Annotated in this window: 52 protein-coding genes, 2 tRNA genes, 1 rRNA gene and 1 pseudogene (1 of these 56 only partly in view); 19 read left to right on the forward strand and 37 right to left on the reverse strand. The window is 57.5% G+C overall.

What is annotated here, in order from left to right:
• Positions 1–9: 9 nt before the first annotated feature.
• A 5S ribosomal RNA gene (rrf, locus tag Q6A51_RS22485) occupies positions 10–125 on the forward strand.
• 108 nt (positions 126–233) lie between these two features.
• Here rrf and Q6A51_RS22490 read toward each other — a convergent pair.
• Positions 234–1,145 (reverse strand): LysR family transcriptional regulator, encoded by a 912-nt coding sequence (locus Q6A51_RS22490; protein WP_201006455.1) that lies wholly within the window; start codon positions 1,143–1,145, stop codon positions 234–236.
• A 134-nt stretch (positions 1,146–1,279) separates the two neighbouring features.
• On the opposite strand from Q6A51_RS22490, the gene Q6A51_RS22495 reads away from it, so the two are divergent.
• Both Q6A51_RS22495 and Q6A51_RS22500 read left to right on the forward strand, forming a co-directional pair.
• Positions 1,280–2,335, forward strand: a complete 1,056-nt coding sequence (locus tag Q6A51_RS22495; RefSeq protein WP_201006456.1) for a tartrate dehydrogenase — start codon at positions 1,280–1,282, stop codon at positions 2,333–2,335.
• A gap of 92 nt (positions 2,336–2,427) precedes the next feature.
• Complete coding sequence (locus tag Q6A51_RS22500; protein ID WP_201006457.1) at positions 2,428–3,759, forward strand: dicarboxylate/amino acid:cation symporter; 1,332 nt, start codon at positions 2,428–2,430, stop codon at positions 3,757–3,759.
• 51 nt (positions 3,760–3,810) lie between these two features.
• Here Q6A51_RS22500 and mksF read toward each other — a convergent pair whose 3' ends face one another.
• Genes mksF through mksB form a run of 3 tightly spaced genes read right to left on the reverse strand, consistent with a single transcriptional unit; the run spans position 3,811 to position 8,580 of the window.
• Complete coding sequence (gene mksF / locus Q6A51_RS22505) at positions 3,811–6,609, reverse strand: Mks condensin complex protein MksF (protein ID WP_304575776.1); 2,799 nt, start codon at positions 6,607–6,609, stop codon at positions 3,811–3,813.
• On the reverse strand, positions 6,606–7,310 hold the full coding sequence (gene mksE, locus Q6A51_RS22510; protein WP_201006459.1) for an Mks condensin complex protein MksE: 705 nt from the start codon (positions 7,308–7,310) through the stop codon (positions 6,606–6,608). The genes mksF and mksE overlap by 4 nt, the downstream gene beginning before the upstream one ends.
• Complete coding sequence (gene mksB, locus Q6A51_RS22515; protein ID WP_201006460.1) at positions 7,300–8,580, reverse strand: Mks condensin complex protein MksB; 1,281 nt, start codon at positions 8,578–8,580, stop codon at positions 7,300–7,302. The genes mksE and mksB overlap by 11 nt, the downstream gene beginning before the upstream one ends.
• 144 nt (positions 8,581–8,724) lie before the next feature.
• On the opposite strand from mksB, the gene Q6A51_RS22520 reads away from it, so the two are divergent.
• The 3 genes from Q6A51_RS22520 to can all read left to right on the forward strand — a co-directional run bounded on the left by Q6A51_RS22520 (position 8,725) and on the right by can (position 10,744).
• Positions 8,725–9,531, forward strand: coding sequence for an energy transducer TonB (locus tag Q6A51_RS22520; RefSeq protein WP_304575777.1), 807 nt, complete (start codon positions 8,725–8,727; stop codon positions 9,529–9,531).
• On the forward strand, positions 9,524–9,976 hold the full coding sequence (rimI, locus tag Q6A51_RS22525; protein WP_025258550.1) for a ribosomal protein S18-alanine N-acetyltransferase: 453 nt from the start codon (positions 9,524–9,526) through the stop codon (positions 9,974–9,976). The genes Q6A51_RS22520 and rimI overlap by 8 nt, the downstream gene beginning before the upstream one ends.
• Before the next feature lie 132 nt (positions 9,977–10,108).
• Entirely contained in the window at positions 10,109–10,744 is a 636-nt protein-coding gene (gene can, locus Q6A51_RS22530; protein WP_201020081.1) for a carbonate dehydratase, read from the forward strand.
• 54 nt (positions 10,745–10,798) lie between these two features.
• Here the strand turns inward: can and Q6A51_RS27625 are convergent, their stop codons facing one another.
• From Q6A51_RS27625 to Q6A51_RS22540, 3 genes and pseudogenes are all read right to left on the reverse strand, one after another.
• Complete coding sequence (locus tag Q6A51_RS27625) at positions 10,799–11,677, reverse strand: methyl-accepting chemotaxis protein (RefSeq protein WP_375233837.1); 879 nt, start codon at positions 11,675–11,677, stop codon at positions 10,799–10,801.
• A 204-nt stretch (positions 11,678–11,881) separates the two neighbouring features.
• A pseudogene (locus tag Q6A51_RS27630) lies at positions 11,882–12,472 on the reverse strand (MCP four helix bundle domain-containing protein); the annotation flags it as partial.
• Positions 12,473–12,587: 115 nt separating this feature from the next.
• The gene (locus Q6A51_RS22540) at positions 12,588–13,241 is read right to left on the reverse strand and encodes an HD domain-containing protein (protein ID WP_201020079.1); all 654 of its coding nucleotides are present in this window, start codon (positions 13,239–13,241) and stop codon (positions 12,588–12,590) included.
• Between the two features lie 175 nt (positions 13,242–13,416).
• Here Q6A51_RS22540 and Q6A51_RS22545 point away from each other — a divergent pair, with 175 nt between their 5' ends.
• The 4 genes from Q6A51_RS22545 (at position 13,417) to Q6A51_RS22560 (ending at position 16,192) form a co-directional block, all read left to right on the forward strand.
• Positions 13,417–13,758, forward strand: coding sequence for a zinc ribbon domain-containing protein YjdM (locus Q6A51_RS22545; RefSeq protein ID WP_201006468.1), 342 nt, complete (start codon positions 13,417–13,419; stop codon positions 13,756–13,758).
• A 123-nt stretch (positions 13,759–13,881) separates the two neighbouring features.
• Positions 13,882–14,325, forward strand: coding sequence for a thiol-disulfide oxidoreductase DCC family protein (locus Q6A51_RS22550; protein ID WP_304575778.1), 444 nt, complete (start codon positions 13,882–13,884; stop codon positions 14,323–14,325).
• Positions 14,318–14,707 (forward strand): DoxX-like family protein, encoded by a 390-nt coding sequence (locus tag Q6A51_RS22555; protein ID WP_304575779.1) that lies wholly within the window; start codon positions 14,318–14,320, stop codon positions 14,705–14,707. The genes Q6A51_RS22550 and Q6A51_RS22555 overlap by 8 nt, the downstream gene beginning before the upstream one ends.
• 276 nt (positions 14,708–14,983) lie before the next feature.
• The gene (locus tag Q6A51_RS22560) at positions 14,984–16,192 is read left to right on the forward strand and encodes a sugar transporter (protein WP_201006474.1); all 1,209 of its coding nucleotides are present in this window, start codon (positions 14,984–14,986) and stop codon (positions 16,190–16,192) included.
• A 53-nt stretch (positions 16,193–16,245) separates the two neighbouring features.
• Here the strand turns inward: Q6A51_RS22560 and pcsA are convergent, their stop codons facing one another.
• The 4 genes from pcsA to Q6A51_RS22580 all read right to left on the reverse strand — a co-directional run bounded on the left by pcsA (position 16,246) and on the right by Q6A51_RS22580 (position 22,233).
• Positions 16,246–16,965: a phosphatidylcholine synthase gene (pcsA, locus tag Q6A51_RS22565; RefSeq protein WP_201020076.1), complete on the reverse strand. Its 720-nt coding sequence runs from the start codon at positions 16,963–16,965 to the stop codon at positions 16,246–16,248.
• A 140-nt stretch (positions 16,966–17,105) separates the two neighbouring features.
• Positions 17,106–19,121 (reverse strand): metallophosphoesterase family protein, encoded by a 2,016-nt coding sequence (locus tag Q6A51_RS22570; RefSeq protein WP_304575780.1) that lies wholly within the window; start codon positions 19,119–19,121, stop codon positions 17,106–17,108.
• A 188-nt stretch (positions 19,122–19,309) separates the two neighbouring features.
• Positions 19,310–21,688, reverse strand: a complete 2,379-nt coding sequence (locus Q6A51_RS22575; protein ID WP_304575781.1) for a TonB-dependent siderophore receptor — start codon at positions 21,686–21,688, stop codon at positions 19,310–19,312.
• A 468-nt stretch (positions 21,689–22,156) separates the two neighbouring features.
• A tRNA-Met gene (locus Q6A51_RS22580) sits at positions 22,157–22,233 on the reverse strand.
• A 611-nt stretch (positions 22,234–22,844) separates the two neighbouring features.
• On the opposite strand from Q6A51_RS22580, the gene Q6A51_RS27745 reads away from it, so the two are divergent.
• Positions 22,845–24,902, forward strand: coding sequence for a methyl-accepting chemotaxis protein (locus Q6A51_RS27745; protein WP_201020070.1), 2,058 nt, complete (start codon positions 22,845–22,847; stop codon positions 24,900–24,902).
• A gap of 109 nt (positions 24,903–25,011) precedes the next feature.
• Here Q6A51_RS27745 and Q6A51_RS22590 read toward each other — a convergent pair whose 3' ends face one another.
• The 6 genes from Q6A51_RS22590 to Q6A51_RS22615 all read right to left on the reverse strand — a co-directional run bounded on the left by Q6A51_RS22590 (position 25,012) and on the right by Q6A51_RS22615 (position 31,518).
• A complete protein-coding gene (locus Q6A51_RS22590) occupies positions 25,012–27,003 on the reverse strand; it encodes a putative bifunctional diguanylate cyclase/phosphodiesterase (protein ID WP_201020069.1) in 1,992 nt (663 codons plus the stop codon).
• A gap of 326 nt (positions 27,004–27,329) precedes the next feature.
• On the reverse strand, positions 27,330–28,220 hold the full coding sequence (rfbA, locus tag Q6A51_RS22595; protein ID WP_201020068.1) for a glucose-1-phosphate thymidylyltransferase RfbA: 891 nt from the start codon (positions 28,218–28,220) through the stop codon (positions 27,330–27,332).
• Complete coding sequence (gene rfbD / locus Q6A51_RS22600) at positions 28,217–29,122, reverse strand: dTDP-4-dehydrorhamnose reductase (protein WP_201006488.1); 906 nt, start codon at positions 29,120–29,122, stop codon at positions 28,217–28,219. Before rfbD ends, rfbA begins: the two co-directional genes overlap by 4 nt.
• On the reverse strand, positions 29,119–30,195 hold the full coding sequence (rfbB, locus tag Q6A51_RS22605; protein ID WP_304575782.1) for a dTDP-glucose 4,6-dehydratase: 1,077 nt from the start codon (positions 30,193–30,195) through the stop codon (positions 29,119–29,121). The genes rfbD and rfbB overlap by 4 nt, the downstream gene beginning before the upstream one ends.
• A gap of 99 nt (positions 30,196–30,294) precedes the next feature.
• Positions 30,295–30,606, reverse strand: coding sequence for a DUF7693 family protein (locus Q6A51_RS22610; RefSeq protein WP_201020065.1), 312 nt, complete (start codon positions 30,604–30,606; stop codon positions 30,295–30,297).
• Complete coding sequence (locus Q6A51_RS22615) at positions 30,607–31,518, reverse strand: LysR family transcriptional regulator (RefSeq protein WP_201020064.1); 912 nt, start codon at positions 31,516–31,518, stop codon at positions 30,607–30,609. It abuts the gene before it with no gap.
• A 103-nt stretch (positions 31,519–31,621) separates the two neighbouring features.
• On the opposite strand from Q6A51_RS22615, the gene Q6A51_RS22620 reads away from it, so the two are divergent.
• Positions 31,622–32,785: a TDT family transporter gene (locus Q6A51_RS22620; protein WP_304575783.1), complete on the forward strand. Its 1,164-nt coding sequence runs from the start codon at positions 31,622–31,624 to the stop codon at positions 32,783–32,785.
• Between the two features lie 194 nt (positions 32,786–32,979).
• On the opposite strand, the gene ychF is transcribed toward Q6A51_RS22620, so the two are convergent.
• From ychF to Q6A51_RS22660, 8 genes are all read right to left on the reverse strand, one after another.
• The gene (gene ychF / locus Q6A51_RS22625) at positions 32,980–34,080 is read right to left on the reverse strand and encodes a redox-regulated ATPase YchF (protein WP_201020061.1); all 1,101 of its coding nucleotides are present in this window, start codon (positions 34,078–34,080) and stop codon (positions 32,980–32,982) included.
• A 21-nt stretch (positions 34,081–34,101) separates the two neighbouring features.
• Complete coding sequence (pth, locus tag Q6A51_RS22630; RefSeq protein ID WP_201020060.1) at positions 34,102–34,686, reverse strand: aminoacyl-tRNA hydrolase; 585 nt, start codon at positions 34,684–34,686, stop codon at positions 34,102–34,104.
• A 165-nt stretch (positions 34,687–34,851) separates the two neighbouring features.
• Entirely contained in the window at positions 34,852–35,445 is a 594-nt protein-coding gene (locus tag Q6A51_RS22635) for a 50S ribosomal protein L25/general stress protein Ctc (protein WP_201006498.1), read from the reverse strand.
• A gap of 136 nt (positions 35,446–35,581) precedes the next feature.
• Complete coding sequence (locus Q6A51_RS22640) at positions 35,582–36,523, reverse strand: ribose-phosphate pyrophosphokinase (protein ID WP_025258597.1); 942 nt, start codon at positions 36,521–36,523, stop codon at positions 35,582–35,584.
• 46 nt (positions 36,524–36,569) lie between these two features.
• A tRNA-Gln gene (locus tag Q6A51_RS22645) sits at positions 36,570–36,644 on the reverse strand.
• A gap of 40 nt (positions 36,645–36,684) precedes the next feature.
• The gene (gene ispE / locus Q6A51_RS22650; RefSeq protein ID WP_201006499.1) at positions 36,685–37,533 is read right to left on the reverse strand and encodes a 4-(cytidine 5'-diphospho)-2-C-methyl-D-erythritol kinase; all 849 of its coding nucleotides are present in this window, start codon (positions 37,531–37,533) and stop codon (positions 36,685–36,687) included.
• Positions 37,534–37,535: 2 nt separating this feature from the next.
• The gene (lolB, locus tag Q6A51_RS22655) at positions 37,536–38,153 is read right to left on the reverse strand and encodes a lipoprotein insertase outer membrane protein LolB (RefSeq protein ID WP_201020059.1); all 618 of its coding nucleotides are present in this window, start codon (positions 38,151–38,153) and stop codon (positions 37,536–37,538) included.
• A gap of 4 nt (positions 38,154–38,157) precedes the next feature.
• The gene (locus Q6A51_RS22660; RefSeq protein WP_304575784.1) at positions 38,158–39,885 is read right to left on the reverse strand and encodes a tetratricopeptide repeat protein; all 1,728 of its coding nucleotides are present in this window, start codon (positions 39,883–39,885) and stop codon (positions 38,158–38,160) included.
• A gap of 226 nt (positions 39,886–40,111) precedes the next feature.
• On the opposite strand from Q6A51_RS22660, the gene hemA reads away from it, so the two are divergent.
• From hemA to Q6A51_RS22690, 6 genes are all read left to right on the forward strand, one after another.
• Positions 40,112–41,389 (forward strand): glutamyl-tRNA reductase, encoded by a 1,278-nt coding sequence (hemA, locus tag Q6A51_RS22665; protein WP_304575785.1) that lies wholly within the window; start codon positions 40,112–40,114, stop codon positions 41,387–41,389.
• Positions 41,386–42,468, forward strand: a complete 1,083-nt coding sequence (prfA, locus tag Q6A51_RS22670) for a peptide chain release factor 1 (protein WP_201006504.1) — start codon at positions 41,386–41,388, stop codon at positions 42,466–42,468. The genes hemA and prfA overlap by 4 nt, the downstream gene beginning before the upstream one ends.
• Positions 42,469–43,305 (forward strand): peptide chain release factor N(5)-glutamine methyltransferase, encoded by an 837-nt coding sequence (gene prmC, locus Q6A51_RS22675; protein WP_201020057.1) that lies wholly within the window; start codon positions 42,469–42,471, stop codon positions 43,303–43,305. It begins immediately after the preceding gene.
• Complete coding sequence (locus Q6A51_RS22680) at positions 43,299–44,063, forward strand: molybdopterin-synthase adenylyltransferase MoeB (RefSeq protein ID WP_201020093.1); 765 nt, start codon at positions 43,299–43,301, stop codon at positions 44,061–44,063. The genes prmC and Q6A51_RS22680 overlap by 7 nt, the downstream gene beginning before the upstream one ends.
• Entirely contained in the window at positions 44,056–44,871 is an 816-nt protein-coding gene (gene murI, locus Q6A51_RS22685; protein ID WP_201020056.1) for a glutamate racemase, read from the forward strand. The genes Q6A51_RS22680 and murI overlap by 8 nt, the downstream gene beginning before the upstream one ends.
• Before the next feature lie 117 nt (positions 44,872–44,988).
• Entirely contained in the window at positions 44,989–45,507 is a 519-nt protein-coding gene (locus tag Q6A51_RS22690; protein WP_201020055.1) for an acyloxyacyl hydrolase, read from the forward strand.
• A 111-nt stretch (positions 45,508–45,618) separates the two neighbouring features.
• Here Q6A51_RS22690 and Q6A51_RS22695 read toward each other — a convergent pair whose 3' ends face one another.
• The 12 genes from Q6A51_RS22695 to Q6A51_RS22750 all read right to left on the reverse strand — a co-directional run bounded on the left by Q6A51_RS22695 (position 45,619) and on the right by Q6A51_RS22750 (position 55,604).
• On the reverse strand, positions 45,619–45,918 hold the full coding sequence (locus Q6A51_RS22695; RefSeq protein ID WP_201020092.1) for a YkgJ family cysteine cluster protein: 300 nt from the start codon (positions 45,916–45,918) through the stop codon (positions 45,619–45,621).
• Positions 45,919–45,929: 11 nt separating this feature from the next.
• The gene (locus tag Q6A51_RS22700; RefSeq protein ID WP_201020054.1) at positions 45,930–46,445 is read right to left on the reverse strand and encodes a DUF2878 domain-containing protein; all 516 of its coding nucleotides are present in this window, start codon (positions 46,443–46,445) and stop codon (positions 45,930–45,932) included.
• The gene (locus Q6A51_RS22705) at positions 46,438–47,709 is read right to left on the reverse strand and encodes an SAM-dependent methyltransferase (RefSeq protein WP_304575786.1); all 1,272 of its coding nucleotides are present in this window, start codon (positions 47,707–47,709) and stop codon (positions 46,438–46,440) included. The genes Q6A51_RS22700 and Q6A51_RS22705 overlap by 8 nt, the downstream gene beginning before the upstream one ends.
• Positions 47,693–48,496: a DUF1365 domain-containing protein gene (locus Q6A51_RS22710; protein WP_304575787.1), complete on the reverse strand. Its 804-nt coding sequence runs from the start codon at positions 48,494–48,496 to the stop codon at positions 47,693–47,695. The genes Q6A51_RS22705 and Q6A51_RS22710 overlap by 17 nt, the downstream gene beginning before the upstream one ends.
• Positions 48,493–49,740: an NAD(P)/FAD-dependent oxidoreductase gene (locus Q6A51_RS22715; RefSeq protein ID WP_304575788.1), complete on the reverse strand. Its 1,248-nt coding sequence runs from the start codon at positions 49,738–49,740 to the stop codon at positions 48,493–48,495. The genes Q6A51_RS22710 and Q6A51_RS22715 overlap by 4 nt, the downstream gene beginning before the upstream one ends.
• Complete coding sequence (locus Q6A51_RS22720) at positions 49,737–50,525, reverse strand: SDR family NAD(P)-dependent oxidoreductase (protein ID WP_201006512.1); 789 nt, start codon at positions 50,523–50,525, stop codon at positions 49,737–49,739. The genes Q6A51_RS22715 and Q6A51_RS22720 overlap by 4 nt, the downstream gene beginning before the upstream one ends.
• Positions 50,522–50,944: a nuclear transport factor 2 family protein gene (locus Q6A51_RS22725; protein WP_201006514.1), complete on the reverse strand. Its 423-nt coding sequence runs from the start codon at positions 50,942–50,944 to the stop codon at positions 50,522–50,524. The genes Q6A51_RS22720 and Q6A51_RS22725 overlap by 4 nt, the downstream gene beginning before the upstream one ends.
• Positions 50,937–52,385 carry a deoxyribodipyrimidine photo-lyase gene (gene phrB, locus Q6A51_RS22730; protein ID WP_201020050.1) on the reverse strand — a complete coding sequence of 483 codons (1,449 nt, stop codon included), beginning with the start codon at positions 52,383–52,385 and terminating at the stop codon, positions 50,937–50,939. Before phrB ends, Q6A51_RS22725 begins: the two co-directional genes overlap by 8 nt.
• Before the next feature lie 10 nt (positions 52,386–52,395).
• The gene (locus tag Q6A51_RS22735; RefSeq protein ID WP_201006518.1) at positions 52,396–53,304 is read right to left on the reverse strand and encodes a MerR family transcriptional regulator; all 909 of its coding nucleotides are present in this window, start codon (positions 53,302–53,304) and stop codon (positions 52,396–52,398) included.
• Between the two features lie 3 nt (positions 53,305–53,307).
• On the reverse strand, positions 53,308–54,270 hold the full coding sequence (locus Q6A51_RS22740) for a YbgA family protein (protein ID WP_304575789.1): 963 nt from the start codon (positions 54,268–54,270) through the stop codon (positions 53,308–53,310).
• A gap of 135 nt (positions 54,271–54,405) precedes the next feature.
• Positions 54,406–54,621 (reverse strand): TIGR02450 family Trp-rich protein, encoded by a 216-nt coding sequence (locus Q6A51_RS22745; RefSeq protein ID WP_201020048.1) that lies wholly within the window; start codon positions 54,619–54,621, stop codon positions 54,406–54,408.
• On the reverse strand, positions 54,618–55,604 hold the full coding sequence (locus tag Q6A51_RS22750) for an NAD(P)/FAD-dependent oxidoreductase (protein ID WP_122321095.1): 987 nt from the start codon (positions 55,602–55,604) through the stop codon (positions 54,618–54,620). The genes Q6A51_RS22745 and Q6A51_RS22750 overlap by 4 nt, the downstream gene beginning before the upstream one ends.
• 301 nt (positions 55,605–55,905) lie before the next feature.
• On the opposite strand from Q6A51_RS22750, the gene Q6A51_RS22755 reads away from it, so the two are divergent.
• On the forward strand, positions 55,906–56,298 hold the 5' portion of the coding sequence (locus Q6A51_RS22755) for a TIGR01777 family oxidoreductase (protein WP_122321097.1). Its footprint extends 510 nt past the window's final position; 393 of the gene's 903 nt are visible here — the first part of the coding sequence; it begins with the start codon at positions 55,906–55,908; its stop codon lies off the right edge, out of view.

A 56,298-nucleotide genomic window follows, 5' to 3' on the forward strand; every position in this document is an offset into this window, starting at 1 on the left:
ACCGAATTTCTTGACGACCATAGAGCATTGGAACCACCTGATCCCATCCCGAACTCAGTAGTGAAACGATGCATCGCCGATGGTAGTGTGGGGTTTCCCCATGTGAGAGTAGGTCATCGTCAAGATTAAAATTCAGAACCCCCGTCTGCGAAAGCAGGTGGGGGTTTTGTCTTTGAGGCGATCAAAACATCGCACCTCACAGGACCGGATTTATCCGGGAAGAGGCCGGTGAGTCACTGCGCCTCGTCCAGATTGTCGATATGCCTGAATCGCTCCACCAGGAAATCAATCAAGCTGCGAACCCTCGCCGACAGATGCAACTGCTGTGGATAAACCGCATACACATCCGCCCGAGTCGGAGTCTGGTCCTCCAGCACCAGACGCAACCGGCCGCTGCGTACATACCGGGCGATATCCCATTCGGCCCTGAGCAATATTCCATAACCCTCCAGCGCCCAGTTCAAAGCCACCTCGCCGTCATTGCAGCCCAGCGCTCCACGTACCTTGATGTTCTGGGTTTTCCCGCCGTTGGTAAAACTCCACACGCCATGGGGCGTTTCGTTTTGCCTCAGGAAAATGCAGTTGTGCTGCTGTAGGTCCGACAAGCGTTGCGGCACGCCATGCCTTTCCAGATACAGCGGAGACGCACACAACAAACGACGGTTGGACGCGATCTTGCGAGCATGAAAAGCGGCATCCGGCAGTGTGCCAAAGCGGATGCCCAGGTCAAAACCGTGGGTAGCCAGATCCAGCGGGTGATCGGTGATTTCCAGCTGTATTTCCACTTCCGGGTAACGTGAAAAGAATGCTGCCAATGCCGGCCCGATATAGCGGCGCCCGAAGCCCAGCGATGCATTGACACGAATCAGCCCCTTTGGCGTGGCACGGCTGCTGCTGACCAACTGCTCGACTTCATCGATCTGGGTCAGGATGCGCGCCGCATGGGAGAAGTACAGCTCTCCCTCCGCCGTCAGGCTCATCGAGCGGGTGGTGCGATTTACCAGGCGTACGCCAAAACGGGCTTCCAGTGCGCTCAGCCGTTTGCTGACCGCTGGAGGCGTGATTCCAAGCTCTCTTGCCGTGGCGGCGAGGCTGCCCTGATTGGCCAGCAAGTAGAAAAAAGACAGGTCCAGAGTCTGATTCATTCGTAACTCAAGGTTATGGATGTAGTTATTTTGAGTAACTCACAGCTTTGTGCTCACTACATATACTCCGCTCACACCCTGCTGAACAGCCTGTTCAGCAGTACAACAAGAACGTATCAAGAGTGGAGTTGAACATGAGCGCATACAAGATTGCTGCAGTTCCAGGTGATGGCATCGGTGTGGAAGTGATTGCCGCAGGTGTCGAGGTTCTGCAAGCCCTGTCGAAAAAGTCCGGATTTGAAATCAACTTCAAGCACTTCGACTGGAACTCCGATAACTACCTGAAAAACGGTTACTACATTCCCGAAGGCGGTCTTGAGGAACTGAAAACGTTCGACGCCATTTTCTTTGGTGCAGTCGGTGCCCTGAACGTACCTGACCATATTTCCCTCTGGGGCCTGCGTTTGCCGATCTGCCAGGGTTTCGACCAATACGCCAACGTGCGTCCGGCTCGTGTGCTTCCCGGTGTCAAAAGCCCGCTGCATAACGGCGACCAGATCGACTGGGTCGTGGTGCGGGAAAACTCCGAAGGTGAATATTCCGGTAACGGTGGTCGTGTTCACCGTGGCCTGCCCGAAGAGGTCGCTACAGAGGTGTCGGTATTCACCCGCGCCGGTGTCGAGCGTATCCACCGTTTCGCCTTTGAACTGGCACAAAGCCGTCCACGCAAGCACCTGACCATGGTCACCAAGTCCAACGCCCAGCGTCACGGTATGGTGTTGTGGGACGAGATTTTCTATGAGGTTGCCAAGGACTTCCCGGACGTCAAGATCGACAAGGAACTGGTCGACGCCGTGACCACGCGCATGGTGCTCAAGCCTTCGACCCTGGACGTGATTGTCGCCACCAACCTGCATGCCGATATCCTGTCCGATCTGGCCGCAGCGTTGTCCGGCAGCCTGGGCATTGCGCCGACCGCCAACCTGAACCCGTCGCGCAAATTCCCTTCCATGTTCGAGCCGATCCACGGTTCTGCCTTCGACATCACCGGCAAAGGCGTTGCCAACCCGGTCGCGACCTTCTGGACCGCTGCCATGATGCTGGAACACCTGGGCGAAGCTGCTGCGGCCAAGCAGTTGATCTCGGCCATCGAAGCCGTGACCGAAAGCGGCCTGCACACACCTGACCTCGGCGGCAACGCCACCACCCGGCAAATCACCGATGCGGTGATCGAGCTGATCAATCGTTGATTCAAAGTAGTACTGCGGCATAACGCCAGGAGGGCGATCATCGATGCACCCCCTGGCATTTCCTGACAACAATAAAAAATCAGGGCCCCGTCATGAAAAGAATTCTCTCCAAGCTTTATGTACAAGTGCTTCTTGCCGTCATCCTCGGTGCCGTCGTCGGTGTGCTGGTTCCTGAAACCGGAACAGCGCTCAAGCCGCTTGGCGATGCCTTCATCAAACTGATCAAGATGCTGCTTGCGCCGGTGATCTTCCTGACCGTCGTGACCGGCATTGCACGTATGGAAAACATGAAAGAGTTGGGGCGCGTCGGTTTCCGCGCCCTGATCTATTTCGAGGTGGTATCGACCCTCGCTCTGGTCCTGGGCCTGATTGTCGTCGATGTGTTCAAGCCCGGAGCTGGCATGAACATCGATCCGGCCACGCTGGACACCTCCAGCCTCGCCACTTACACCACCGCAGCCAAGCACGCGACGTTCATGGACTTTGTCATGAACATCATCCCCGATACCATCGTGGATGCCTTCGCCAAGGGCAATGTGCTGCAAATCCTGCTGTTCTCGGTGCTGCTTGGCGTTGCCCTGGCGAATGTCGGTCCGCGTGGCAAGGCATTCGTCGACACGCTGGATAGCCTGATGCAAGGCATGTTCAAGATCGTCGGCATGGTGATGCGCCTGGCACCCATTGGTGCTTTCGGTGCGATTGCATTCACCATCGGCAAATATGGTTTCGGCTCGCTGTTTTCCCTGGGCAAGCTGATGGCCTGCGTCTACCTCACGTGCGCGGCCTTTGTGATCTTTGTGCTCGGTCCGATCTGCCGTTACAGCGGTTTCAGCCTGTGGAAATTCCTGCGCTTCATCAAGGAAGAGTTGTTCACAGTGTTGGGCACCAGTTCTTCGGAGTCGGTGTTGCCACAGATGATTTCCAAGATGGAGAAAGCCGGTGTTTCCAAACCGGTGGCCGGAATGATCATTCCGTCGGGCCTGACCTTCAACCCCGATGGGCAGGCGATCTATTACACCATCGCGGCGATTTTCATTGCTCAGGCGACCAACACACCGCTGACCCTGACCGATCAGTTGATCGTGCTCGCCGTGCTGATGTTCACATCCAAGGGCTCGGCTGGTGTGACCGGTTCCGGGTTCATTATTCTGGCCGCGACACTGGCATCGCTGGGGACCATTCCGGTTGCCGGCATGGTGTTGCTTTTGGGCGTGGATAGGTTCATGTCGGAAGCGCGGGCCATCACCAATACCATCGGCAATGGTGTCGGTACCATGGCAATCGCCAAGTGGGTGGGGGCTCTGGATACGGTGAAGATGAACAAGGCGCTCAATGGTGAGCCGGAGGAGATCAAGCCTGAAGCAGCGGCAACGACAACCGGAAATGTTGCCTTGCCAGGTCTGAAAGGCGCTCCCCAGATTTAAAGGAGCACCCTTCATGTTTCGGCGCTGTTATTCAGCCAGCGCCGGAGCTTCTTACTGTTTCACCTCTTCACGACGGCGGATGTACTTCCAGTCCGCCTCGTCGATGTAGATTCCGTTCGGACCGCTGCCGCCTTCAAGGTCGATGGCCACGTGGGCCGAGACTTGAGGTTTCACGCTCGCCAGAATCGGCACAAAGCCCAGTTGCAGACTGGTTTCCAGCAACGCTGCCTGGTTTTTCTCGTCGATGTCCGCCGCTTCATCCAGGTAGTACGGCAAACGTACGCGACCGGCCAGATCACGGTCCATCAAGTGCAGCAACAGGTACATGTTGGTCAGCGCCTTGATGGTCATGGTCGTACCGTTGGAAGCGGCACCGTCGATGTCGGTGTGGATAACCGGCTGGCCATGAACCTTGGTGATCTCGAACGCCAGCTCGAACAGGTCTTTCAACCCAAGCTGGTTGTGATTGGCGGCTACCAGTCGGGCCAGATATTCCTTGGCTTCTTCGTTCTTGTTGTCCTGCTCGGCGCTCTGACTCAGGTCGAACACGGACAGGGTTTCACCTTCTTCATACTGACCGGCGCTGTGGATAATCTGGTCGATATGCTTGAGGGCTTCCTTGTTCGGCGCAAGGACGATACGGAAGCTGGCCAGGTTGGAAACCTGTCGTTTGTTGATCTCGCGGTTGAACAGCGCCAACTGGTGCTCAAGGCTGTCGTAGTCGCTGCGGATATTGCGCAAGGTACGGGCAATGTCCGTCACCGCTGCACGACGGGCCTTGCCGAGGGTCAGGGCTTCGTCGGTCCGGTGCGCGTAGGCGTTGATCAACAGTTGCAGGCGACGCTCCACGTCTTCCTCGCTGTCGAACTTGGCAACACCCTTGAGGCGGACCTGCGCATAAAGCGCTTCGATCTGGCCATCGCTGCGCAGCAGGCTCTGCCAACTGTCCTGATAGTCATTGAGCAGCGGCAGCAGGTTATCCATGGAATCGTCTACCGGGTCCATGAACGGCGTACCGAATGGCATGTCCGCAGGCAGCAACTGACGGCGGCGTAGCGCGTCATCCAGTGTGCGTTGCTTGGCTTCCATATCGCCGATCTGGCGAGCGACCAGTTGCAGCTTGGCGGACAGTTGCTGGACGCGCTCGGTGAAGGCATCGCTGGAGCGTTTGAGTTCGTCCTGCGCCGCTTCCAGTTGTGCCAGCTCTTCATGCTTGCCGGCTTCTTCCGCGCTCAAAGTCTGGCAGCGACGGAAATCTTCCAGCGCCTTTTGAGCGTCCAGCACCTGTTGATACAAGGCTTCGGTCTGGGTCTTGCTGGCGGCGCGGTCGGCTGCGACGGCCTGCTGGGTTTTCAGTTGCTTGAGCTCTTTCTCCAGACGTTCTTTCTGATCGCGCAATGCGGCGCGGTCAGCCAGTGCCTGCAAGGCTGGCGGCTCGATATTCGACAGATTGATCGACAAGCCCGGTACCTGGAACTGGTCACCCTTGAAGCTATCGAGGATGGTTTCCAGAGACTTGACCCACGCATCGCCATCGTCCAGTGCAATGCCTTGCTCGCCCAGTGGCAGGCTGAACAGCGCGCTGTTGAACAGGCGCATCAAGCGCTCGACGTCCGGCTGCGAGAACTCTTCGCGCAGGCGGGCGTAGCTGTTGTTGTCGGCGTGGTCGAGTTGCTGTTTGACCGACTTCAGGCGTTTTTCCAGATCCCGCAGGCGCTCTTCCAGGTCCTCGGCGCTGAACTGCCGGGACTGGGCCAGAGCACCGGCCAGTTCGTCATGAGCATCCTTGGCGGCGAGCAACTGCTGCTCCAGCACCTTGACGTCATCGACCAGCGCGAAGCGGTTCTTGAGGACCGACAGCTCACCGATCCAGCGCTGAATGCTGCTGATTTCACGCTCCAGTCGCATCAGTTCCTGAGTGCTGTTGCGCTGGTCGTTCTGCATTTCATCCTGCTGGGCGCGGAAATGCTCGGCCTGGGTGACCAGCTCTTCCTTGCGGGCGCTGGAGTAGTCCGACCAGGTACCGAGCAACGAGTCCAGCAATGGCGACAGGCGATGCAGCTTGCCGCGCAGGATGTCGCGCTGCTTGACGCCAGCGGCCAGAGCTTCGACCAGCGGGCCGGCGAGCACCAGCGAGTTGTAGTCCTGCTCCATGCGCCGCACGTCGCGGAATGCTTCTTCGCAGGCCGCAATGTAATCGACGCTGCCGGAACGCAGGCTGTGCTCGAAAGCGTCCAGGAACAGTTGCTTGAGCTTGGCCGCAGTGATTTCGCGCATGTGCAGCAGGTTGATGAACAGGGCGCGGAAGGTCTTGAGGCTCTGTTCGCTGGTGGAGCGCAGTGGAATCAGCGTCAGGTCCAGCGGGATCGATGTGTGGCCGCCCACGAGCAGGCGGCGCAGTTCGTCCGGTTTCAATTCGTAGGCTTTCAGGCCTTTGCTTTCCAGGTTGCTGAACAGCTCTTTCTGGCGAAGGCAGGTATCGTTCTTCTGGTAATGGCCCAGGTCCAGTTCACCGGCATAGGCGAAGAACTGGTGCCCGAAGCCGCCCCCCGGGCCGCGACCGACGACGCCGATCACATGCGGGCCGTGGGGCAGGGCGACTTCCACCAGAATGTAACTGGTGTCCGAGGCGAAGTAGAAACGACGCGACTGCTCCAGGCTGTACTTGCCGAAGCTCATGTCCGACATGCGCGCCAGGATCGGGAACTGCAAGGCGTTGATCGAAGCACTCTTGCCCAGGTTGTTCGCGCCGTAGACCGACAGCGGGTTTTCCAGCGGGAACAGACCCAGGCTGTAGCCAGCGGTGTTCAGCAGGGCAAAACGGCGAATGCCATAACGTTCCTGGCTCATGCGCCCATCTCCTGTTGTTCTTCAGCGATTGCGCGGGCCAGGGCCTGCTCCTCGGTTTCTTCGTCGAATTCGGCCAGATCCAGAGGGTCATCGGTTTGCAGCAGTTTTTCGTCGCTGTCGTCATCGATCAGGATCGGCGTCGGCAGAGGCAGGTCGCTGTGCAGGCTGGCTGCCAGGTCACGGTCCTGCTGTACCGACAGGCACACATCAAGGAAGCGGTGCATCGGCGGCAGGAAGCGATAGATGCCCACTTCTTCGCTGGCAAAACCCAGTTGGGTCATGCGGCGCATGATCTTCTCTTCGAGTTCTTCCTGGGTCTGGACTTCGGCCTGCAGGAACAGGTCGCGGTATTTATCCAGCATCGAAGGCAGCTCATCGCGGCCCAGAGTACCGCCGTCGAGCACAGCCATCGGGTCGCGACCCTGGTCGGCCAGGTGTTCGACGAGGATGAAGGTGAACAGGGCCAGACGCTGCGCAGTCTTGTTCACCTGCGCCGCGGCCAGCTCCGGAACGAAGTAGTAGAAGCCACGGGTATCGCAGATCAGCTCGAAACCCAGCGCCTTGAACAGTGTGCGGTACTGGTCCTGGGCATTGGAAAGCTGGGCATACAGCTCAGGGTCGCGGCGGCTGATGTGATAGCCCTTGAACAGCTCGCGAAAGATCGGCGCAAGCTGGGACATTTCGGAAAGATCAAGATGCATGAAGGGGGCTCTCGGAATTCTCTGGCTGCTCGTCTCGGGTCGAGAGCAGGGCGAAGGAGCGCAGGCTGACGCGGTGCTCCTGAGTGAAATACTCGCGACGCTCCAGGCGTTCACGGGCGAAGCGCTTGTCACGGGACAGGCGCGAGAACCAGTACAGCAACTCGTCGGTTGCGCCGTTGGGTTCCTGCTCCAGCAGCCAGACCATCAGGTCCGGCATGGGCAGAGCGTCTTCGCAGCGCTCGAGCATTTCCTTGACGGTACGCGGTGCCTGGGGCGGTACGCCCTTGCGTGCGGTGCCGCTGGCCTTGGGGAATTTTGCGGGTTTGGGTTCAAAGCGCGCCAATGCATAGACATAAGCCTCGACCTGGCTGGCGCTGCCCAGAAACGTGCTCTGCGGACGAGTGAACATCGGCATCGCCGCTTGCGGGACAGCATCCAGCCCTTTGCGGCGAATGGCCGACAAGGCCAGCGCGGCGCCACGGGTCACGGCGTTGTGGCGACGTGCTTCTTCGCGCAACGGCAGCAGCAACTCCCGTGCATGACGCAGGGTGAGCTGGGCGCTGGTCTGCATCTCCAGGATGCGCGCATGGGTGCGCAGCAACATGTCGTCGTCCACCAGATGGCCAAGACGTTGCTGCTCGGTCAGCAGGCGCAACAGCACGTTCTCGACCTTGCGCACGCCTTGCTCGAATGCACCGTCGGCGTTCACCAGTTGAATCATCGGCTCGACGTATTCGTCCCAGGTGGCCAGCACCTCGGCGTAGCGCTGGCGCAAGGGAATCTGGCGGTCGCTGGTCTTGGCCCGATCGGCCACGGCCACGAGTGCCTGTTCGTCGTTGGCGAGTTTTTTAAGGACATCGCGCACGCGCATGTCCAGCAGGCGCAACTGGCGGGCCAGATCGTTGGCGTCGCGAATGTCGAAGGCATCCTGGATGTAACCGGCCAGTCGCTCCAGATGGCGCAGATAGGCTTCGATCTCCAGGCACAGCCCCAGACGGTGCTCGCGGCGCAGATAGGACAGGAAGTCGTGGATCTGCGCATTGAGCTCGAAACGGTTCGGGCTTTTGGCGACAGGCACCAGAATGTCCAGACGAATCCACACATCCAGCAGGTTGGTGATGTCTTGCGGTGTGCTGTCCAGCTGCTGAGCGGCCAGTTGCAGACGCAGTTCGCTCAGGCTCAGCGTGCCTTGGTCGAAGTGTTCGCATAAAGGCTCGAGTAGCGCCCAGTGCTCGGCAAGGGCGCGCAGGACGCGCTTGGGTTCGATCATTGGTAGGCCGACTGTTGGCAAATGAAAAACAGCGATTGTACTGCATCAGCCACTGAAGATTTCACCTACCGGCGATCAACTGCGGCGCGAATCTGCGAAGAGCGCTAGAATTGCGCGCTTAACTTATCCACAGGTGGCCGACCTTTGCTGAACGAGTCCCGTCGCCGCGCCTATTTGACTGCCATGCAGGTGGTCAACTGGCTGCCGCGCACTGAACTGCCTTTCGCTGCTCCGTCTCGCCCGGAGCTGCTTGCTCCGTTGCCGGTCGAGGTCGAAAGTGTTGCGCCTGTCGTGCCTGAAGCGCCGGTTGCCGCCCCGTCTCCGGTGGCGCCAGGTGCCGTGCCGGTTGCGCGTCAGGTCGAGCGGCCGAAGATCGAAGTGCCGCGCCCATCGTCAGCCAGCAAAAGCGCTCCGGTGGTTGCAGCAGAAGAGGCCGAGGCTGCGCCGCCGGTCAAGGCAGTTGTCGTGCCGCCTCCGCGTTTCTCCTTGCAATTGCTGCGTGCCGGGCGTTGCTTGCTGCTGGTTGAGCTGCCTACCGGGCAGCCATTCCAGAGTCGCGATCCTGCCTATCTGTTGCTCAAGGACATGCTGCGCGCTGCCGGTTTACCCGATAGCCCGCAGATTATCGGCGAGCCTGTGCGCTGGCCGTTGCTGGTTCGCGGCAACATGGATCAAGGGCCTGACGCGGCGCGTGACTTTGTGCAGGGCTTTGTCGCTGCTCGCCTTGAGGACGAACCCTGTGCCTGTCTGTGGCTGATTGGCCAGCCCGCCGTGCGCTTTGCCGGTGAGGTCGAAGTCGAAGCTTTTAACCGTGAACTGCAAGTCGAGGGGCTGGGCGCTGCATGGGCGCTACCAGGCCTGGAATTACTGATGGACGAGCCGCATCGCAAGGCGGACGTCTGGCAAGCCATGCGTCGGCTGATGGCGCGCTGGAAATCCATAGATGAGTGACGCAATAACCTTCCGCCCCATGACCGAAGCCGATCTTGATGCCGTATTGAAGATCGAGTACGCCGCCTTCAGTCATCCCTGGACGCGAGGCATATTTCTCGAAGGCCTGAAATCGTATGACATCTGGCTGATGTTCGAGGGCGCGCAGCAGGTGGGACATGGTGTCATTCAGGTCATCATCGATGAAGCGCATCTGCTCAACATTACCGTCAAGCCAGAAAGCCAGGGCCGAGGCCTGGGTTTGCGTCTGCTTGATCACCTGATGAAGCGTGCCTACGAGCTCAACGGTCGTGAGTGTTTCCTGGAATTGCGCGACAGCAATCGAGCCGCCTATCGGTTGTATGAAAACTATGGTTTCAACGAGATCGGTCGACGCCGCGATTACTATCCGGCAGTGGGTGGTCGCGAAGATGCGGTGGTGATGGCCTGCACGCTTCTGGAATAGCTGTGTCGTCGATCACAACTTTGACGCTTTTTCGGTTTTTGCGCTAAACCGGCGAAAAGTCGTGATGTTGCCGCGTGACTTGCGCAGAGGGTCGCCAGTCAAAGTTGGGCATCATTATCGAGGCGTCATAGCATGAACGATCTACAAGACCTGATTGATAACAACGAGCGTTGGGCCGATGCGATCAAACAGGAAGACCCTGAGTTCTTCGCCAAGCTGGCTCGCCAGCAAACCCCGGAATATCTTTGGATCGGCTGCTCGGATGCGCGCGTTCCCGCCAACGAGATCGTAGGCATGTTGCCTGGCGATCTGTTCGTACACCGCAACGTGGCCAACGTTGTGTTGCACACTGACCTGAACTGCCTGTCAGTCATTCAGTACGCGGTTGATGTACTGAAGGTCAAACACATCCTCGTGACCGGGCACTATGGTTGCGGTGGTGTGCGAGCTTCCATGCAGGACCGCCAGTTTGGCCTGATCGATGGCTGGTTGCGTACGATTCGCGACCTGTATTACGAAAAGCGTGAAGAGTTGGCGAAACTGCCGACCGAGGAAGAACAGGTTGATCGCCTGTGCGAACTCAACGTGATTCAGCAGGTGGCCAACGTCGGCCATACCAGCATCGTGCAGAACGCCTGGCATCGTGGGCAAAGCCTTTCGGTACACGGCTGTATCTATGGCATCAAGGATGGCCGCTGGAAAAGTCTGAACACCACCATCAGCGGCCCAGAGCAATTGCCACCGCAATATCGCCTGCGTCCTCTGTAACCCCGTAGGAGCGAATTCATTCGCGAATGAATTCGCTCCTACGGCGGTGTGCTCTTAGAGCACAAACCTCTGCACCATCATGTTCAGATCCGTAGCCAGCATCGACAATGCGTTGCTGGCTACGGTTGTCTGTTGAGCGCCGGAAGCCGTCTGGCTGGACAGGTCGCGAATACTGCTCAGGTTGCGATCCACTTCACCGGCCACTTGTGCCTGTTGTTCGGCTGCGCTGGCGATCATCAGGTTGCGGTCGTTGATGGTGGTGGTCGAGCTGATGATCACCGTCAGGGCTTCACCCGTTGCAGCTGCCTGTTCCAGTGTCTGGTTGGCCTGGGTCGCGGTGTGGCGCAGGGCGTTTGCCGTTTCCTGAGTGCTTTGTTGAACACCGTTGATCAACCCTTCGATTTCCGTTGTCGAGGCGCTGGTACGTTGCGCCAGGGAACGGACTTCATCAGCGACGACTGCGAATCCACGACCGGCTTCACCGGCTCTTGCTGCCTCGATGGCCGCGTTGAGCGCCAGCAGGTTGGTCTGGTTGGCGATGGCGCGAATCACATCGAGAATGCTGCTGATGTTCTGGGTCCGTTCGGCCAGCCCTTCTGCCTGATGGGATGAGTCCAGCACATTGCTGGTCAGTTCCTTGATCGAACTGATGGTGGCCGACAAGCGATCCCGACCTTGTGCCGCCGCCTGATTGGAGGCTTCCGACTCGGTCACGGTATTGCTGGCATTGCCCGCTACTTCTACCGCTGCCTGGCTCATCTGATTGACGGCGACGGCGGCCTGCTCGATTTCATTGTTTTGCATCTGCAGGTTGAGCGCGCTCGCTTCGGCGATGGTGCCCATTTCCTGTACCGACTGGGATAACTGGGTCGCGGCTGCGTAAATCTGGTCGATGGTGCCATGCAGGTTGCTGCGCATGCGCCCTAGCATCATGAGCAGTTGCGCGGGTTCGTCCTTGCCTTGAGGAATGGTCTGTTCGGTCAGGTCGCCATCGGCGATGGTATTGGCAATGTGCAGGGCATAGCGCACTGGATGGATGATGCTCACGCTCAGGCGCCACGCCAGCAGCAGGGTCAGCGCCAAGGCCAGTCCGATGGCGCTCAGGGCGATAATGCGCGTCTGGTTGTAGCTGGCGCTGGCGGCTTCGACGGCAGCGGCTGCACTTTGTTTGTTGAGTTCGCGCAGCAGTTGCACCTGCATGTCCATCAGGTCGCCTTGCAGGGCCAGCATGGTGTTGGAAAGCATCCGCGCTTCGTCCAGCTTGCGTTGCTCGATAAGCCCTATTTCGTCCTGCAGGCCGGGCATGAATGCGTTATAGGCCTCCTGCAAGGCGATGATCGAATCATGCTCGGTGCCTGCGGGCACACGGGCCAGATAGTCCGTGAAGCCTTTTTCGACCTCATTCTTGAGTTGCTCGACGTTGATCTTGCTGTTGATCACCGCGCCGGGATCATCGGCATTGGCAATCAGTCGAGTGGTTTCGCTGCGCAGCTTCACCAGGTTGATCGCAATCGCATCGGCCATTGCAATACTGGGCAATGCACCGCTTTCCACCGCTTCTCCCTGATTGCGAATGTCCTGCATCTGAAACAGGCAGAAAGCTCCCAGCGCAACCATCAGCAATGAGGTGATACCAAAGCACAGTACCAGGCGCGAAGTGATCTTGAAGCGTCGCAATACCGTCGTTCTGGATTGCTGGCGCAAAAAACGAGGCAGGAATTTTTTCACAGCAAACAACCCCTATAGGCGGCATTTCGGAGAGCCGTTTATAAGGCAGTTGTGTGATGCCTTTATGACATCCATTGGCGCTTGGCAGTTTTGACGTCAAGAATCTGCGATGTATTCAGGGGGCGCCGATTTCCTCCATCAACTCGTCCAGAAACCGCTTCAACCGTTTATGCCTGACCTGCGCCATTTGCGTGCCGGTACGGGTCTGGAAACCATCGGCCAGATGCAGCAGTTTGGTGTGGAAATGATCGACAGCAAAATGCTTGTCGTCATAGGGGCGCTCGGCAGCCTGAGGGTCCTGCGAGTCATAGAGATAGCTGCCCATTCGTCCCGATACATAGAACACACGGGCCACGCCTACCATGCCCATGGCGTCGAGCCGGTCTGCATCCTGCAGGATTCTGGCTTCAAGTGTCACAGGCGTAATGGCTGCCGAAAAACTGTGGGCTTCGATGGCATGGGCAACGGCGGCGATTCGTGTCTCGTCCCAACCTGTTTCGGTCAGCAGCTCGGTGGCCCTGGCGGCTGCCAGCCGTGAGGCGCTGGCGCGAAAGGGAGAATTCTTTTCGACCGAGACACAGTCATGCAGCAAGGTCGCGGCCAGCAGGATTTCCTGATCCCCGCCTTCATGGTCGCGAATGGCGCAGACGTTCTTCCAGACCCGCAACAAGTGAGAGATATCGTGTGAACCATCGAACCTCTTCGCTTGAGTGTGCGGGATAAGCCGCCTGGCGAAGTCCTGAAAAGGGGCGAAACCGGCGTATGTCATTGATGAAATCCTGAAGTGACTTGTACAAGTAAAGCATCCTCTGCAAGGACGTTCGACAGGCCCTGCGTTCTTTGCGGGCTATCGCGCAAACAAGGGCACCGATGGTCATCCCCCTAAAAATGGAAAAACCCTTTATAATCCATGGTTTTTCCCCACCTTCGATGTGAGAAACGCTGTGAGCTTACCGTCCTGCCCGAAATGCAATTCCGAGTACACCTACGAAGACGGCACAATGCTGGTCTGCCCGGAATGCGCCCATGAGTGGTCTGCTGGTGGTGACAGCGCAGAGTCTTCCGATGATGTGAAAGTCATCAAGGATTCCACCGGCAATGTGCTGCAGGACGGCGACACCATCACCGTGATCAAGGACCTGAAGGTCAAGGGCTCTTCGCTGGTGGTCAAGGTCGGCACCAAGGTCAAGAACATCCGTCTGGTGGACGGCGACCACGATATCGACTGCAAGATCGACGGCATCGGCGCCATGAAACTGAAGTCCGAGTTCGTCCGCAAGGTCTGAGTCCTGCTGCATCGCTTGATCTGAACGCCTCGCCGGTTGCTTCCCGACCGCGAGGCGTTTGTGTTTTCAGGTTCTTTTACAGCACGCTAGGGTAGAGTGACGGTTCTTCAAGGAGAGAACCTTATGCCTTCAACCCCAGCGCCTTACTTGCAGGTCGATGAGTGCGTCGTGCTGTTCGATGGCGTATGTAAACTGTGCAACGGCTGGGCGAAGTTTCTCATTCGTCACGACACGTCCCGACGGATTCGACTGGCCGCCGTGCAGTCCGCTGAAGGGCAGGCGCTGCTGAAGTGGGCGGGTTTGCCGGTCGATCAATTCGACACCATGGCGGTGATCGTCAATGACCGTCTGTTTCTGCGTTCGGACGCCTTTTTGCAAGTCATGCGACAGATGCCGGCTCCGTGGTCCTGGCTGATCGTGTTACGCATTGTTCCGCGTTTTTTGCGGGATTGGGGGTACGACCGCATTGCCTTGAATCGTTATCGCCTGTTTGGCCGTTACGACAGTTGCCTGCTGCCGACGGCTGACCATGAGCAACGGTTCCTCAAGGCTACGGCCCATGAGTGAGTTGCAACGCATTGCCTGGGTCGCCCGTGCCGGTCTGGCATTGATGTTTTTCTACCATGGGTTGGTGCCGAAGATCCTGTGGCTCAGCCCTGGCGAACTGGAGATGATCCAGGCCCATGGTTTCGCTGATGCACGCTGGGTGGCCTGGTTGAGCGGTGCTGCGGAGATCGGGCTGGCGATCTGCTTGATCTCGGGGTATTTCAAGCGAGCCTCCGTGATTGTCAGTGCGCTCGTTCTGGCCGGATTGTTGATCGATGTGGCTCTTGTCAGCCCTCACTTGCTTGTTCAGGCTTTCAATCCGGTTTCCCTTAATGGCGCCGGCCTTGCCCTGTGCGCGGTGGCCTGGCTTGCCGAGCATCCGCAGCGACAGCAGACAGGCTGAACGCTACCGGCTGTCACCGCACAGGCTCAGGACCTGTCGACGTGTTGTGATCCATGCGTTGCAGACGTAGAATTCGCGGCATCTGGTTGTATCCCCCATACCCACAATAATCCACATCGCACGCTGCGCTCGTTCATCCATTCACGAGCGGGGCGTTTCTGCGTTTGTTATCCGGTGGGGGCGGGCCTGATTTTTCTGTACAGGTGCCATGCGTGTTGCATATGCATGGCGAACGACCCGAGGGTCGGAATACTCCTTGAGCGTTGCACATTCTTGATGAATACACCCCCAGAGGTTCGTACCGGTAGCTGGCTTGGCGTGATTGCCCTGGCGCTTGCTGCCTTTATTTTCAATACGACCGAATTCGTCCCTATCGGCTTGCTGAGCAATATTGGCGAAAGTTTCGATATGACCACGGCTCAAGTCGGCCTGATGCTGACGATCTATGCCTGGGTCGTTTCGCTGATGTCTCTGCCGATGATGCTGATCACTCGCAACATCGAGCGGCGCAAGTTACTGATCTGCATCTTCATGCTGTTTGTCGTGAGCCATATTCTCTCGGCCACGGCCTCAAGCTTTGGTGTGCTGCTGATCAGTCGTGTCGGGATTGCCTTCGCTCACGCGATTTTCTGGTCGATCACCGCATCGCTTGCCGTGCGCATTGCGCCGCCGGGCAAGCAGGTCCAGGCGTTGGGGTTGCTGGCAACCGGTACTTCGCTGGCGATGGTTCTGGGGATTCCGTTGGGCCGCGTATTGGGCGAGGCGCTGGGGTGGCGCACGACCTTCATGGGGATTGCCGGGATTTCCGCACTGACGGTATTGCTGCTGAGCCGCACGCTGCCATTGTTGCCCAGCCAGAACTCCGGCTCGCTCAGAAGCCTGCCAATCCTGTTCAAGCGTCCACGGCTGGTGGCGATCTATGTACTGACCGCTACCGTGGTCACTGCGCACTTCACCGCTTATAGCTACATCGAACCCTTTGCCCAGACAGTGGCGCATTTGAGTGGCGAGATGACGACCTTGTTGCTGCTGTTGGCTGGCGGCGCGGGGATCATCGGCTCCATCGTGTTCAGTCTGTTCAGCAGTCGCTTCCCGAATGGCCTGTTGATCGCATCTATCACGCTGGTGGCGCTGTGCTTGTTGATGCTGTTGCCGTTTTCGAGTCAGGCAGCCGCCCTCGGTTCGTTGAGCGTTGTGTGGGGCATGGCCATGATGTGCTTCGGGCTGCTGTTGCAGGCGAGAGTCCTGACTCTGGCTCCGGATGCCACCGACGTGGCGATGTCCCTGTTCTCGGGCATCTTCAATATCGGTATCGGCGGTGGTGCCTTGCTGGGCAGCGTGGTCAGCAGCCAGTTGGGCGTTGCAAATGTCGGGATCGTAGGCGGTCTGGTAGCCGTTGGCGGGTTACTGCTGTGCTGCGTGAGCACTTATCTCTTCAGCAAGCAGGACTCTACTGCGGCGTTGCAGGCCAACAGCAAGTGTTGAGCTGATCGGGGCTGTTGAAACGTTAACAGCCCCTGCGTTTCCTTCCTTCTGACTCAGGCCTTGAGCCTGCCCAGCCATTCCAGGGAAGTTCTCCAGATACAGATCCCCATGAAATAGGCTGACATGGCGAACCACAACCCCATGATCAAAGGACCATTGTGGGGGTGGTTGATGATCAGCGAAGCACTGCACAGCAACCAGACCGTGGTGACGGCGATATTGATCGGCATGAACTTGCGTACGCGAAACGGATGCAGGAATTTCATCCGGGTCAGCGTCAGCAGTGCCAGCCCGACAATGGTGAGGAACGTCACCCAGGGCGTCGGCGAAAGGATATACAGACTCAGGGCGACGACGTTCCAGGCGGCCGGGAAGCCCTGGAAATAGTTGTCCTTGCTTTTCATGTCCACGTTGCAGAAGCAGAACAGCGACGAGACCAGAATGATCGATATGCTTAACAGCAAGGTGAATTCCGGCAGCGGAATATAGCGGTAGATGAACAGTGCCGGGATAAAGACGTAGGTCAGGTAATCGATCACCAGATCCAGTGCCGAGCCATCGAAGTGCGGCAGTACCGAGTGAGTGTTGACCTTGCGCGCCAGCGAGCCGTCGACACCGTCCACGATCAGGGCGACACCCAGCCAGAGCAGGCAGGCCTTGGGTTCATTGTTGAACAGGGCAATTGTTGCCAGAAACGCAAGGACTACGCCTGTGGCGGTAAAGCCGTGAGCGCCCCATGCGTTAAGTCTGGCTATGCGTTGATTGGTTATCACGGGACGCTCTCCAGAAAGTAATGCGTGTCAGTGTTACAAACCTGACCCTTACAGACGGTGTGAAAACGGAGCATGGCCGAGTGCAGAAATTTTCACACAATCTGGTTAGCTATTATCGACCCGGCAATCGCCGATAAGGTTCAGCGGTGACTATCGCTCGTTTTCCTGTCATTTTCCAGAAAACTGCTATCCGCCGTGGACCGCTGGTCTTTGTATTCTTCGGGTTCGACGAAACAGGTAGGCGCAGAACCATCGGCATTGAGCTGATTGATCAGGACCGGCTGGCCTTGGTCATTGAAGAAAACCTGACCGATCCCTGCCGAATTCCATAACCGCTCACCGGCCTTGCTGTGCTGCGGCGTGCGCGGGATGACTTTCATACGCCGACGTTTGGTGAACCAGTTGAGAGGGGAGCGCGGCGAGTAGAGCCAGCGGTTCAGGCGATCAAAGGTATCGAGCAGGCGACGGGGAAACTCGTTCTTGATACCGCTGCTGGTGATCTGCCAGATGCGTGGCCCACCGCTGCGCTTGCGAATGAGGATTTCGTAGACGAACGAATAATGCACGTCTCCTGAAAGGATGACGTAATTGCCCGGCGTCCTGGAATGACCAAAGATATTGAGAATGACCTGCGCGGCCCCCCGATGCGCCATCCAGTTTTCCGCATCCACCAGCAACGGATAACCGAGCCAGCTGAACACCCGCTGGATGGCCTCTATCAGCTTGACCCCGAACACGGGTGCTGGCGACACGATGATTGCGGCCTTGTGGTCGAGCAACTCCTGCTGCAGTTCGCTGAGCGCTTCCCAGTCCATCAGGCCTGAGGGCTGACTGAAGTTCCACTCACTGCGCCAGCGCCGGGTGCGGGTATCGAGCACCACCAGTGCCGGGCTGGTAGGTAAAACGTAGTGCCATTGCTGGAAGTGCAGCAGTTTGTCGATCACTGCATCCTGGGTCTTGCTGGCCCAGCGATTGTCATGATCCTTGATCTCGGTGCTCAACGTCTCGACCTGCTGGATCAGATCATCAAGCGCATCGGGGTTGTTGCCCCAGCCCTGACACAGCAGATAAGCGAGCAGGGCGTTACCGATGATGCGTTTGGAGAACGGATGGCCGTAGGCGCTTTCTTCCCAATTGGCCGACAGGTTCCAGTCATCGGTGATGTCATGGTCATCGAAAATCATCATGCACGGGAGATGCGCCATCGCTCGTGCAGCGCCACCCAGGCTGTTTCTGAAATCGTCGATCAGGTGCTGCTCTCTGGCATAGCGTTCACGCTGTTCGGCGTCGAGCTTGGGCATGTCCGGTTCGATCAGCGTCCAGGGTGTTGGCGACCAGACCAGCAGATACATTGCCATGACTTCAGCCAGCGTGACCAGGTGGTTATCCGCCGAGCTGCTGGTGAAAACCGGCTTGCTGACACCGCCAAAGAACCGCTCGCGCAGAGTGTCGTTGCTCTTGAGGGCTGGCAGCAGATCGGCGCGCTGGTAATAGCTGGCCGGATGCTGATAAAGATCGACGCTGTCATCGACCACCGCGCCTTCAAGCCGCTCCCCGAACAGGCCAAGGCGTTCGATCAAGACATGAATTGCACGCAGCATGGGGCCAGCAACGTCATCGGCGTAAACCTGATCGCCGCTCATCATCAGCAGTGCCGGGCGATCCAGCGGATCTTTGGCATCGGCCAGCAGACGATCGACACACAACAGGCCTTCGGCAGCAGGATGATGTGGCTTGCGGCATGAGCCGTGAAGCATGTGGTCGACCTTGCTGCGCACCACAAAACTGGGGCTGCTGGTGTCGGCGTACAGCAAATGAGGTGCCCAGTCGGCGATGCCGCTGTGTCGTTCGTCATCGATCAACAGGTCGTAATCGATCAATACATCCTTGGGCAGCTCGGTATCCAGCTTCACGTCAATCAGATGCACAAAGGCATGACGGCCTACGGCTATGACCTTGCACTGCCCGGCATCGAGGGGATAGTCCGTGCAGGTTCGTGCCCCGTTGGCGTCGGTAAATTGCAGGCGCAAGGTCAGTGAAAGCGCTCGTGACCCTGTCAGCCATAGCACCAGACGGTTTGCTTCCTGACGACGCAAGAGAGGGCCAGCGAGTACAGCGGGTAGGGGTGGAAGCTTTTCGGCGGGGGGTACGGACATCCTGGGTTCAGGCTCTGACTGAATTTCGACCAGAAATGGTAACGCAGGCTGTGTGAAAAATTCCTCCAGGCGCTGCCAGGCATTCGGAACAGAATGTTTCAAAACGATACCGAAGAGCGGGCATGAAAAAGCCGATGCCAGAGGGGCTGGCATCGGCTTTTGTGGAGCGGATCAGCTCGTCAGAGGTATCAGAGTGTCCATTTCAGCGAGAACATCAGGTTGCGCGGGTCGCCGTAGACGCCGCTACCGGTACCGGTCGGGATGCCCTGCCAGTATTTGGTGTCGAATACGTTGTTGAAGTTGACGCGGCCATCCCAGTGCTCGTCGAACTTGTAGCCAGCCATCAGGCCGACGACGGAGTAGGCATTCTGAGTCGCGTAGCCGGTGCCGACACGGTTGAAGGTTTCGCTCTGGGCAAGAACGTCTGCGCCGACGCGCCACTTGCTCAAGTCGCCTTGCAGGTTGTAGCTGGTCGCGGCCTTGAAAAGGTGCTTGGGTTGGTCCGGGGCAAACAGACGGCCTTCATTACGCTCTACGGCATCCTTGACGTACTGGCTCAGCACATAGGTGTAGGCTGCGGAGAACTGCCAGTTCGGGGTCAGGGCACCGCTGATCTCGGTGTCGATACCTTGGCTGCGAACTTCGCCGGAGGCTGCGAAGCAGTTGGTCCCAGGTCGATTGCCGGTGCAGACACTCTGATCCGGTACTTGGTAAGCGCGGTTTTGCTGCGTCATGTCGAACAGAGCTACCGAGGCGTTCAGTGCACCCTCAAAGTATTCACCTTTCAGGCCGATTTCATAGCTTTCACCTGTCATCGGATCCAGCACCGAGCCGGAGGCGTTTTCTTCACTCTGCGGTTTGAATATCTCGGTGTAGCTGGCATAGACCGAATAAGTATCGTTCAGGTCATAGATGATGCCAGCGTATGGGGTGACTTCCTGGGTGACTTTATAGTCGCCATCTCCAGTGCGATTGTTGTAGTCATACCAGGTCAGTCGGCTGCCCAGGATGACATGCAGTGGATCGATCGGGTTGAAGCGGGCCGCTGCATAAACAGCCTTTTCAGTCGATGTGTTCTTGCTTTGGTAGGCATTGCGGTCAGCCCGGGAAGGCTTGGCGATAACGCTATGGCTGAAATTATAGATATCTACGGACGGGGACGCTGACCACCAGCCGCCGACCTGATCGAATTTCTCCTGACGACGGCTCGCGCCGATGGTCAACTCATGTTCGCGTCCGAACAACTGGAACGGGCCGGAGAGGGAGGCGTCGATGTTGGTCTGTACATCGGTGGTATCGTATTGGCCGGAAGACTGGGTAAATCCAGTGCTGCCACCGTAGTTCAGGTAGCTGGAAAAGGTATTGGACTCGCCCCAGATCTTCGCGGCTGCCAGCTTGGCGTTCCAGCCATTGTCAAAGCGGTGGGTCAGGTCGGTGAATACGCTGACGTTATCGCGGTCCCAATAGGCCCAGTCGTTACTCAGGAAGGTCGAGCGCGACAGATGCAGGTTTTCGCCATTCGGGCCGGACGGCAGGCTGCCCCAGTCCGAAGTCGCATCATCGCGCTGCTTGGAGGCACCGATGCTCCAGGTCGTAGCATCGTTCAGGTCGGTTTCCAGAATGCCGTAAAAGGTCTGGCGCTGTTTGTCGCGTTCATCGACAAAACTCTTGTTGTCTTCATAGGCTGCTACAAAGCGTCCACGCACAGTGCCGGACTCGTTCAGCTTGTTGGAGGCATCTATTTCAGTGCGATAACGATCCCAACTGCCAGCACTGGTTGTGATGCTGACCTGCGGCGTTGCGGTAGGACGTTTGCGCACCATATTCAAAGTTGCCGACGGGTTACCTGCGCCGGTCATCAGGCCAGTAGCACCGCGTACCACTTCAACGCGGTCGTAGATGGCCAGGTCTGCTTCGGAAATGGTGTCTTGGGTGAAGGTCCCAAGACTGCTCGGCAAGCCGTCGTACATCACATTATCGATGGTGAAGCCACGGGCCAGGAATTGCTGACGATCCTGACCGAACTTGCGCAGGGTCACGCCCGGTGCATATTTGACGACGTCATTGAGGTCATTCATTCCTTGGTCATCCATGCGCTGGCGCGTGATGACGCTGACCGACTGAGGTGTTTCACGGATCGACAATGGCAGCTTGGTCGCCGTATTCATCGAGCCGGTGGTGTAAGAGTTGGTGCCTTCGGTGGTTGCTGCCCCGGCAATGCTGGTATCGGCATTGATATTCACGTTACCCAGCGATACCGGACCTTCTGCCTGCTGCCGGAAGACCTGAGCAGAATTGCCCTGCACGGTTGCGCCGAGACCGCTACCGGCCAGCAACTGATTCAGCGCTTGCGCCGGCTCCAGATTGCCGCGTACGGCTGGCGCCTGCTTGCCTGCGACTGACTGGGCATCGAAGGTCACTTGCATGCCACTGACCTGACTCAGTTGAGTCAGAGACGACGACAGGGATTGAGATGGCAGGTTCAAGCTGACAGGAGCAGCCAGTGCAACGGCCGAAAGGCCTAGTGCCAGGGCACCGGTCAACGTGGGAATAAAGGGACGAAGCATCTCGTGATTCCTAGAAGGGCATGAAAACATATCGACTTTGCAGAGCACGCAGCGATGGTCGCTCGACGTAGCAAAGGGCAACGTTGAAGCGGCGGATTTAACAATTTTTTCACAATCATGTAAATACAAACGATTTGCAATTGCGCTATGTTTTGTATTTGTCTGAATGAAGAGACGGCTTTCCTTGTCCTCTACGCGCCAGCCTGCCTGGCCCGAACGCCTGTGCGATGCCGAATCAAGTACGAAGACGTGCGGCCTAGAGCCTTGGGTTTATCCGACCAGTGGTGATTCGGTTCGTGTTTTTGATCAGCCGCGACTTGCCATTGCAGCGGGGTAGGGAGGAGAGGATTCGCAGGTGGGATCAATGCGGATTCTGCCGAAGCATGCGCAGGAGCAGCAGACAGAAGTCGTTAGAGAGGAACTGCCAGAAACAAGAAAGCCCGCACTAGGCGGGCTTCTTGTTGAACTTGGTGGCTACACAGGGACTTGAACCCCGGACCCCAGCATTATGAATGCTATGCTCTAACCAACTGAGCTATGTAGCCAAGTGGCGCGCATTATTCGTGGATAACGAACATGTGTCAAGCGTTGATGTGAAAAATAATTGCGTGTGATCAATCGGTTAGCTGCCTTCAGGGGGCGAGGCTGTATTTTCGGGTCCTGAGGGCCGCTTCGCAGGCTGCTGTCTTGTACTCTTCACATCGAATGTTTCTTCCAGTGACATTTTGCACTGTGTATTTTCCTGGCTCTTCGTGTGGTCTGCCGCAAAGGCTCGGTTGTTCGGGTTTCCGAATGAGGAGGAGCTTTTCTTTCGGTTTCTCGGAAGAGGTTTTCTCTGAAAAAGAATGTCTGTGCCGGGACTCTGCACGAAAACTATTCAATTCAGGCGTGTTCGAGAAATTTCCTACCCTGTTTGCCAAACATCGCCGCGAAAAGTACGGCCTCGGTCCAAATCTTGCTTTGTTCTGCCAAAAGCACCGAACAAGATCATTTTCGTGCCTTGAAAACCTGGACGACTTCGCTTTTCGGATAAACGAGATGTGATGCCTATCGTCATTAAATCAATAACATGGCATTTTGCTAGTTGGCTTTTTCAAAAAGGGCACCTGCACGGTTTTACCCGGTTTTGCAGGCTGTCTACGGGGGGATGTCGGACATGAGTGGGCTTTTATCACCAGGTATGCGCCTGATGGGGCATTTTGGTTTCGCACGCAAATTTCAGGTCCTGTTCTTGTTATTCATGCTGCCTCTGGTGGGCAGCGTATGGATGATTGCTCAGGATTATCGCAACAAGCTTGCGGTGATTACGGGCGAACAGTCGGGCGTGCGTCAGTTGTTGGTGCTCGATGATCTTGATTTCGAGTTATCGGCCCAGCGTGATAACGCGGCGCGCTGGAAAGCCGCCGACATTCTTCGTGAGCCCACTCCTGCCGCCAAGGCTGCGATTGCGAAGCTTGATGCGAATGTCCAGAAAATCTCTCAGGCACTCGATGCCGTGGGCGCCAAATTGGCGCAGGAAGGTGCCACTTCTGACGCTATGGAGCGTTATAAGGCACTGCAGGCGTCCGTGAAGGGGCTGGATTCTGCCTCGTTGCGCACCGTAGGCTGGTGGCCGGATGGCTATGATCGTTTTACTACGTCCTTGAGCCTGACCCAGGCCCTGCGTGAGCAAATCGCGATGGACAGCGGTTTGATCCTCGATCCCTGGCTGGAAACCTACATGCTGATGCAGCTCTCCACCCAGCAGATGCCGGATCTGATCGAGCGTATTGGCCGTATGGCCAGTATCGGTCAAACATCCGTGGCTACAGGACAGTTCAGTCTGCAAAGCCGTTTGCAGATGCGTGACTTGCGTAGCCGTATCGACGATGCCAAGGATCAGATGCACAAGGCGGGCAATCTGTTGCTGTCCAAGCTGCCGCCCGAGCTGGAACCCTGGGCTGTAAAATACAAGGCGACCTCGGCGATGATGGACGCCGAACTGAAAGTGCTCGATGAGGGCGTTTTCGGTGGCACCATCAAGCTCAAGCCGGAAGAGTTCGAGCGCAGCATCGATGCCATGCTGGGTGGCCTGGCTCAGTTGCGCAAGCAATCGCTGAGCTCCCTGAACGATCGGCTCGAATATTATCGTGATACTTCCAATATGCAGTTCATCCCGCTGGCTGTGACCTTTGGGGTGTTGATGCTGGTTGCGTTGTATCTGTTCGCCTGTTTGCAGTCTTCGATCCGCCGTAGCGCCAGTGGCATTACTACGCTTGCCGAATCGCTGCGTGACGGCAACCTGTGTGTCGAGGTCTCGGTTCAGGGGCGTGACGAGTTGGCGGCCATCAGCAGAGCGCTGAACGTTGCTGTGGTTCAGTTGCGCACCAGCCTGCTGGGTGTCAATCACGAAACCCATCAGTTGGGCGACGCGGTGCAGACGCTCAATGCCCAGTCCAACGGCACGCTCAGTGAAGTCGAGGAGCAGCAGTATCAGATCAGTCAGATCGCTGCGGCGGCGACTGAGCTGGCGGCGACCTCCCAGGGTGTGGCAAGAAGCTGCGAGCAGGCTTCCGACAGCGCACGTCAGACGCGCAAGATCGCTGAAGAAAGCAGTCGCGATAGCCGACGCACTACCGACAGCATCCAGCAACTCAATCAACGCCTGACCGACACGGCAGCTGCCCTGGGACGAGTCAGCGAGCAGGGGCAGCAGATCCAGTCGGTTGTCGATGCGATTCGTGGCATTGCCGAACAGACCAACCTGCTGGCGCTCAATGCTGCCATCGAAGCGGCGCGGGCGGGTGAGCAGGGGCGTGGTTTTGCTGTGGTTGCCGACGAGGTTCGCAGTCTGTCGCAACGTACTCAGGCTTCCACTGCGGAAATTGCCGGCACCGTGGACAGCTTGCGCTCGACCGTGACTCAGGCCGTGACCCTGATGGAAGCTGCATGTGGTCAGGCGGTCAACGATGCCCAGTCAGTGACCGGGCTGGGTGTGCGGCTGGGCGAAATCGCCACTGCGGTACAGGGCGTGACCGATACGCTGGCGCAGATCTCGACCGCCGTCGAGGAGCAGGCTTCGACTGCGGATGAAGTCAGCAACAATATCCAGCAGGTCGATCAGGCGGCAGGACGCTTGCTCGACGGTGCCCGGGCAGTCAATCAGGCCGCTGATACCCTGAGCAAGGGCAGCCGTGCATTGAACGACAATACGGCGCGCTTCCAGTTGGGGTAATCGGTTCTGCCGACAGCCTCGCTCAACGCAAAACACCTCAATCGCCGGTTTGGCGGTTGAGGTGTTTTGCATTCAGGGCTCATCGTTTTTTACAGGGCGTTTGTCTCGCTCAGACCGCTACCGGCTCATTGATCCAGGTTGGCACCACACTTTGCAATTGCACGCCTGGCTGTGGTTTGCCCAGCAGATAACCCTGAAATTCGTCCACGCCCATTGCATGCAGGCATTGCGCCTGGGTATGGGTTTCGATGCCTTCCGCGACGATTTTCAGCGAGAAGCGTTTGGCGATGAGCACTGCGCTTTCCACCACGGCCAAAGCCCGGTCATCCAGTTGGGCGACAAATGAACGGTCAATCTTGATGCCATCGATAGGCAGCTCGCGCAATCTGGAGAGCGATGAGTAGCCGGTGCCGAAGTCATCGATGTGGATATGCACGCCCAGTTTTCTCAGGTGATTGAGCGACTCAAGAATGCGATCTTTCCAGGCCTCGTCGAACACTGACTCAGTGACTTCCACGATCAACCGGGTAGGCGACAGGCGTTCTATGGCGAGGATCTGGGCGACATAACGGGTGAAGCCGGGCGTCACCAGTTGCCGTATGGAAACGTTCACGGCAATAGAAGGCAGCTCAGTGCCGGTTTTCTCCCAGGTGACTGCCGCGCGGCAGGCCTGCTGCAATACCCATGCACCCAGCTCGACGATCAGGTCCGACTCTTCGGCTATCGGAATGAACTCCTGCGGGCCTACAGGCCCCAGCGAAGGCGGGTTCCAGCGCAGCAACGCTTCGATGCACATCACTTCGCCGGTTTTCGCAGAGATCAAGGGCTGGAAAACCAGCGACAGGCTTTCATCATGTACGGCATGGCGCAGGGCAATATTGATATCGAGCTTGCGGCGCTGGATGCGCGCCAGTTCCTGGTCATAAAACACGATACGGCCACGGCCTTGTCGCTTGGCTTCGGCAGAGGCCAGGTCTGACGCTTGAAGCAAGGTTTCAATGTTGTCGCCGTCGTCACCTTGTATCGCGATGCCGATACTGACGCCAATACGCAGTGACGCGGAATCGATTTCAAAATTCTTTATCAGCGCTTCTCCCAGCGTTTCAGCCAGTTGCCACGCCTTGGTGCGAATATCAAGCAAGGCTGGCGTGACGACAATGAACTCATCGCCTCCCCAGCGAGCGATGGAGGAGCCGTCGGGAAGCAAGGACTGCAGGCGCCTCGCAACGCCCTGAAGTATTTCATCACCACAGGCATGCCCCAGCCCGTCATTGATCTGTTTGAAGTGATCAAGGTCCAGAAACAGGACCGCACGCAATTGCGGGGCGGTATCCGGCAGCGGGCTTAGCTCGTACATCAGGCCGCGCCGATTCGGCAGACCGGTGAGCGGGTCGTGATGGGCCAGGATGTGCAGGGAGCGGGTACGATCTGCGACACGTTCCTCAAGTTCGGCATTGGTTGCCAATACCTCTTCGGTGCGCAGAGTCAGTTGTTCGACCAGCTCCGAGTTTTCGTTCTGCAACTCGATGGATTTGCGCAGGCGGGCATAGTTGTTGCGGTGTCCTGCGATCATCAGGCAGTAAAACACCACGCCAATGATGCTGAGGATCCACTGCGACGGAGTTTGCACAGCCAGTTGAAAGCACGCAGGCAGCATCATGAGGCCGAAATACACCGGGCCCATCACGCGCATGGGCGCCAGTATTCCGCTGGCACCGCCCGCCATTGCCGACACCACCATGATGATCAGGTACTGCTGGGCCGGTGGATAGGTGTTGAATTCGGTCAGTATCAGGATGGCCCAGAGAAAGCCTGTGGCAAACAAGCCCGCACCCTGAAGTTGCCAGGCCCGTTCCAGCCATTCAATCGAATGGCCTTTGGGGGTGTTGGCATCTCTGATCAGGTATCGATGCAAAGCCCATCGAATACCCAGGGTGACCACTGTGATTGCCAGCCAGATCCAGCTCCACTCCCTGTCGGTTTCTGATGTCTGGACCAGCAGCACCACACCAATTGCGGCGACCAGTTGAGCCCACAGACCTGCGAGGTTGCTGCCTAATGTGTATTGCAGAAGCTCAGCCTTCAGATGGGCCTTGTTCATCTTGTCTTTCCCGACAGGTGTTCTATGGGCGTCCGTTTGTGAAGTGAGATCCATGAGTGAAGACAGACTTCACTCCTGTGGTGAGTCTGGCCAGATGCGATGCACGGCTCTGGGCTATATGCATCTTTGAATTAAATGATGGCCAAATGCAATCATTATAAAAGGCAGTGGATGGGAACATGTAAACGCATGATCATGCCGTTATCGGCTGAGGGTATGGAGTGCTTTAGGTGCCGGTCATCGGACAGCAGGGGGAAAGGAGGAGGGCGCAGAAAGGATGCCTTTAGCCACGTGCAGTAGCTAAAGGCAGGGGAGAGTGGTGCGGATCAGAACGAGCCCAGTTTCAGCAGCTTTTGCAGGTATTGCCCGTAGCCGGTCTTTTTCAGCTTTTCAGCCTGCTCACTCAGTTGTTGAGCTGTGATCCAGCCATTGGAGTAGGCGATTTCTTCAAGGCAGGCCACTTTCCAGCCTTGGCGCTGTTCGATGGTGTGAACGAAGTGGCTTGCCTCCAGCAGCGACTCATGGGTGCCGGTGTCGAGCCATGCAAAGCCACGTCCCAGAATTTCAACCGTCAGGTTTTTCTGTTCCAGATACGCCTTGTTGACGTCGGTGATTTCCAGTTCGCCACGCTCGGAAGGCTTGATGTTCCTGGCAATCTCGACAACCTGATTGTCGTAGAAGTACAGCCCGGTAACGGCATAGCTGGACTTCGGATTGGCCGGTTTCTCTTCAATGCTCAGTGCCCGACCGCTTTCGTCGAACTCCACCACGCCAAAACGCTCCGGGTCGGAGACGTGATAGCCGAATACTGTTGCACCACTGCTTTGCTGAGTCGCGGCGTGCAGTTTTTCGGAGAAGTGCTGGCCGTAGAAAATGTTATCGCCAAGGATCAGACAGCATGGGTCCTTGCCAATGAACTCCTCACCGATCAGGAAGGCTTGTGCCAGGCCGTCCGGGCTTGGTTGTTCCGCATAGGTGAGTTCGATTCCGTACTGGCTGCCGTCTCCCAGAAGCTTGCGGAACGAAGGCAGATCGTCTGGCGTGGAGATAATCAGAATTTCACGCATCCCTGCCAGCATCAGCACCGACAGAGGATAGAAAATCATCGGCTTGTCGTAGATCGGCAGCATTTGCTTTGAGACGCCGAGGGTCAACGGATGCAGGCGGGTGCCCGAGCCTCCAGCCAGGATGATGCCTTTACGATTGGTCGTGATCATTTATTCAGTATTTCCATGAGCATTCGGGTTACACCACTTTGCCAATCCGGCAAGTGCAGGGAAAAGGCGTGACGCAGTTTTTCTGTATTCAGACGCGAATTCAAAGGGCGTTGCGCAGGTGTCGGATAGTCGACGGTTCCGATGGGATTCACGGCTTCTACTGCCAGTTGCTCGCCATTGGCCTTGGCAAAGTCGATGACATACTGCGCGTAGGCGTGCCATGACACTTCGCCTGCCGGTGCCAGATGATAAATCCCGCCGAGTTGCGGGCGCGCCACTGTCTGCTGCAGGGTTGCAGCGGTTATATCCGCCAGCAGGTCCGCGCCTGTTGGTGCGCCGATCTGATCGGCAATGACATTGAGCGTCGGGCGGTCCTTGGCGAGCCGCAGCATGGTCTTGGCAAAGTTGTTGCCGCGTGCGGCATAAACCCAACTGGTGCGAAAGATCAGGTGCTTGCAGCCCGAGGCGGCAATGAGCTGCTCACCTTCGAGTTTGGTTGCACCGTAATGGTTGATGGGCGAAACCGCATCGGTTTCTTTCCAGGCGGTTGCGCCTGTGCCATCAAACACGTAATCGGTCGAGTAATGAATCAGCAGGGCGTCGAGCTGGCGGGCTTCTTCAGCCATGACCTGGCTGGCCAGGGCATTGACCCGATGCGCCAGCTCACGCTCGCTCTCGGCCTTGTCGACGGCTGTGTAGGCAGCGGCATTGACGATGACCTGGGGCTGGACACGACGAATCGTCTCCCGCAAACCAGCCAGATTGCTCAGGTCGCCTGAAAGCTCGCCATAAGTGGTCTGTACGGGATGTCTATCCAGCGCAGTCACTTCGCCAAGCACTGCAAGCGAGCGCTGCAATTCCCATCCAACCTGACCGTTTTTCCCAAGTAGAAGTATTTTCATGCTTTCCCGGTGCGCGTTGCGTAGTTCTTATCGATCCATTGTTGATAACTACCGCTTTTCACATGAGCGACCCATTCAGGGTTGTCGAGATACCACTGCACGGTCTTGCGAATGCCGGACTCGAAACTCTCTTCGGGAACCCAGCCCAGCTCACGCTGAATCTTGCTGGCGTCGATTGCATAGCGTAGATCATGTCCTGGACGGTCCTGAACATAAGTGATCAGGTCGGCATGAGGACGGAAGGCCGAGTCGGGGCGCAACTGGTCGAGCAGGGCGCACACGGTATGCACCACTTCGATGTTCTGCTTTTCGTTGTGGCCACCGATATTGTACGTCTCGCCGATCTCGCCCTCGGTCACGACCTTGTAGAGCGCGCGTGCGTGATCTTCCACGTAGAGCCAGTCACGAACCTGATTGCCCTTGCCGTAGATGGGCAGCGGTTTGCCTTCCAGTGCATTGAGAATGATCAGCGGGATCAGCTTCTCGGGGAAATGGCATGGGCCGTAGTTGTTCGAGCAGTTGGTGACCAGCGTCGGCAGACCATAGGTCCGGCTCCAGGCGCGTACCAGGTGGTCGGAGCTGGCCTTGCTGGCCGAGTACGGCGAGCTTGGTTGGTAAGGCGTGGTTTCTGTGAACAGATCCTCCGGGCCTTCAAGGTCGCCATACACTTCATCGGTTGAAATGTGGTGGAAGCGGAATGCAGCCTTGCGTGCATCGTCAAGCCCGTTCCAGTAGCCACGTGCGGCTTCCAGCAGCGTGTAAGTACCGATGATGTTGGTCTGGATGAACTCCGAAGGCCCGCTGATGGAACGATCGACATGGGACTCGGCAGCCAGGTGCATCACGGCATCAGGCTGATGGTCGCGAAAGACACGGTCAATCTCTTCCCGGTTGCAGATATCCACATGCTCGAAAGCGTAACGCTCGCTCTTGTCCGCCGGCTGGAGGGATTCGAGATTGCCAGCGTAGGTCAGCTTGTCGACGTTGACCACTGCATCGGTTGTGTTGGCGATGATATGGCGAATGACCGCCGAACCGATAAAGCCTGCACCACCTGTTACTAAGATCTTCACGAGAGTTTTTACCTTGGATTCTGACAAGACTTGAGTGCGCCAACCTGAGGTCGCGACTGTAAGGGACAAGCTGACCTGACGATAGTACAAGGCAGCATTTTACATGGAAAAATCGCTATCGCAGGCCTTGAACAGTAATCGCTCGATCTGCGCCAGCTCCCAGGTGCTGAGCAGGCTGACCGGGTCTGTGCCGTAGCGTTGAGTATCCAGGCTCCATACCCTGCCATCAGGGCTCAGGCAGTGCTGGCAATGGTGCAGATGCCTGTCGCTGACATCGAGGGTCATGCACCAGCCTTCGATAATGATTTGCAGCAGACCCGATTCGAGCGGTTGCCCGAGCCGCAGAGGGTGAATGCCCTGCGCCGTGTCTCGCAGCTGCTGATAGACCTCGCGTGCGCTCAATGGCTGCATCTATTTCACTCCCTGCAAACGGTTTTCCTCAAACCGGCTGCAACTGTTCCAGAAACGCTCAAGACCCGCCGAGAGGAATTTTTCCCGATGGCGAATCAGAAAGAATCGTCGGGTAAAGGGTGGAAGATCTCCGCTCAGAACCTTCAGCTGTTTTGAGGCCAACAGATCGGCCACCACCCAACGCGACAGGCAACTGATACCGATGCTTTGGGCCAGAGTATGTTTGATGGCTTCGGAGCTGCCGATCTGCCGGATGTCGGACAGACCATGTAAATGCCGCAGCAGCAACTGTTCGACGACTTCGCGGGTGCCAGAGCCCGGCTCACGCAGCAGCCATTCGGCATCCTGCAGATCGCTCAGGGTGATGTTTTCCTGCTTGGCCAGCGGATGCTGGCTGCCGGCGACAATCAACAGTTCATCCACCAGCCACGGCTCGGCACTGAGTTCAGGCAAATGACAGGGGCCTTCGATTAACCCCATGTCGATTTCAAAGTCGGCGACTTTTCTGGCGATGGTCATGCTGTTGCCCATCTCGACATCTATCTGCAGCAGAGGAGCCGACTGCCGCAATTCGCCAAGAATCAGCGGCAGCACATAGTTGCCTATCGTGGTGCTGCAGCCTACTCGCAGGCGCGTTTTCACATCCACGTTGCCGGGCTGGAAGCTGGCCTCGATCTGTTGTGCGCTTTCGAGCATCTTTCTGGCCTGAGGCAGCAAGGCGTGGCCGTTGTCGTTAAGTACCAGGCGCTTGCCTACTCGGTCGAACAGGCGCGTATCAAGAGCGCTTTCCAGTTCATTCAGCGCGGCACTGGTGGCCGATTGTGACAACGACACCGCAAGTGCCGCGCTGGTGGTGCTGCCATGTTGGCTGATGGCGCAGAAAATCTGCAATTGACGAAGGCTCAGCTTCACTCGATCTACCTGAAAAATGGGTAAGCGAAACCTATATTACCCATTTTTATAATTATTTTGCGTTCCCTAGACTGGGCTTATGCCATCAAGCGGGAATATGCACATGAGCAACATCAGTTCAGCAGCGATTATGGGGCGTGGTCGTCCATTGGCTGCTCTGTCGAGCCCGCGGGAAGCTATCCGGCAATTCACTCCCAACTGGTTTGCCGTAACGATGGGCACAGGTATTCTGGCCTTGCTGCTGGGGCAATTGCCTTTTTCCGTGCCACTGCTCAAGACCGTGGGCGAGGCTCTCTGGCTTTTCAACATCGGATTGTTCGTGCTGTTCAGCGTGATGTATGCGAGTCGCTGGGTACTGTTTTTCGATGAGGCCAAACAGGTTTTCGGTCACTCCACTGTCTCGATGTTCTTCGGGACGATTCCCATGGGCCTGGCCACGATCATCAGTGGGCTGCTCCTGTACGGACTACCGCGCTGGGGAGTTTCGGTGATTGCACTGGCTCAGGCCTTGTGGTGGATCGATGTGGCAATGGCGCTGGCTTGTGGGGTGCTGATTCCTTTCATGATGTTTACCCGCCAACAGCACAGTATCGACCAGATGACGGCTGTATGGCTCTTGCCCGTCGTGGCTGCCGAAGTCGCCGCTGCCAGTGGCGGTATGCTTGCTCCTCATCTCGCTGATGCCAGCGCGCAGTTCACCATGCTCATCACCAGTTACGTGCTGTGGGCGTATTCCGTGCCGGTTGCCCTGAGCATTCTGGTGATCCTGCTGTTGCGCATGGCCTTGCACAAACTGCCTCACGAAAGCATGGCCGCATCGAGCTGGTTGTCGTTAGGCCCGATTGGAACCGGTGCCATGGGCATGCTGGTGCTGGGGACCGAAGCGCCAGCCATCTTTGCAGCCAATGGCCTGGCAAGCATCGGTGACGTTGCCAAAGGGCTCGGCCTGATTGTCGGCATTCTGTTCTGGGGGCTTGGCCTGTGGTGGCTTACGCTCGCCCTGTTGATCACCCTGCGTTATTTCAAGACCGGCATTCCGTTCAACCTGGGCTGGTGGGGCTTCATCTTCCCGTTGGGCGTATATGCCGCCACCACCCTGAAGCTGGGCGCGATGTTGCATCTGGTATTTTTCGATGTGCTGGGCGTCGTGCTGGTGATGATGCTGGCCCTGATGTGGCTGATCGTTGCCTCCAGGACATGGGCCGGGGCTTATCGTGGCAACCTGTTTGTGTCGCCTTGTATTGCTTCGTTGGGAAGGGCTGCCTGACTTTGCACTTCAAGAGCCTGTGCGAAAGCTGCCTTTATGAGCGGCAACAAAGGATATCGATCAAGCGGTCGAGAAGGTCGCTCAGGTGTTCCAGCATGACTATGCGGCCTGAAGAAACACAAAACCCCCGAATCGCATGGCGATTACGGGGGCTTTGAGAGTTCATCAGCATCCGTGGCAACCCACGGCAGGCATCAGACGTTGAAGCGGAAGTGCATCACGTCGCCATCTTTGACGATGTATTCCTTGCCTTCCAGGCGCCATTTGCCGGCTTCCTTGGCACCGGCTTCGCCCTTGAACTGGATGAAGTCTTCGTAGGCAATGACTTCGGCGCGGATGAAGCCTTTTTCGAAGTCGGTGTGGATCACGGCAGCGCCTTGTGGCGCGGTGGCGCCTACACGGACGGTCCAGGCACGGACTTCTTTTACGCCAGCGGTAAAGTAGGTTTGCAGGTTGAGAAGTTCGTAACCGGCGCGAATCACGCGGTTCAGGCCAGGCTCTTCGAGGCCCAGGGCTTCGAGGAACATGTCTTTTTCTTCGCCTTCTTCAAGCTCGGCGATTTCAGCTTCGATCTTGTTGCAGACCGGTACGACAATCGCGCCTTCTTCTTCAGCGATGGCCAGGACGACGTCCAGGAACGGGTTGTTCTCGAAACCGTCTTCGGCAACGTTGGCGATGTACATCACAGGCTTGCTGGTCAGCAGGTGGAAGCCACGGATTACCAGCTTCTCGTCAGCGCTCATGCTTTTCATCAGGCTGCGTGCAGGCTTGCCTTCAGTGAAGTGGGCGATGAGTTTTTCGAGCACGGCTTTCTGGGCCACTGCATCCTTGTCACCGCCCTTGGCGTTGCGAGTGACTTTCTGCAGTTGTTTCTCGCAACTGTCGAGGTCGGCAAAGATCAGTTCGAGGTCGATGATTTCGATATCGCGCTTGGGGTCGACGCTGTTGGAAACGTGAATGACGTTCTCGTCTTCAAAGCAGCGGACCACGTGGGCGATGGCATCGGTTTCACGGATGTTGGCCAGGAACTTGTTACCCAGGCCTTCACCTTTTGAGGCGCCAGCAACCAGACCGGCGATGTCGACGAACTCCATGGTGGTCGGCAGGACGCGCTCGGGTTTCACGATGGCGGCCAGGGCATCCAGACGTGGATCGGGCATCGGCACGATACCGGTGTTGGGTTCGATCGTGCAGAAGGGGAAGTTCTCTGCCGCAATGCCGGATTTGGTCAGGGCGTTGAACAGGGTGGACTTGCCGACGTTAGGCAGGCCGACGATGCCGCAGTTGAATCCCATGGTGTTTACCCTCGAGTGATGTCAGGCCTTCTGGCTGTGCAGGTTTTTCATCGCCCGGTTCCATTCACCGGCGAAGATATCCGGCAGCACGCCGAGGGCAAAGTCGATACTGGCATCCAGTTTTTCCTGTTCGGCGCGTGGCGCTCGACCCAGGACGAAACCGGATACCTTGCTGGCATCGCCTGGGTGGCCGATGCCAAGCCGCAAGCGATGGAAAGTGTTCTGGTTACCGAGCTGCGCGATTATGTCGCGCAGGCCGTTATGACCGCCATGCCCGCCGCCAACTTTCAGTTTGGCAACGCCGGGAGGCAGGTCGAGTTCGTCATGCGCTACCAGAATGGAGTCGACCGCAATGCGATAGAAGCTGGCGAGTGCCGCTACAGCCTGACCGCTGCGGTTCATGTAGGTGGTAGGAATCAGCAGACGAACATCCTGACCCTGATGCGTGAAGCGTCCGGTCAGGCCAAAGAATTTGCGCTCGGGAACGAGGTTGACTCGTTGCGCCGCAGCAATACGCTCAACGAAAAGAGCCCCTGCGTTATGCCGGGTCTGTTCGTATTCTGTGCCAGGGTTTCCCAGGCCAACGATCAGTTTTATGGCGGTCACGACAGGGGCTCTTCCTTGGAGTTGTGGATAACACCGCTTGCGAAAACGGCAGTTGTGGACGAAAAGTGCTCATTTACCATGATGTAAACTCCGCGATCTCGCCCGCTTTGCCTGCTATCGCTCGCGATGTTTCCTGAGCAACTCCGACGTTACCAAGTAAATGAATTACTCGGCAGCGCCTTCTTCTGGTGCTACACGTGGAGCGTGAACGTTGGCAACAGCCAGGTCGTTACCATGCGCCAGTGCGACGAACTCAACGCCTTTAGGCGCGGTCAGGTCGGACAGGTGGATGATGGTACCGATGACGGCCTTGGCCAGGTCAACTTCGATGAACTCAGGCAGGTCTTTAGGCAGGCAGGACACTTCTACTTCAGAAGTAGTGTGCGAGACTTCGCCGCCTTTCTTGACCGGTGCTTCTTCGTTGATGAAGTGAACAGGAACGACTGCAGTCAGTTTCTGACCGGCAACAACGCGAACGAAGTCAGCGTGCAGTACGTGGCCTTTGGCCGGGTGACGTTGCAGAGCCTTGATAACGACGTTCTGCTTGGTGCCACCAACGTTCAGTTCGATAACGTGGCTGAAAGCAGCTTCGTTTTCGAGCAGTTTGGCAACTTCTTTAGCCAGCATGCTGATGGACTCAGGCGCTTTGTCAGCACCGTAGACAACAGCTGGAACCAGGCTTGCGAGACGACGCAGGCGGCGGCTCGCACCTTTCCCCAGGTCGGAACGCAGTTCAGCATTCAGAGTGAAATCATTCATTTTGTTTCTCCAAAATAACCACACTCGCCTGGCGTTTGCGACCAGCGCCAAAGCGATATGGGCAAAAAAGCCCCGCCCTGACCGAATGTCAGGGCGGGGCGCTTTTCGTCGACGAGATGAATGCCAGGGAAAACCCTTAGCGGAACATCGCGCTGATCGATTCTTCGTTGCTGATACGGCGAACCGCTTCAGCGACTACCGGTGCGATATCCAGTTGACGGATACGGCTACAGGCTTGTGCAGCAGCGGACAACGGGATGGTGTTACTGACCACCAGTTCGTCCAGCACGGAATTTTCAATGTTTTCGATCGCCCGACCCGACAGCACAGGATGTGTGCAGTAGGCAAAGACCTTGGCAGCGCCATGCTCTTTCAGGGCCTTGGCCGCGTGGCACAGAGTACCGGCGGTATCGACCATGTCATCGACCAGAATACAGGTACGCCCTTCGACATCACCGATGATATGCATCACTTCAGAGTGATTGGCTTTCTCGCGGCGTTTGTCGATGATCCCGAGATCGACGCCCAGGGATTTGGCAACAGCACGTGCACGCACGACGCCGCCGATATCCGGGGAAACGATCATCAGGTTTTCAAAGCGCTGATCTTCGATGTCATCCACCAGGACAGGGGAGCCGTAGATGTTATCTACCGGAATATCGAAGAAACCTTGTATTTGGTCAGCATGAAGATCAACCGTGAGAACACGATCGATACCCACCACGGTCAGCATGTCAGCAACGACTTTCGCGCTGATTGCAACACGTGCGGAGCGCGGACGGCGATCCTGGCGAGCATAACCAAAGTAAGGAATCACAGCAGTGATTCGGGACGCTGAGGAACGGCGGAAGGCATCAGCCATCACGACGAGTTCCATCAGGTTATCGTTAGTCGGAGCGCAAGTCGGCTGAATAATGAAGACGTCTTTACCGCGGACGTTTTCATTGATCTCAGTGCTGATTTCGCCGTCGGAGAATTTGCCGACAGAGACATCACCCAATGGGATATGCAGCTGACGTACTACACGCCGAGCCAGATCGGGGTTAGCATTCCCCGTAAAGACCATCATCTTGGACACGCGCAGTACCTGGAGGCTGAGGGTATACCTGGATGAGTATAGAAAATGGCAGGGGCGGCTGGATTCGAACCAACGCATGGCAGGATCAAAACCTGCTGCCTTACCGCTTGGCGACGCCCCTGTATTGAATCAATCTGAGTGCCTGGCACTCAATTCCTTTTTCACAGAATTTGTAGCTTGCGATGCAACATCGAAACGTTGCTTCCTTTTGCTACGAACCCTGTAAGGGTCTCTGTAAGAAGGGCCGAGACTTTATCAGCTTCAGCTTTGTTTGGGAAGGCCCCAAACACACAACTTCCAGTTCCGGTTAATTTTGCTTCGGTAAAATTACCTAACAAATTCAAAGCGTTACGTACATCTGGATAACGCTTCTCTACAACCGCTCTACAGTCGTTTTGACTGTTTCCCTTGGGAACGGGGCGCACTTTAATGGGAGGCGTGTCACGTGTCAACAGTGGATCTGAAAAAATTTCTGCTGTACTTACAGATACTTGCGGCACAAGCACCAAATACCACGGTTCTTCGGGGTTTACAGGGGTGAGGATTTCTCCGACACCCTCAGCAAATGCGGCACGTCCACGCACGAAAACCGGGACGTCAGCCCCCAGCGTCAGGCCCAGAGCAGCCAGCCGATCTTCATCCCAGCCAAGATTCCACAGATGGTTCAGGCCAAGCAGGGTCGTTGCTGCATCCGAGCTGCCGCCACCGATGCCGCCGCCCATGGGCAGGCGTTTTTCCAGCCAGATATCCATGCCAAGTGTGCAACCGGACTGTTTCTGTAATGCCCGGGCAGCCTTGACGATCAGATTGCTGTCGTGAGGAACGCCGGGGACATCGGTTTGCAGGCGGATTTCACCGTCCTCGCGAACTGCGAAGCCGAGTTCGTCGCCGTAGTCGAGAAACTGAAAGATGGTTTCCAGTTGGTGATAGCCGTCAGGACGACGGCCAAGAATGTGCAGCATCAGGTTCAGTTTGGCGGGAGCGGGCAGGGTCAGGCTTGGCGTGCTCATGTTCATTGCCCCAGTTTGCGAGGCTGCCAGTCCTTGATGACCAGCGTGACATCCAGATCCTGGCCATGCAGCTTGATGCGCTCAGGCAGCCAGTAACCGTTCTGTTCGATGTAACTGAGGTATTCCACCTGCCAGTCATCCTGTTCAAGGCTGGCCAGTCGGCTGTCGTCATCCAGTGTCAGGCGGCTCTTGCTGTCGGGGGCGGGAAGGCCGCGCACCCACCAGACGAGATGGGAAACCGGGAGTTTCCAGCCCAACTGGTCTTGCAGAAGGGTTTCCGGCGTTGTCGCTTCGTAGCGGCCCTGGTTGGCCACTTCAAGGCTTACGCCGCCAGGACGACCCGTCAGGCGTGCCGCACCGCGTCCCAAAGGGCCGGAGAGGCGAATGTCGTAATAATCCTGGCGTTGCAGCCAGAACAGGGTGCCGCTGCCGGAATCCCTGGGGGCCCGAATACCGACCTTGCCGTTGATCTGCCAGCCGTCGAGGCTGCTCAGTTGTTGTTTGTGCTCGCGCCATTGCGCTGAGTTGCCCTTGCCCTGAAGGGCTTCTCGGGAGGTCATGCCGGCGCAGCCGGCGAGCAGGGCGATAAGGCTGAATACGATTACATGGCGCAAAAACATAACGTCAAAGATTCTCTGATCCGGTCAGACGCAGCAGTGTGCCGCGCAGAATAGGGCTGTCAGGTTGCTGTTCAAGGGCTTTGCCCCAGACTTTACGGGCTTCACGCTGTTCGCCTTTGGCCCACAGGACTTCGCCCAGGTGAGCGGCAACTTCGTGGTCCGGGAAGCGTTCGAGTGCCATGCGCAGCAGGCGTTCGGCTTCGTCCAGGTTCCCCATGCGGTAATTGACCCAGCCCAGGCTGTCGAGCACGGCCGGGTCATCGGGAGTCAGGCTGTGGGCCTTTTCGATCAGTTCCCTGGCCTCGGCATAGCGGGTCGTACGATCCGAGAGGGTATAGCCCAGAGCATTCAGGGCCATGGCGTTTTCCGGCTCGCGTTTGATGATCGCCCGCAGGTCTTTCTCCATCTGCGCCAGATCATTACGCTTTTCCGCCAGCATGGCGCGGGTATAGAGCAGGTTCACATCGTCCGGGTATTGCTTGAGCGCCTGATTCAGTACTTGCCAGCCGCGATCGGGCTGATTGTTGCTGGTCAGGGTTTCGGCTTCGATCAGATACAGCTGGATCGCGTAGTCCGGTTGAGTATCGCGGGCTTCGGCGAGGCGTTTCGAGGCTTCGGCGGCGTTGCCGTTGCTCATCAGAATGTCACTCTGGCGAAGCTGGGCAGACAGGAAGTCGCTGCCCGGCCCGACCTGTGCGTATTCGGCAAGAGCGCTTTGCGGATCATTGCGCTCTTCGTGGATGCGGCCCAGGTTCAGGTGAGCGGAGTCGACATGTGCGCCTCGCTCCACCAGCTCTTCCAGATAGCCGGCTGCTTCGTCCCACGCCTTGGCTTCCAGGCAGACCAGTGCCAGCGAGAAACGCAGCTCGTCGTCATCGGGATATTGTTGCAGAAGGCTGGAAAACTGCACCTTGGCATCTTCCATGCGGTTCTGTTCGACCAGCATGCGGGCGTAGGTCAGGCGCAGGCGTTTGTCTTCGGGGTATTTCTTGAGGCTTTTTTCCAGGATCGGCAACCCTTCCTTGCCGCGACCCATGCCTTGCAAGAGGCGTGTACGCAGCAGGATTGGCGCGATTTCGCCATCCTTTGGCGGGTTGTCTTCAAGCAGGCGCAGGGATTGTTCGGAGTCGCCGTTCTGCTGAAGCAGCAGTGCCTTGCCGAAAATCAGTTGGCCATTGCTCGGGTACTTGCCCAGCAACCGGTTGAAGCTCTTGAGCAGGCCGTTGCGGGTATCAGTGTCGGTTTCCGCTGCGGAGAGCGCCAGAAAGTCGAAATGCGTATCGCCCTGGCCCTGCAGGACCTTCTCCATATACATCATGGAGTCGTCATAGCGTCCGGAGCGTGCCAGCTGAATCGCGGCAGCCCTTTGCGCTTCCAGGTTGGTCGAGTCGTTGCGTGCCCAGATCATGGCGGTATCCAGAGCAGCCTGGTCGGCCCCCAGATACTCGGCTATGCGATAGGCGCGCTCGGAAACGCCCGGGTCCTGGGTCTTGATCGCCTGAGTGACGTAATTATCCAGCGCAATATCGAAACGGTTGCGTTGGCCGGCCAGCTCGGCGCTCAACAGGCTTACCAGGGTTTCCTGAGTGAACGAGCCATAGACCAGCGGCTTTGCTTCAGGCGCGGGAGGAGTGTCTTTCTGTGCAGTCACAGGTTGCTGTGAGACGGGGGCCATGGACTGGCAGCCGCCGAGAAAGACAAGGGCAAGGAACAACGCGGAGGATCTAGTCATATATAAGAAAGGCGGCTTACCTGCGGTTTGGAGCATCATGACACAAGGATGTTGGCAAAACCCACCACCCGTGGAAAAACTACTGCAACAGCGGTTTTGGAGGCGTCGCCGGCCTCAAGAGGGGCCTGCAACGAGCGATTCTAGTGGGACAATAATATGCAGTGGTTGTTCTGAGCTTATTGAAGTAGGACAATTGCTGGCTTCACGTCACCACCAGCGACCCTGAATGGCCTTCCTTGCTCTAGGTATTAACCATAAGACTGCCTCGGTCGACGTTCGCGAGCGCGTTGCATTTACGCCGGAACAGTTGGTCGAGGCCTTGCAGCAGCTTTGCCGTCTTACCAGCAGTCGCGAAGCCGCGATTCTCTCGACGTGTAACCGTAGCGAGTTGTATATCGAGCATGACCAGCTCGCAGCTGACAGCATTCTGGCGTGGTTGGCGGACTATCACCAACTGAGTCTGGATGAATTGCGCGCCAGCGCCTACATACATGAAGACGATGCTGCCGTGCGTCACATGATGCGCGTAGCGTCGGGGCTGGACTCTCTGGTACTCGGAGAGCCGCAGATTCTCGGGCAGATGAAGTCGGCCTATGCGGTTGCCCGTGAGGCCGGAACCGTTGGTCCGTTACTCGGGCGCCTGTTTCAGGCCACGTTCAGTGCGGCCAAGCAGGTTCGTACCGACACGGCCATTGGTGAAAACCCGGTATCGGTCGCATTTGCCGCCGTCAGCCTGGCAAAACAGATTTTCAGCGATTTGCAGCGCAGTCAGGCGTTGCTGATCGGCGCGGGCGAGACCATCACTCTGGTTGCCCGGCACCTGCGTGACCTGGGCGTCAAGCGTATCGTGGTCGCCAACCGGACTCTGGAGCGTGCCAACATCCTGGCCGCCGAGTTTGGAGCCCATGCGGTACTGCTTTCGGATATCCCGGCAGAACTGGTCAACAGCGATATCGTGATCAGCTCTACAGCCAGCCAGTTGCCGATTCTGGGCAAGGGCGCTGTTGAAAGTGCTTTGAAGCTGCGCAAGCACAAGCCGATTTTCATGGTGGATATCGCTGTTCCGCGCGATATCGAACCTGAAGTCGGTGAGTTGGACGACGTTTACCTGTATAGCGTCGATGATCTGCATGAAGTGGTCGCCGAAAACCTCAAGAGCCGGCAGGGTGCTGCCCTGGCGGCTGAACAACTGGTCAGTATTGGCGCCGACGACTTCATGTCCCGTCTGCGTGAGCTGGCGGCAGTCGATGTGCTGCGTGCCTATCGTCAGCAAAGCGAGCGGCTGCGCGACGAGGAACTGAGCAAGGCGCAGCGTATGCTGGCCAACGGCAGCAATGCAGAAGAAGTATTGATTCACCTGGCCCGTGGCCTGACCAACAAACTGCTGCACGCTCCAAGCGTTCAGCTTAAAAAGCTGTCTGCCGAAGGCCGCGTCGATGCGCTGGCCATGGCTCAGGAACTTTTTGCCCTCGGTGAGGGCTCGACGGATAAACCTTCGCAATGAAAGCTTCACTGCTCAATAAGCTGGATGTGCTCAGCGACCGTTTTGAAGAATTGACCGCGCTGCTTGGCGATGCGGAAGTTATCAGCGACCAGACCAAGTTTCGCGCCTATTCCCGTGAGTATGCCGAAGTAGAGCCTGTCATCGAGGCTTACAGACAACGCATCAAGGTTCTGGCCGATCTGGACGGTGCGCAGGCTCTGCTCAAGGACAGCGACCCCGACATGCGGGAAATGGCGGTCGAAGAAGTCCGTGAAGCCAAACAACAGTTGGTGGAACTTGAGGCGCAGTTGCAACGCATGCTGCTGCCCAAGGACCCGAACGACGGCCGTAACGTGTTTCTGGAAATCCGTGCGGGCACGGGCGGTGACGAGGCGGCGATCTTCTCCGGCGACCTGTTTCGCATGTACTCGCGTTATGCCGAGCGTCGTGGCTGGCGTGTGGAAATCCTGTCGGAAAACGAAGGCGAGCATGGCGGCTATAAAGAAGTCATCGCCAGGGTCGAAGGCGAAAATGTCTACGGCAAGCTGAAATTCGAGTCCGGTGCCCACCGCGTACAGCGTGTGCCCGAGACTGAGTCCCAGGGGCGTATCCATACCTCGGCCTGCACCGTGGCGGTATTGCCCGAGCCTGACGAGCAGCAGGCCATCGAAATCAACCCGGCAGACCTGCGCATCGACACCTATCGCTCTTCCGGTGCCGGTGGGCAGCACGTCAACAAGACCGACTCGGCCATTCGCATTACCCACTTGCCATCGGGTATTGTCGTGGAGTGTCAGGAAGAACGTTCGCAACACAAGAACAGAGCCCGGGCAATGTCCTGGTTGTCTGCCAAACTGAATGATCAGCAGACCAGCGCCGCTGCCAATGCCATCGCCAGCGAGCGCAAGCTTCTGGTGGGGTCGGGTGATCGTTCGGAGCGTATTCGCACCTATAACTTCCCTCAAGGGCGAGTGACGGATCACCGTGTCAATCTGACGTTGTATTCACTGGATGAAGTTCTGGCCGGTGGGGTCGATGCAGTGATAGAGCCGCTACTCGCTGAATATCAGGCTGATCAACTTGCGGCACTGGGTGAGTAAATGACCATCATCGCCAGCTTGTTAAGAAGCGCTGAACTTCCCGACTCACCAACGGCGCGACTGGATGCCGAGTTGCTGCTGGCCGCTGCCCTGGGCAAGCCGCGCAGTTTCCTGCATACCTGGCCCGAGCGCATTGTCAGCACCGAAGCGGCGCTGACTTTTGCGGGTTACCTGCAACGCAGGCGTACCGGTGAGCCCGTGGCTTATATCCTGGGCCAGCAAGGCTTCTGGAAGCTCGACCTGGAAGTCGCGCCCCATACATTGATTCCACGTCCCGAAACCGAAATGCTGGTTGAAGCGGCGCTGGAACTGATCCCGGCTTTTGCCCCCGCTCAGGTTCTGGACCTGGGAACCGGCAGCGGGGCGATTGCCCTGGCGCTGGCCAGTGAGCGTCATCAGTGGAAGGTGACGGCCGTGGACCGTGTGCTTGAAGCCGTCGCTCTGGCAGAACGTAACCGACAGCGCTTGCAACTGGACAACGCCGTGGTGCTTAACAGCCATTGGTTCAGCGCGCTGGATCAGGAGAAGCAGTTCGACCTGATCATCAGTAACCCGCCTTATATCGCTGACGCCGATCCGCATCTGGCTGCCGGTGATGTTCGCTTCGAGCCGAGCAGCGCACTGGTTGCCGGCACCGATGGCCTGGACGACCTGCGAGCCATTATCCAGCAGGCTCCGGCGTATCTGCGCAACGGCGGCTGGTTGTTGCTCGAACATGGCTATGACCAGGGTGCCGAAGTGCGGAACCTGCTCACCGCCAGTGGTTTCGATCGGGTGCAGACCCGGCGTGATCTGGGCGAGCACGAGCGCATTACCTTCGGATGCCTGCTGTGCTGAGTGACCAGGAACTGCTGCGTTACAGTCGGCAGATCTTGCTGCAACACGTCGATATCGATGGGCAGATGCGGCTCAAGAACAGCCGTGCGCTGATCGTCGGTCTTGGTGGCCTTGGTTCGCCAGTGGCGCTGTATCTGGGCGCTGCCGGGGTTGGTGAGTTGCATCTGGCCGATTTCGACAGCGTCGACCTGACCAACCTGCAACGCCAGATCATTCATGACAGCCAGAGTATCGGGCAGGCCAAGGTGGATTCAGCCATGGCACGTCTGACGGCCATCAACCCTGAAGTGAAACTGGTCGCTTATCGTGCCGCTCTGGATGCCGACTCGCTGAGCGCAGCAGTGCAAGGCGTGGATCTGGTACTTGATTGTTCAGATAACTTCTCGACCCGCGAAGCCGTGAATGCGGCCTGCGTCGCAGCAGGCAAGCCCCTGGTCAGCGGCGCTGCGATCCGCCTCGAAGGCCAGTTGTCGGTGTTCGACCCGCGCCGCGCCGAGAGCCCTTGCTATCACTGCCTGTACGGTCACGGCAGCGAAGCCGAACTGACTTGCAGTGAAGCTGGCGTCGTCGGTCCTCTGGTGGGCCTGGTCGGCAGCCTGCAAGCCCTGGAAGCCTTGAAGCTGCTGGCGGGTTTTGGCGAGCCTCTGGTCGGCCGCCTGTTGTTGATTGATGCCCTGACCACTCGTTTCCGGGAGCTGAAGGTCAAGCGTGATCCGGCATGTGGTGTGTGTGGCGCTGCCAGAGGCAAGCATGACTGACGCTCGCCCGCCTTATAGCCGTAGCGCGCCGGTCGGGGTATTCGACTCCGGAGTGGGCGGGCTTTCGGTACTCACCGAGATTCGCCAGCTTCTGCCCAACGAGTCACTGCTGTATGTCGCGGACGGCGGTCATATTCCCTACGGCGAAAAGAGCCCGGAATTCATCATTCAGCGCTGCCTCACGATTGCCGGTTTCTTCCGTGAGCAAGGTGCCAAGGCGCTGGTGCTGGCCTGCAACACCGCGACAGTGGCAGGCGTTGCGCAGATACGTCAGCGCTACCCCGACTGGTCCATCGTTGGTATGGAGCCTGCGGTCAAACCGGCCGCTGCCGCGACTCGCAGTGGTGTAGTGGGAGTTCTGGCGACAACTGGCACTCTGCAAAGCGCCAAGTTCGCCGCTTTGCTCGACCGATTCGCCAACGATGTGCGGGTCGTTACTCAACCCTGCCCGGGATTGGTGGAGTTGATCGAAACCGGTGATCTCCTCAGCCCGACCATTCGCCAATTGCTCTGGACTTATGTCGAGCCACTGCTGCTTGAAGGCTGCGACACCATCATTCTAGGCTGTACTCACTACCCGTTTCTCAAGCCGCTGCTGCGCCAGATGATTCCCGATTCCATCAGCCTGATCGACACTGGCGCCGCTGTAGCCCGGCAGCTTCAGCGTCTTTTGGCACAAGCCGACCTCCTTGCCACGACTCCCGGGTGCGAAACGTCCTACTGGACGAGTGGTAATCCAAATGATTTCAAAAAAATTCTGCCAGCTCTATGGCAAAGCGCTGGCAGTGTGCGAAGCTTAGGTTTGTAAAAAAATCGTGAAAAAAGCTTTTGGGGGCTGAACCAACGCTTTGCTGCTGCTTTCTATAGTGCGTCTGCCAAGTTTCCAGCACTTTCTAACAACTACCATATGAAATGGATGTTTCTTATGAAGCGACTCTTTTGTTCGGCCGTGGTATCGGCTGTTCTCGCAGGGCAAAGCTCTCTGGCACAAGCCGATGGCGTTGAGTTTTCGGTAGGTCATACCAGCCAGTCGACGATGACCTATCGTCTGGGCGTGCAGTTCGATTGGGATAAAAGCTGGTTGAAAAGCGATATAGGTCGCCTGACCGGTTATTGGGATGGCGCCTACACGTATTGGGATGGAGACAAGCGCTCCAGCAATAACAGCCTGTCGTTTTCGCCAGTGTTGGTTTACGAGTTTTCAGGACAGAGTGTGAAGCCTTACATCGAGGCGGGGATTGGTGTTTCGGTTTTCTCCAATACTCAAGTTGAAGACAACAAGCTGGGCTCGGCTTTCAACTTCGAAGACCGCATCGGTTTTGGTCTGCGCTTTGCGGGCGGGCATGAAATCGGCATTCGCGCCACTCACTATTCCAACGCTGGCATCAAACAGCCGAACGACGGGATAGAAAGCTACGCTCTGCATTACAAGATGCCGTTCTGATAGTGAACGACCAGGCGGGGGAGAATTTATTCGCGACAGGCCGCTACATTCGATACCTATCCATCGTTTGCCATGCCGTCTCGCGAATGAATTCGCTCCTACCCGCCGCCCTCAGAGATAAGCCGTCGCAATTCCCTGCCGTTCGTTCATGCACTCTTCTGCACCTGCCTCAAACTCTCGGCATATAAGCGGGCGTTTTTCGTAGATGGTACACATCATGGTGTTGCGATCCAGCGCCGCGCACCAGCCGTCCTCCAGGCGCAGCATGACTTCGCCGCCCCACTCATCGGTATCGATATAGCGCTCGGGCACGCCTGTGTCGGTGATGAGCATGACTTCCAGCTGGCAGCAGCAGGCCGCACAGGTCGAGCAAGTGACTGCCGGCTCGCTTGGAATCGGTGTCAGAGTGATGAGCGCGGATTTCAGTGGGGGGCTCCGGTGGGTCTGTTGATAAGTGGATGGGTAGCCAGTCGCTGAAGCAAGGGAAAGATGACGGCCCAGACCGCGCCCAGTATCAAGAGACTTGGCCACAAACCCAGTGGAAGCTGGGCTTGCGCCAGTTGCGAGCCTGCATAGTACGACATCGGGCCGCCAATTGCGCCGAGCAGGCTGGCTCGCCACCAAGGGGTGGCGGTCCAGGCCAGGCAGTGATTGAGCGTGGTTGCCAGGACTGCCCAGAGTAATACCAGCCACAAGGGAATCAGTGGGCCATCGGTGCCGAAGTCCAATACCCCCAGATTCATCAATGCACTGTCGAGCAGCGTGCCCAATACGGTTACGGCCAACAGCAATCGGCCCTCGCTCGTCCAGGAACTTGTCCACAGCAGATGTATTGCCAGCACACCGGCTGCAATCAGCAGCCAGTAGCTGTTGCCGCCCAGCACGCAGGCGAACCAGCCGATCTGGAACAACAGCGCATTGGCGACGGTTTTAAGCATCGAAGAGCCCAAGCACCGGTGCGCGCAAGGCTTCGGGTTTGGCCAGCAGCAACTGGGCGGTGCCGATGGTTCTTTCCAGGAAACCACCTTCGCAGTAGCACAGATAAAACTCCCACAGACGCAGGAAGTACTCGTCGTAACCCAGCTCCAGCAATGCGTTGTGGGCCTGCTTGAAGTTGTCGTGCCACATGCGCAGGGTGCGGGCGTAATGCAGGCCGAAATCCTCCATGTGCAGCAGGTTCATGTCGGTGTCACCGCCGACGATTTCCAGCATCTTCTGGACCGACGGCAAGGCGCCGCCGGGGAAGATATAGCGCTGGATGAAGTCCACACTGCTCTTGGCCTGCTCATAACGCTGCTCGCGAATGGTGATGGCCTGCAAGAGCATCAGCCCGTTGCTCTTGAGCAGATGCGAACACTGCTTGAAGTAGGTTGGCAGAAACCTGTGGCCCACTGCTTCGATCATTTCGATGGACACCAGCTTGTCGTACTGGCCGGTGAGGTCGCGATAATCCTTGAGCAGCAGGGTCACGCGGTCTTGCAGGCCCAGTTGTACCAGCCGCTGCTCGGTGTAGGCGAACTGCTCTTTCGACAGCGTGGTCGTCGTGACACGGCAGCCGTAATGCTGCGCGGCATAAATCGCCATGCTGCCCCAGCCCGTACCGATTTCCAGCAGATGATCCTCGGGTTTGAGGGCCAGTTTCTGGCAGATGCGCTCCAGCTTGTTCAACTGGGCCTGTTCGAGGCTGTCGTTCTCGTTCAGGAATTGAGCGGCGGAATACATCATCGTCGGATCGAGAAACTGCTCGAATAATTTATTGCCCAGGTCGTAATGGGCCGAGATGTTTTTCTGCGAACCTTTGCGGGTATTACGGTTGAGCCAGTGCAGGACCTGGACCATGGGCCTTGTCAGGCGTGCAATGCCGCCTTCCATGGCATCAAGTACATCAAGGTTGCTGACGAACACCCGCACCACTGCCGTCAGGTCCGGCGTGGTCCAGTAGCCATGGATAAAGGCTTCGCCCGCGCCAATGGAACCACCGCTGGCAACCAGGCCCCAGATCGCGGAGTCGCGGATATGGATTTCCCCCTGGATCAGCGCTCCGGCCTTGCCGAAGACATGGCGTTCAGTGCCGTCGTTGACCACCAACTGGCCGTTGCGCAATTTGCTCAGTTGGCGCAACACGCCCCGGCGCAGAAAACTGGCTGTCAGGTTGTGGGCACCCAGATTGGCAGAAAAACCACTACTACTGATGTTTTTCATCACGTCGATCCTTGGGTTGCGGCGTGCCTGTACGGTATTCACCGTCAGCAGTCTGATGATTGAAAATCGGGATGCGCTTGAGAAACAGGCGTATGGCCTGCCAATAGATCGCAAGGCAGGTCTTGGCAGTCATCCATGGATAGGCAAGCAGATAGCGATGCAGTGTCTGACGATTGAGCTTCTGCCGACTCAGGTTGAGCGTGGCGTCGAACACTTTCAGCTCTCCTTGCCAGTCGGCCATATGCACACCGATTCTCTCGGCGGGCTGGCTGAAACTCATGCGGTATTCGAGATCACGGGGCAGAAAGGGCGACACATGAAACGCCTTGGCCACGGCGAAGTGCTGATGGCCTTCGCCAGTGGCGGGCAGGACATAGTGATACCGCTCGCCCCAGGGTGTATTGGTGACTTCACACAGGATGGCGGCCAGTGTTCCGTCGACTTCATGGCAGTAGAAAAAACTCACCGGGTTGAACGACAAACCCCAACTACGGGCCTGGGTCAGCAGGCAGACCCGGCCCAGCGGCATATGACCCAGCGCTATCCCGACCCGCTCGCGTACCGCTTCGATCAGCGGCACGCCGCGCCCGGTCAGTTCCGGCAAATAGTCATGTTCCCGGAATGAAAACGGCGAAAATCGCTTGCCCCCGGCCAGCGGTGACAAGTTGAGCACGGCGTCCTGCTCGTCCAGATCCAGATAGAGCAGGCCGATTCGATAGTTGAATTCGTGGGCTCTGGGCGCAAAACGCCGATGAGTGATCCAGCCGCTGTAAAGGGCGCTGTTCACAGCGCTTCCCCAAAGGCCTGGGCCACGCGCAGGCCGCTGACCACGCCGTCTTCATGGAAACCGTTGGCCCAATAGGCGCCGCAGTACCAGGTGTTTTCAACGCCGTTGATTTCCTGCCAGCGCTCCTGGGCTGCAATGGCATCCAGGCTGTATTGCGGATGGGCGTAGCGATAGCGGCCGAGGATTTTATCCGGGTCGATGGCGCTGGTCTGATTCAGGCTGACGCAGAACGTGGTGTCGCTTTCGATCCCTTGCAGGATGTTCATGTCGTAGGTGACGGCAGCCAGTTGCTGCTCTCCGCCACCAAGGCGGTAGTTCCAGCTGGCCCAGGCCAGTGAGCGTTTGGGCAGCAGTCGTGTGTCGGTGTGCAGAACCACGTCATTTTCGGCATAACGCAGAGCGCCGAGAATGTCCCGTTCGTGCTGTGAGGGCTGGGCCAGCAACTGCAAGGCCTGATCGCTGTGGCAGGCGAAGATCACCTTATCGAAGCGCTCACTGCCTGCCGCGCTGTGCAGGGTGACGCCCTCGCTGTCACGCTCTACCCGATGCACAGGGCATGACAGGCGAATGCGGTCTTTGAACGAAGCCGTCAGCGGTTCGATGTAGCTTCTGGAGCCACCTTCAATCACACACCACTGGGGACGGTGAGTGACAGAAAGCAGCCCGTGATTCTTGAAGAAGCGCACGAAGAATTGCAGAGGGAAACCCAGCATGTCCGCCAGTGACATCGACCAGATTGCCGCGCCCATGGGCACGATGTAATGGTCGATGAAGCGCTGGCCGTAGCGGCCGTTTTTCAGGTATTCGCCAAGCGTCGTGTCGGCCGCGATGCGCTGGTTTTCCAGGTCGGCCACGGACTGGCGATTGAAGCGCAGAATATCGCTCAGCATGCCCCAGAACTTCGGCGACAACAGATTGCTGCGCTGGGCGAACAGGCTGTTGAGGTTATTGCCGTTGTATTCGACGCCGCTGCGCGGGTCATGCACCGAAAAGCTCATTTCGGCCGGCTTGAATGCCACGCCCAGCCAGCCTAGCAATTTGATGAAGTTCGGGTAGGTCCAGTCATTGAAGACGATAAAGCCGGTATCGATCGCATAGGCACGGCCAGCGACCTGCACATCCACGGTATGCGTGTGGCCGCCGATCCAGTCCGACGCCTCGAACACCGTGATGTCATGGGAGCGATTGAGCACGTAGGCGCTGGTCAGGCCTGAGATACCGCTGCCAATGATGGCGATCTTCATTGAGCGTCCTTATTCGAGGTCGGGGGGCGTGCCATGTGTTTGCAAAGGGCGAATCTTGCCCGGGCTGGCAACATGGCCAGCAAGCGCAGGCTGAAAATGAAAGGGCCGGGGAAGGCGATTTCCAGTGGGCGTTTGGGGCTGTTCAGTCTTTTGGCGATGTAGTGTGCTGCCTTGTCGACAGGCCAGCGCATGGGCATCGGAAAATCGTTTTTTTCAGTCAGCGGCGTTTCGACGAAACCCGGGCTGATCACGGTGACGTCAATGTTTTCGCTGGCCAGGTCCAGGCGCAGTGATTCGAACATGTAGCGCAGGCCGGCCTTCGAGGCGCCGTAGGCTTCGGCTCGGGGCAGCGGCAGGTAAGTCACCGCGCTGGCGACGCCAGCCAGATGTGGTTTTGTACCTTTGCGCAACAAGGGCAGTGCTTCCTGGATGCAGAAGCTGCTGGCCAGAAGGTTGGTGCGAATCACCCGCTCCACCAGTGCTGCATCGAAGCTTTGTGCGTCAATGTACTCACAGGTCCCGGCATTGAGGATGGCCGTGTCCAGTGCTCCCCATTCCTGTTCGATACGATCGCCCATGTGCCTGACTTGCTCGCCATCGGTGATATCGCCGGTTACCAGCAGGACCTGGCCGGGGTAACGCTGCGACAAGTCCTGCAAGGGCTCAAGGGTTCTGGCGGTCAAGGCCAACTGGTTTCCTGAGTCGAGCAGCTCTTTTGCCAGTGCCAGACCAATACCGCTGCTTGCACCCGTCAGCCATATGCGACGTGCGTACGAAGTCTTCATGCCAACCTCTTTTTCAGCCAGGCAATCAAGCCTCCCATGATGGGGAGGTGTTCATAGAGCAATGCACCGGCGTCGAAGTAGTCTCTATGCCGGTAAACCTTTTCGTGCCAATGCAGGTGCGAACAACCTTCGACTTTGATAAGCCGTCCCCTGTTCAGGCGTGGGTGTGAATAACTCATGGTCCAGGTCAGATAGCCTTCACCGGGCCTGACTTCATCGAAGTGATGGAAGTCGAAATGCAGTGCGCTGACATTGCTGTAAAGCTGAGCGAAGTAATCCTGCATGGCCGCCAGACCCTGGATATGGTGCATCGGGTCTGTGAATGACACGTTGTCGCTATAGAGCCCGGCCACTCGCTCAAGGTTGTCCTTGTTCAGCGTTGCGAAGTCATGGGCGAAGCGTTGCAGGAATTCACTCATGGAGCGGGCCCGCTGCTGGCTGGCGATGGGGCAGGGCCTTGAAGGCGGCCAGCGCCCGTGCGCGGCTTTTGCTCAGGTCGACAATCTGTGCGGGATAGTCTTTTACGCCGAACAGGCCACCGACGAGGGACGGGTCATGCACTTCTTTCTTGTTGAGGCTGGCCAGTTCCGGCAGCCAATGCTTGATGAAGCGCCCTTCGGGATCGAATTTTTCCGATTGCGACAAAGGGTTGAAGATACGGAAGTAGGGTGCCGAGTCTGTGCCAGTGGACGAACTCCACTGCCATCCGCCGTTATTGGCCGCCAGGTCACCATCGATAAGGTGACGCATGAAAAAGCGCTCGCCTTCACGCCAGTCGATCAACAGGTTCTTGGTCAGGAACATCGCAACGACCATCCTTAGTCGGTTATGCATCCAGCCGGTTTCCAGTAACTGGCGCATGGCTGCATCAATGATGGGCAATCCGGTGCGGGCTTCCTGCCACGCGGCCAGTTCGGTTGGAGCGTTACGCCATTTGACGGCTTCGGTTTCCGGGCGGAATGCGCGATGGCGTGAAACGCGAGGGTAGCCTACAAGAATGTGTTTGTAGAACTCCCGCCACAGCAACTCGTTGATCCAGGTCACGATCCCGGTATTACCGGTTTCAAATTCCCCGTTATTGCTCATCAGGGCTGCATGCAGGCATTGGCGTGGAGAAACCACGCCGGCTGCCAGATAGGCCGACAACTGGCTGGTGCCAGGTTTTGCCGGGAAATCGCGTTCGCTCTGGTAGTAGCGGATCTGATCGTCGCTGAAGGCAGCCAGGCGTCTGAGCGCTTCGTTTTCACCGGCAGGCCAGAGTTCTCGCAGCGTTTTGGAGGGCGTTGTAAAGCCTTCGACCTGATCAGGTACCGCATCGCTTTTGATCGATAACGGTTGCTGGGCCTTCGGTGCGCGAATGAGGTGTGGCATCGCTTCGTGCAGGCGGGCGTAGCAGACCTTGCGGAACTGGCTGTAAACCTGAAAGTAGCCGCCGGTCCTGGTCAGGATGCTGCCAGGCTTGAACAGCAGTTGATCCAGATAGCTGCTGAAATGAACACCGGCGTTTTCCAGTGCATGGCGTACGGCCTGATCGCGTTTGCCTTCATTGATGCCGTACTCCTCATTCGCATGTACGCCTTCGACGCCATGCTCGGCGCAGAGCTGCAACAACACTTCAGGGGCTTTGTCCCAGGTATCTGCATCACGAATCAGTAGAGGGACATTCAGATCACCCAGGGCTTTTTCCAGCTCGACCAGATTGCGCAGCCAGAAATCGACCTTGCAGGCTGCGTCGTCATGGTTCTGCCATTGAGTCGGGCTGATCAGATACACAGCCAGCGCAGGACCCCGCTCCATGGCAGCGGCCAGGGCGGTATTGTCGTGAACGCGCAAATCGCTACGCAGCCAAAACAGTTGCATGTGAAATCCTTTAAATGAGTCCGAGCCTGTTCAATTCGATCTGTGCGCTGAGCGGGTCCTGAGCAAGGGTCAATCCTGTGACCTCGTTCGCACATACGAGCAAATCGGCGTTATGGATCTGTACCGTTGGTCCGCTCAACACGATCGGGCAGGAAATATTGCTCAGTAGCCTTGGCAGTTGAGTCGGGTTCAGCGATTTGCTGGAGTAGAGCAGGACGCCGCGTGGTTGCAGGTATTCGGTGGCCAGTGCCAGCTCACCGTTTGGCAGCGGCCAGTCGAATACTTCCACGGGGCAGTCGGCGCTGCTGACCAGCCAGGCCACGAGCCATAGATGCGGCTCAAGCGGCAGGTCGGACTGATTCACCAGCAGCAACGGCTTGCCGTTGAGTTGCCGGTTGTTGTGGTAGATGCGTGCGCCAAGCTTGCTGCGTAGCCACGAATAAAAGAACACACGCTCCATCTGCGCGCCGAACTTGCCTTGCCAGCGCTTCTCCAGCTCGGCCAGCAGCGGCAGCAACAATTGCTCACACAAGGTTCGTGGCGGATACAGCGACATGGCCTGATTGAAAACATCGTCGACCCGGCGTTCGGCCAGTTCACCGATGGCCTGCAACAGCGTCTGGTGCAGGGCATCCCAATCATTGCCGGGCGTGAAGCTTTCCGGCTGTTGTTCATCGATCAAGGCTTTGACCTGACTGACGGATACACCGCGATTGAGCCAGGTCAGAATCGTCATCACCCGCTGTACATGCTCGTGGGTATACAGGCGATGTCCCTTGGCGGTGCGGTGGGGCACGATCAACCCGTAGCGTCGTTCCCAGGCCCGCAACGTGACGGCGTTGACCCCGGTCTGACGTGCAACTTCACGGATCGGCAGCCAGTTGTCTGGCTCATGCGCCTCTTGGTTTGTATCGTTCATGGTTCAGATCGCATTACGCAGGCTCAGTTTTTCCGGATGCGGCTGCATGTAAACCTGCAGCGCAATATACGGATCAGGATGTTGGCGGAAGTGGTGCTTGAGCAGGGTCAGCGGCACGATCAAGGGCACGACGCCTTGATGGTATTGAGTGATCAATTGCTGGATTTCCTGCTTGTCCTCAGTGTCGAGGTGGTGTTTGAGGTAGCCACTGAGGTGTTGGAGGACGTTGGTGTGGGTGCGGCGGGTGGCGCATTTTTTAAGTGCTGCCATCAACTGGCTGAAATAGCGCGGTGCAATCTCGTTCGGATCGCTACGGCCCATGCTGCCCAGCATGTTGCCCAGCACTTTGTACTGCTGGGGATTGCTGGCCATGAGCTGATATTTGTAGCGCGAATGAAATTGGCTCAAGGCGCGACGTGTCACGCCCTCTTTGAGCAGTTGCTGCCAGGCCGCGTAGGCGAATACCCGCGTGACGAAGTTTTCCAGTAACACGGCGTCGTTGAGTCTGCCGTCTTCTTCTACAGGCAGGTCGGGGTGTCTGGCGCAGAAGGCCTGGGCATAGATACCGCGTCCACCGCCATCGACGGGCGCGCCGTTTTCTCGATAGACCTTGACCCGCTCCAGGCCGCAGGACGGTGATTTCTGCATGAAAATGTAGCCACAGATATCGCCCAGCTCGGTCGCCATGTGCAGCCCGTAATCAGCCAGCGCCGTGGTGACATTCAGGTCGCTGTTGACCGTGCCGACGGCCTGGGGATTTTCGGGGTCGCCCACCAACCGGATCGGTTCACGGGGAATCCCCATGCCGATGGCGACTTCAGGGCAGGCCGCAATGAAATCGAAATACTCGCTCAGCGCCCTCGTACAAAGACGAGATTCTTTATGACCGCCATTGAAACGAACCTCAGCGCCCAGCAGGCAGGCACTGATACCCAGTTTTGGTTTATCGATCACAGGCGCTGACATCACAAACCTCTACGCAAGACTTATACAGACCAAGAAGTCTGTACAACTTGTGTCATCATAGGTTTGTAGCTGTACAAGTCAAATTCTTTGTACAAGAATTTACGGGCGGCGCTTATTCACAAGGCAGACGCAGGCTCATTTCCAGCCCATACGCCACACTTGCGCATTCTGTAGCGTCTGCCATGGCAATCGCTCGCTGCGGTGAGTCATCACGGCTTGCAGTTCTATCTCCAGCACCGTGCCTTCCTCATCCTTGAACAGCTCGGTCACCAGAAAGTGCTTTTCGCGGTTGAGCGGGACTGCTGCGGTCCATTTCGACAGCAGCAGCTTGCGGGGATTGATGGTATTCACTTGAGGTGTTCAAGCAGGCGGCGTGCGGCTTCCTGGCCGCTGAGCCATGCGCCTTCGACGCGACCGGACAAGCACCAGTCGCCACAGACATAAATGCCCAGGTCAGCATCGGAGAGTGCGCCCCATTCATGCGAGCCGGCAGGTCGTGCATAGAGCCAGCGGTGCGCCTGGCTGAATACCGGAGCTGGCATCGGGCAGTTGATCAGTTCGGCGAATGCGCCATGCAGATGCTCGATGACTTCCTCTTTGGGCATGTCCAGATGTTGTCTGCTCCAGTTACTGGTGGCATGCAGAACCCAGGTGTCGAGCGTGTCGTCACGTTGGGGTTTACTGCGATTGCGGGCCAGCCAGTCGAGGGGGCTGTCTTGTACGAAACAGCCTTGCATCGGAGTTTGCAGGGGAGTTGCGAAAGCCAGGGCCACGGCCCAGGTCGGGTCCATTTTCACGCCGGTGACCACGCTTGCCAGTTTCGGTGCCGCCGCCAGCAGTGTCGTTGCCTGAGGCGCTGGCAGGGCGATGACCACATGGCTGAAAGGACCGTGGCTGTTGCCTTCGGCATCTTGCAGGTTCCAGTGATGTTCGCCGCGAAAGACTTCGGTGATGCGGCACGAGAATGTCACGGGCAGATCGCTCAGCATGGCGCGGGTAATGGCGCTCATGCCTGGCGTGCCGACCCAGCGCACCTGTTCGTCCGGCGACGGGCTGAGCCTGCCACCATGGAAGTTGTAGAGCGAGGGAGTCCATTCGGCCACATAGCCCTTGGCTTGCCACTGATTGACGGCTGCTACGAAGCGGCGATCACGGGCGGTGAAATACTGCGCGCCCATGTCCAGAGAACCTGCCTCACTTCGCTTGCTGGACATTCTTCCGCCGCTGCCGCGGCTTTTATCGAAAAGATGTACGTCATGCCCGGCAGATTTGAGTGCCTGGGCAGCAGAGAGTCCGGCGATACCGGTACCGATGATTGCGATAGGTACAGTCATAGGGGCCTCGTTACCTTGTCTGCACAGACTACGCCGTAGTTAAAACCTGTACAATCTCCGTTTTTGGTATAACTTGCAGTCGTTCTCGATTTTACTGCCTGGTCAACTGCAACCTGTTCGGTCAAAGACGGTCAGTCTGTTGCTTGTAGACAATGGGCCAACTGCCCGGGGTGGGCAGTAAAGCTCCAATTCATTCAGGTGTGGCCTATTGTTCAGCAAAAGGTTTTGCTTTTGTGGATAAGCCAGACCTATAAAAAATAGACTACTCAATTGCCCCGAACGCCACGCGAGGTAACCTGCCATGCACATATTGCTGACCGGCGGTACTGGTTTGATAGGACGAGCGCTCTGTCGATTCTGGTCTGCGCAAGGCCATCAGTTGACAGTCTGGAGCCGCCGGCCCGCTCAAGTGCCTGAACTCTGTGGGCCGTCGGTGCGTGGGATTGCCCGTCTGGATGAGTTGGGTGAGCAATCGATCGATGCCGTCATCAACCTCGCGGGTGCTCCGATAGCTGACCGTCCCTGGACTCGCAAGCGCAGGTTGCTGCTGTGGAGCAGTCGCATTGGTCTTACCGAGCAACTGCTGGCCTGGCTGGAGGGACGGCAGCAAAAGCCCGAGGTGATGATTTCCGGTTCCGCGGTCGGCTGGTATGGCGATGCGGGTGAGCATGAACTGGATGAAACCTCCCGGCCA

The organism is Pseudomonas serbiensis, from assembly GCF_030580745.1.
Lineage (GTDB): Bacteria > Pseudomonadota > Gammaproteobacteria > Pseudomonadales > Pseudomonadaceae > Aquipseudomonas > Aquipseudomonas serbiensis.

Excerpts from the sequence above, each read along its gene's own strand:
- Q6A51_RS22725 (WP_201006514.1), bottom strand. The coding sequence starts at position 50,944 with ATGAGTGAATTCCTGCAACGCTTCGCCCATGACTTCGCAACGCTGAAC.
- Q6A51_RS22705 (WP_304575786.1), bottom strand. The coding sequence starts at position 47,709 with ATGAAAAACATCAGTAGTAGTGGTTTTTCTGCCAATCTGGGTGCCCAC.
- hemA (WP_304575785.1), top strand. The coding sequence starts at position 40,112 with ATGGCCTTCCTTGCTCTAGGTATTAACCATAAGACTGCCTCGGTCGAC.
- prfA (WP_201006504.1), top strand. The coding sequence starts at position 41,386 with ATGAAAGCTTCACTGCTCAATAAGCTGGATGTGCTCAGCGACCGTTTT.
- rimI (WP_025258550.1), top strand. The coding sequence starts at position 9,524 with ATGAGTGACGCAATAACCTTCCGCCCCATGACCGAAGCCGATCTTGAT.
- Q6A51_RS22500 (WP_201006457.1), top strand. The coding sequence starts at position 2,428 with ATGAAAAGAATTCTCTCCAAGCTTTATGTACAAGTGCTTCTTGCCGTC.
- Q6A51_RS22550 (WP_304575778.1), top strand. The coding sequence starts at position 13,882 with ATGCCTTCAACCCCAGCGCCTTACTTGCAGGTCGATGAGTGCGTCGTG.
- Q6A51_RS22750 (WP_122321095.1), bottom strand. The coding sequence starts at position 55,604 with ATGACTGTACCTATCGCAATCATCGGTACCGGTATCGCCGGACTCTCT.
- mksE (WP_201006459.1), bottom strand. The coding sequence starts at position 7,310 with ATGCATCTTGATCTTTCCGAAATGTCCCAGCTTGCGCCGATCTTTCGC.
- prmC (WP_201020057.1), top strand. The coding sequence starts at position 42,469 with ATGACCATCATCGCCAGCTTGTTAAGAAGCGCTGAACTTCCCGACTCA.
- Q6A51_RS22690 (WP_201020055.1), top strand. The coding sequence starts at position 44,989 with ATGAAGCGACTCTTTTGTTCGGCCGTGGTATCGGCTGTTCTCGCAGGG.
- Q6A51_RS22635 (WP_201006498.1), bottom strand. The coding sequence starts at position 35,445 with ATGAATGATTTCACTCTGAATGCTGAACTGCGTTCCGACCTGGGGAAA.
- Q6A51_RS22540 (WP_201020079.1), bottom strand. The coding sequence starts at position 13,241 with ATGACATACGCCGGTTTCGCCCCTTTTCAGGACTTCGCCAGGCGGCTT.
- Q6A51_RS22495 (WP_201006456.1), top strand. The coding sequence starts at position 1,280 with ATGAGCGCATACAAGATTGCTGCAGTTCCAGGTGATGGCATCGGTGTG.
- mksB (WP_201006460.1), bottom strand. The coding sequence starts at position 8,580 with ATGATCGAACCCAAGCGCGTCCTGCGCGCCCTTGCCGAGCACTGGGCG.
- Q6A51_RS22620 (WP_304575783.1), top strand. The coding sequence starts at position 31,622 with ATGAGCAACATCAGTTCAGCAGCGATTATGGGGCGTGGTCGTCCATTG.
- Q6A51_RS22590 (WP_201020069.1), bottom strand. The coding sequence starts at position 27,003 with ATGAACAAGGCCCATCTGAAGGCTGAGCTTCTGCAATACACATTAGGC.
- Q6A51_RS27745 (WP_201020070.1), top strand. The coding sequence starts at position 22,845 with ATGAGTGGGCTTTTATCACCAGGTATGCGCCTGATGGGGCATTTTGGT.
- Q6A51_RS22570 (WP_304575780.1), bottom strand. The coding sequence starts at position 19,121 with ATGTCCGTACCCCCCGCCGAAAAGCTTCCACCCCTACCCGCTGTACTC.
- Q6A51_RS22610 (WP_201020065.1), bottom strand. The coding sequence starts at position 30,606 with ATGCAGCCATTGAGCGCACGCGAGGTCTATCAGCAGCTGCGAGACACG.
- phrB (WP_201020050.1), bottom strand. The coding sequence starts at position 52,385 with ATGCAACTGTTTTGGCTGCGTAGCGATTTGCGCGTTCACGACAATACC.
- Q6A51_RS22720 (WP_201006512.1), bottom strand. The coding sequence starts at position 50,525 with ATGAAGACTTCGTACGCACGTCGCATATGGCTGACGGGTGCAAGCAGC.
- Q6A51_RS22700 (WP_201020054.1), bottom strand. The coding sequence starts at position 46,445 with ATGCTTAAAACCGTCGCCAATGCGCTGTTGTTCCAGATCGGCTGGTTC.
- rfbA (WP_201020068.1), bottom strand. The coding sequence starts at position 28,220 with ATGATCACGACCAATCGTAAAGGCATCATCCTGGCTGGAGGCTCGGGC.
- mksF (WP_304575776.1), bottom strand. The coding sequence starts at position 6,609 with ATGAGCCAGGAACGTTATGGCATTCGCCGTTTTGCCCTGCTGAACACC.
- ychF (WP_201020061.1), bottom strand. The coding sequence starts at position 34,080 with ATGGGATTCAACTGCGGCATCGTCGGCCTGCCTAACGTCGGCAAGTCC.
- Q6A51_RS22715 (WP_304575788.1), bottom strand. The coding sequence starts at position 49,740 with ATGAAGATCGCCATCATTGGCAGCGGTATCTCAGGCCTGACCAGCGCC.
- Q6A51_RS22660 (WP_304575784.1), bottom strand. The coding sequence starts at position 39,885 with ATGACTAGATCCTCCGCGTTGTTCCTTGCCCTTGTCTTTCTCGGCGGC.
- rfbD (WP_201006488.1), bottom strand. The coding sequence starts at position 29,122 with ATGAAAATACTTCTACTTGGGAAAAACGGTCAGGTTGGATGGGAATTG.
- Q6A51_RS22740 (WP_304575789.1), bottom strand. The coding sequence starts at position 54,270 with ATGTCAGCGCCTGTGATCGATAAACCAAAACTGGGTATCAGTGCCTGC.
- Q6A51_RS27625 (WP_375233837.1), bottom strand. The coding sequence starts at position 11,677 with ATGATGCTAGGGCGCATGCGCAGCAACCTGCATGGCACCATCGACCAG.
- Q6A51_RS22560 (WP_201006474.1), top strand. The coding sequence starts at position 14,984 with ATGAATACACCCCCAGAGGTTCGTACCGGTAGCTGGCTTGGCGTGATT.
- Q6A51_RS22555 (WP_304575779.1), top strand. The coding sequence starts at position 14,318 with ATGAGTGAGTTGCAACGCATTGCCTGGGTCGCCCGTGCCGGTCTGGCA.
- can (WP_201020081.1), top strand. The coding sequence starts at position 10,109 with ATGAACGATCTACAAGACCTGATTGATAACAACGAGCGTTGGGCCGAT.
- murI (WP_201020056.1), top strand. The coding sequence starts at position 44,056 with ATGACTGACGCTCGCCCGCCTTATAGCCGTAGCGCGCCGGTCGGGGTA.
- ispE (WP_201006499.1), bottom strand. The coding sequence starts at position 37,533 with ATGAGCACGCCAAGCCTGACCCTGCCCGCTCCCGCCAAACTGAACCTG.
- Q6A51_RS22735 (WP_201006518.1), bottom strand. The coding sequence starts at position 53,304 with ATGAACGATACAAACCAAGAGGCGCATGAGCCAGACAACTGGCTGCCG.
- Q6A51_RS22575 (WP_304575781.1), bottom strand. The coding sequence starts at position 21,688 with ATGCTTCGTCCCTTTATTCCCACGTTGACCGGTGCCCTGGCACTAGGC.
- lolB (WP_201020059.1), bottom strand. The coding sequence starts at position 38,153 with ATGTTTTTGCGCCATGTAATCGTATTCAGCCTTATCGCCCTGCTCGCC.
- Q6A51_RS22490 (WP_201006455.1), bottom strand. The coding sequence starts at position 1,145 with ATGAATCAGACTCTGGACCTGTCTTTTTTCTACTTGCTGGCCAATCAG.